The sequence below is a fragment of the Vibrio sp. EJY3 genome (genome assembly GCF_000241385.1).
GTDB classification, from domain to species: Bacteria; Pseudomonadota; Gammaproteobacteria; order Enterobacterales; family Vibrionaceae; genus Vibrio; species Vibrio natriegens.
The window spans coordinates 1,326,444-1,384,114 of the sequence record NC_016613.1 but is presented as its reverse complement, the minus strand read 5'-3'; the positions used below and the strand labels follow the sequence as shown (position 1 = coordinate 1,384,114).

46 protein-coding genes (1 of these 46 only partly in view) are annotated in these 57,671 nt (G+C 44.6%); 26 read left to right on the top strand and 20 right to left on the bottom strand.

Translation table 11 applies throughout. From position 1 onward, the window contains the following. The first annotated feature begins 236 nt into the window (after positions 1–236). The 7 genes from VEJY3_RS06265 to VEJY3_RS06235 all read left to right on the top strand — a co-directional run bounded on the left by VEJY3_RS06265 (position 237) and on the right by VEJY3_RS06235 (position 6,139). Complete coding sequence (locus VEJY3_RS06265) at positions 237–917, top strand: DUF3334 family protein (RefSeq protein WP_014231599.1); 681 nt, start codon at positions 237–239, stop codon at positions 915–917. 188 nt (positions 918–1,105) lie between these two features. Beyond that, entirely contained in the window at positions 1,106–1,801 is a 696-nt protein-coding gene (locus VEJY3_RS06260; protein WP_014231598.1) for a DUF2786 domain-containing protein, read from the top strand. A 194-nt stretch (positions 1,802–1,995) separates the two neighbouring features. Further along, entirely contained in the window at positions 1,996–2,664 is a 669-nt protein-coding gene (locus tag VEJY3_RS06255) for an OmpA family lipoprotein (protein WP_014231597.1), read from the top strand. A gap of 75 nt (positions 2,665–2,739) precedes the next feature. Continuing rightward, positions 2,740–3,696, top strand: a complete 957-nt coding sequence (locus tag VEJY3_RS06250) for a J domain-containing protein (RefSeq protein WP_041170213.1) — start codon at positions 2,740–2,742, stop codon at positions 3,694–3,696. Positions 3,697–3,873: 177 nt separating this feature from the next. Continuing rightward, positions 3,874–4,059 (top strand): hypothetical protein, encoded by a 186-nt coding sequence (locus VEJY3_RS06245; RefSeq protein WP_014231595.1) that lies wholly within the window; start codon positions 3,874–3,876, stop codon positions 4,057–4,059. 366 nt (positions 4,060–4,425) lie between these two features. Beyond that, entirely contained in the window at positions 4,426–4,818 is a 393-nt protein-coding gene (locus VEJY3_RS06240; RefSeq protein ID WP_014231594.1) for a SulA-like leucine-rich domain-containing protein, read from the top strand. A 217-nt stretch (positions 4,819–5,035) separates the two neighbouring features. Further along, complete coding sequence (locus VEJY3_RS06235; protein ID WP_014231593.1) at positions 5,036–6,139, top strand: phosphoribosylaminoimidazolesuccinocarboxamide synthase; 1,104 nt, start codon at positions 5,036–5,038, stop codon at positions 6,137–6,139. Positions 6,140–6,221: 82 nt separating this feature from the next. Here the strand turns inward: VEJY3_RS06235 and VEJY3_RS06230 are convergent, their stop codons facing one another. The 3 genes from VEJY3_RS06230 to VEJY3_RS06220 all read right to left on the bottom strand — a co-directional run bounded on the left by VEJY3_RS06230 (position 6,222) and on the right by VEJY3_RS06220 (position 11,280). After that, the gene (locus tag VEJY3_RS06230) at positions 6,222–7,895 is read right to left on the bottom strand and encodes an alkaline phosphatase (protein WP_014231592.1); all 1,674 of its coding nucleotides are present in this window, start codon (positions 7,893–7,895) and stop codon (positions 6,222–6,224) included. Between the two features lie 366 nt (positions 7,896–8,261). Next, positions 8,262–8,639, bottom strand: coding sequence for a hypothetical protein (locus tag VEJY3_RS06225; RefSeq protein ID WP_014231591.1), 378 nt, complete (start codon positions 8,637–8,639; stop codon positions 8,262–8,264). 286 nt (positions 8,640–8,925) lie between these two features. Continuing rightward, positions 8,926–11,280 (bottom strand): helicase-related protein, encoded by a 2,355-nt coding sequence (locus tag VEJY3_RS06220; protein WP_014231590.1) that lies wholly within the window; start codon positions 11,278–11,280, stop codon positions 8,926–8,928. Between the two features lie 239 nt (positions 11,281–11,519). On the opposite strand from VEJY3_RS06220, the gene VEJY3_RS06215 reads away from it, so the two are divergent. The 4 genes from VEJY3_RS06215 (at position 11,520) to VEJY3_RS06200 (ending at position 16,716) form a co-directional block, all read left to right on the top strand. Further along, positions 11,520–13,208 (top strand): NAD-dependent malic enzyme, encoded by a 1,689-nt coding sequence (locus tag VEJY3_RS06215; RefSeq protein WP_014231589.1) that lies wholly within the window; start codon positions 11,520–11,522, stop codon positions 13,206–13,208. A gap of 204 nt (positions 13,209–13,412) precedes the next feature. After that, entirely contained in the window at positions 13,413–14,105 is a 693-nt protein-coding gene (locus VEJY3_RS06210; RefSeq protein WP_014231588.1) for a vancomycin high temperature exclusion protein, read from the top strand. Between the two features lie 209 nt (positions 14,106–14,314). Then, on the top strand, positions 14,315–15,685 hold the full coding sequence (locus VEJY3_RS06205; protein ID WP_014231587.1) for a DASS family sodium-coupled anion symporter: 1,371 nt from the start codon (positions 14,315–14,317) through the stop codon (positions 15,683–15,685). A gap of 206 nt (positions 15,686–15,891) precedes the next feature. Next, positions 15,892–16,716: a DUF2797 domain-containing protein gene (locus VEJY3_RS06200; protein ID WP_014231586.1), complete on the top strand. Its 825-nt coding sequence runs from the start codon at positions 15,892–15,894 to the stop codon at positions 16,714–16,716. Positions 16,717–16,787: 71 nt separating this feature from the next. On the opposite strand, the gene VEJY3_RS06195 is transcribed toward VEJY3_RS06200, so the two are convergent. Together VEJY3_RS06195 and VEJY3_RS06190 are read right to left on the bottom strand one after the other, a co-directional pair. After that, on the bottom strand, positions 16,788–18,023 hold the full coding sequence (locus VEJY3_RS06195; protein ID WP_014231585.1) for a cysteine desulfurase-like protein: 1,236 nt from the start codon (positions 18,021–18,023) through the stop codon (positions 16,788–16,790). Beyond that, positions 18,007–18,663, bottom strand: coding sequence for a 2OG-Fe dioxygenase family protein (locus tag VEJY3_RS06190; RefSeq protein ID WP_020333016.1), 657 nt, complete (start codon positions 18,661–18,663; stop codon positions 18,007–18,009). The genes VEJY3_RS06195 and VEJY3_RS06190 overlap by 17 nt, the downstream gene beginning before the upstream one ends. A gap of 360 nt (positions 18,664–19,023) precedes the next feature. Between VEJY3_RS06190 and trxB the strand changes: the two genes are divergently transcribed. The 3 genes from trxB to cydC all read left to right on the top strand — a co-directional run bounded on the left by trxB (position 19,024) and on the right by cydC (position 23,588). Continuing rightward, a complete protein-coding gene (gene trxB / locus VEJY3_RS06185; RefSeq protein ID WP_014231583.1) occupies positions 19,024–19,983 on the top strand; it encodes a thioredoxin-disulfide reductase in 960 nt (319 codons plus the stop codon). 103 nt (positions 19,984–20,086) lie between these two features. After that, positions 20,087–21,874, top strand: a complete 1,788-nt coding sequence (gene cydD, locus VEJY3_RS06180; protein WP_014231582.1) for a cysteine/glutathione ABC transporter permease/ATP-binding protein CydD — start codon at positions 20,087–20,089, stop codon at positions 21,872–21,874. Then, the gene (cydC, locus tag VEJY3_RS06175) at positions 21,867–23,588 is read left to right on the top strand and encodes a cysteine/glutathione ABC transporter ATP-binding protein/permease CydC (protein ID WP_014231581.1); all 1,722 of its coding nucleotides are present in this window, start codon (positions 21,867–21,869) and stop codon (positions 23,586–23,588) included. The genes cydD and cydC overlap by 8 nt, the downstream gene beginning before the upstream one ends. A 54-nt stretch (positions 23,589–23,642) precedes the next feature. On the opposite strand, the gene VEJY3_RS06170 is transcribed toward cydC, so the two are convergent. The 3 genes from VEJY3_RS06170 to VEJY3_RS06160 all read right to left on the bottom strand — a co-directional run bounded on the left by VEJY3_RS06170 (position 23,643) and on the right by VEJY3_RS06160 (position 27,748). Then, on the bottom strand, positions 23,643–24,980 hold the full coding sequence (locus VEJY3_RS06170; RefSeq protein WP_014231580.1) for a D-serine ammonia-lyase: 1,338 nt from the start codon (positions 24,978–24,980) through the stop codon (positions 23,643–23,645). A gap of 146 nt (positions 24,981–25,126) precedes the next feature. Then, positions 25,127–26,230, bottom strand: coding sequence for a 3-phosphoserine/phosphohydroxythreonine transaminase (gene serC, locus VEJY3_RS06165; RefSeq protein ID WP_041170212.1), 1,104 nt, complete (start codon positions 26,228–26,230; stop codon positions 25,127–25,129). A gap of 252 nt (positions 26,231–26,482) precedes the next feature. Beyond that, positions 26,483–27,748 carry a DUF945 family protein gene (locus VEJY3_RS06160; RefSeq protein WP_014231578.1) on the bottom strand — a complete coding sequence of 422 codons (1,266 nt, stop codon included), beginning with the start codon at positions 27,746–27,748 and terminating at the stop codon, positions 26,483–26,485. Positions 27,749–27,934: 186 nt separating this feature from the next. Between VEJY3_RS06160 and VEJY3_RS06155 the strand changes: the two genes are divergently transcribed. The 3 genes from VEJY3_RS06155 (at position 27,935) to VEJY3_RS06145 (ending at position 31,113) form a co-directional block, all read left to right on the top strand. Continuing rightward, positions 27,935–29,875: an ATP-binding protein gene (locus VEJY3_RS06155; RefSeq protein WP_014231577.1), complete on the top strand. Its 1,941-nt coding sequence runs from the start codon at positions 27,935–27,937 to the stop codon at positions 29,873–29,875. Beyond that, positions 29,872–30,369 carry a response regulator gene (locus tag VEJY3_RS06150; RefSeq protein WP_014231576.1) on the top strand — a complete coding sequence of 166 codons (498 nt, stop codon included), beginning with the start codon at positions 29,872–29,874 and terminating at the stop codon, positions 30,367–30,369. Before VEJY3_RS06155 ends, VEJY3_RS06150 begins: the two co-directional genes overlap by 4 nt. 198 nt (positions 30,370–30,567) lie before the next feature. Beyond that, complete coding sequence (locus VEJY3_RS06145; RefSeq protein ID WP_014231575.1) at positions 30,568–31,113, top strand: hypothetical protein; 546 nt, start codon at positions 30,568–30,570, stop codon at positions 31,111–31,113. 174 nt (positions 31,114–31,287) lie between these two features. Here the strand turns inward: VEJY3_RS06145 and VEJY3_RS06140 are convergent, their stop codons facing one another. Next, on the bottom strand, positions 31,288–31,875 hold the full coding sequence (locus tag VEJY3_RS06140) for a TfoX/Sxy family DNA transformation protein (protein WP_014231574.1): 588 nt from the start codon (positions 31,873–31,875) through the stop codon (positions 31,288–31,290). Positions 31,876–32,245: 370 nt separating this feature from the next. Here VEJY3_RS06140 and VEJY3_RS06135 point away from each other — a divergent pair, with 370 nt between their 5' ends. From VEJY3_RS06135 to VEJY3_RS06115, 5 genes are all read left to right on the top strand, one after another. Further along, on the top strand, positions 32,246–33,166 hold the full coding sequence (locus tag VEJY3_RS06135) for an HDOD domain-containing protein (RefSeq protein WP_014231573.1): 921 nt from the start codon (positions 32,246–32,248) through the stop codon (positions 33,164–33,166). Positions 33,167–33,276: 110 nt separating this feature from the next. After that, positions 33,277–34,182, top strand: coding sequence for a lysine exporter LysO family protein (locus VEJY3_RS06130; protein ID WP_014231572.1), 906 nt, complete (start codon positions 33,277–33,279; stop codon positions 34,180–34,182). Positions 34,183–34,396: 214 nt separating this feature from the next. Then, positions 34,397–34,909 carry a hypothetical protein gene (locus VEJY3_RS06125; protein WP_014231571.1) on the top strand — a complete coding sequence of 171 codons (513 nt, stop codon included), beginning with the start codon at positions 34,397–34,399 and terminating at the stop codon, positions 34,907–34,909. A gap of 254 nt (positions 34,910–35,163) precedes the next feature. Further along, a complete protein-coding gene (panP, locus tag VEJY3_RS06120) occupies positions 35,164–36,810 on the top strand; it encodes a pyridoxal-dependent aspartate 1-decarboxylase PanP (RefSeq protein ID WP_014231570.1) in 1,647 nt (548 codons plus the stop codon). Between the two features lie 311 nt (positions 36,811–37,121). Further along, on the top strand, positions 37,122–37,976 hold the full coding sequence (locus tag VEJY3_RS06115) for a MurR/RpiR family transcriptional regulator (protein WP_014231569.1): 855 nt from the start codon (positions 37,122–37,124) through the stop codon (positions 37,974–37,976). A 61-nt stretch (positions 37,977–38,037) separates the two neighbouring features. Here the strand turns inward: VEJY3_RS06115 and VEJY3_RS06110 are convergent, their stop codons facing one another. Next, positions 38,038–39,279: an iron-containing alcohol dehydrogenase gene (locus VEJY3_RS06110; protein ID WP_014231568.1), complete on the bottom strand. Its 1,242-nt coding sequence runs from the start codon at positions 39,277–39,279 to the stop codon at positions 38,038–38,040. A gap of 298 nt (positions 39,280–39,577) precedes the next feature. On the opposite strand from VEJY3_RS06110, the gene VEJY3_RS06105 reads away from it, so the two are divergent. Beyond that, entirely contained in the window at positions 39,578–39,847 is a 270-nt protein-coding gene (locus VEJY3_RS06105; protein ID WP_014231567.1) for a GrxA family glutaredoxin, read from the top strand. Between the two features lie 180 nt (positions 39,848–40,027). Then, positions 40,028–41,710, top strand: coding sequence for an aspartate:alanine antiporter (locus VEJY3_RS06100; RefSeq protein ID WP_014231566.1), 1,683 nt, complete (start codon positions 40,028–40,030; stop codon positions 41,708–41,710). 102 nt (positions 41,711–41,812) lie between these two features. Here the strand turns inward: VEJY3_RS06100 and fabV are convergent, their stop codons facing one another. The 8 genes from fabV to VEJY3_RS06060 all read right to left on the bottom strand — a co-directional run bounded on the left by fabV (position 41,813) and on the right by VEJY3_RS06060 (position 54,023). Continuing rightward, complete coding sequence (gene fabV, locus VEJY3_RS06095) at positions 41,813–43,015, bottom strand: enoyl-ACP reductase FabV (protein WP_014231565.1); 1,203 nt, start codon at positions 43,013–43,015, stop codon at positions 41,813–41,815. 178 nt (positions 43,016–43,193) lie between these two features. Further along, complete coding sequence (locus VEJY3_RS06090; protein WP_014231564.1) at positions 43,194–45,476, bottom strand: acyl-CoA dehydrogenase; 2,283 nt, start codon at positions 45,474–45,476, stop codon at positions 43,194–43,196. A gap of 79 nt (positions 45,477–45,555) precedes the next feature. Beyond that, positions 45,556–46,182 carry a TetR/AcrR family transcriptional regulator gene (locus VEJY3_RS06085; RefSeq protein ID WP_014231563.1) on the bottom strand — a complete coding sequence of 209 codons (627 nt, stop codon included), beginning with the start codon at positions 46,180–46,182 and terminating at the stop codon, positions 45,556–45,558. Positions 46,183–46,722: 540 nt separating this feature from the next. Further along, complete coding sequence (gene nhaA, locus VEJY3_RS06080) at positions 46,723–47,874, bottom strand: Na+/H+ antiporter NhaA (RefSeq protein WP_014231562.1); 1,152 nt, start codon at positions 47,872–47,874, stop codon at positions 46,723–46,725. 352 nt (positions 47,875–48,226) lie between these two features. Beyond that, positions 48,227–49,348 carry a lipocalin-like domain-containing protein gene (locus VEJY3_RS06075; RefSeq protein WP_014231561.1) on the bottom strand — a complete coding sequence of 374 codons (1,122 nt, stop codon included), beginning with the start codon at positions 49,346–49,348 and terminating at the stop codon, positions 48,227–48,229. Next, positions 49,348–51,801, bottom strand: a complete 2,454-nt coding sequence (locus tag VEJY3_RS06070; RefSeq protein WP_014231560.1) for an ABC transporter permease — start codon at positions 51,799–51,801, stop codon at positions 49,348–49,350. The genes VEJY3_RS06075 and VEJY3_RS06070 overlap by 1 nt, the downstream gene beginning before the upstream one ends. After that, on the bottom strand, positions 51,782–52,453 hold the full coding sequence (locus VEJY3_RS06065; RefSeq protein ID WP_014231559.1) for an ABC transporter ATP-binding protein: 672 nt from the start codon (positions 52,451–52,453) through the stop codon (positions 51,782–51,784). The genes VEJY3_RS06070 and VEJY3_RS06065 overlap by 20 nt, the downstream gene beginning before the upstream one ends. A gap of 193 nt (positions 52,454–52,646) precedes the next feature. Next, complete coding sequence (locus tag VEJY3_RS06060; protein WP_014231558.1) at positions 52,647–54,023, bottom strand: MATE family efflux transporter; 1,377 nt, start codon at positions 54,021–54,023, stop codon at positions 52,647–52,649. A 94-nt stretch (positions 54,024–54,117) separates the two neighbouring features. On the opposite strand from VEJY3_RS06060, the gene VEJY3_RS06055 reads away from it, so the two are divergent. Next, the gene (locus tag VEJY3_RS06055) at positions 54,118–55,560 is read left to right on the top strand and encodes a DUF2867 domain-containing protein (RefSeq protein WP_014231557.1); all 1,443 of its coding nucleotides are present in this window, start codon (positions 54,118–54,120) and stop codon (positions 55,558–55,560) included. 38 nt (positions 55,561–55,598) lie between these two features. Here the strand turns inward: VEJY3_RS06055 and VEJY3_RS06050 are convergent, their stop codons facing one another. Next, positions 55,599–56,201: a NapC/NirT family cytochrome c gene (locus VEJY3_RS06050; protein ID WP_041170211.1), complete on the bottom strand. Its 603-nt coding sequence runs from the start codon at positions 56,199–56,201 to the stop codon at positions 55,599–55,601. Positions 56,202–56,231: 30 nt separating this feature from the next. Then, positions 56,232–56,843, bottom strand: coding sequence for a c-type cytochrome (locus VEJY3_RS06045; RefSeq protein WP_231119380.1), 612 nt, complete (start codon positions 56,841–56,843; stop codon positions 56,232–56,234). Positions 56,844–57,420: 577 nt separating this feature from the next. Here VEJY3_RS06045 and VEJY3_RS06040 point away from each other — a divergent pair. Further along, on the top strand, positions 57,421–57,671 hold the beginning of the coding sequence (locus VEJY3_RS06040; protein WP_014231554.1) for an OmcA/MtrC family decaheme c-type cytochrome. The gene runs 2,062 nt beyond the window's last position; 251 of the gene's 2,313 nt are visible here — the first part of the coding sequence; its start codon is at positions 57,421–57,423; its stop codon lies beyond the right edge, outside the window.

Below are 57,671 nucleotides of genomic sequence, written 5' to 3'. Positions count from 1 at the left end.
TATCAGCTGCGGGTTATCTAATTATTTTACTCAATCCTCAAGCTGCTTTTCGAAAGAGTCTCGAGACAGGCAGTAGAGTTAGAGTGGAGTGATTTTCTTCGGGTTTGATCACTTTACAACATTTGAAAAAGCGATTAAATCAGAATCTCAATACAATATTGAAACTTATGCTTTATTTCTTGACTATTAATGCCTTACATTGAGAAAAAAATCGCCTTTCTCAATGAGCTTTCAGAATGAAAAAGAATAAAGTAGTAACCACAGAAGATATCCTTCTAAAACTTTGCCAGTCAGTTTCTGGCGTCCTTACCTCTGCCACCTCTTCCCAAGTCAACTATTCCGCCATGGTGCAAAAGATCAACAAAACCAGCCTTAAGCCAGATTTTGGTTGTTTTGTCTTGTTTGATGGTGGATTCACCGGCTTAGTTGTCATTAACTTTACGGCCAAAGCCGCACTTGAGATCTACACCAATTACATGCGCAATATGGGAATGCCCGAAGAAGAACTGGCCATCTCTCATACATCCGATGAAGTGGCCGATGTGCTTGGCGAGCTGATGAATCAATTAGTGGGTGACTTCACGAATAAAATCCGTAAAGAGTTACAAACCATCATCACGCAAAATCAGCCTAAAATGCTGTCACTGAATAAACAGGTTATTTTGCAGGTAGACACCAACCTTGATCGCCCTCAGGCGCGCCGTGTGACTTTCTCTACCGCAAATAACAACATCTTTTACCTTGAACTGGCTATGGATAAAACCGAGTTTATTCAGCTGGAAGAATTTGAAATCGCTGAAGACGAAAACCCGGATGATATTCTGGAAGCCACTCGCAAAAAGATGGCAGAAAAGGAAGTTCAGGAATCACTTGCAACAGATGAAGCCAATGACTTGTTAAACCAACTGGGCTTGTAACCGCGTACAACATCTTTGTCCCTCCATATCAGAGAAATCTGACCTTCTGAATAGAATGCAGGAATACCACGCTCCGGCTCGCAACGGGGCGTTTTCCTTCTTTAGCCGTCGCATTGTATTTCGTTTTTATGTCAAAAAAGGTAATATATCTGACTTCATAAATTTTCTGCTTTAGTAATTGGTTGTCGATGGATAAACAAAAAGCCCTGAAAAAAATCGCCAAGTGTTTAGAACTGGGTAACTCTGCCAACGTCAATGAGGCCGCAAATGCCATCAAGATGGCTCACCGCCTGATGATGAAGTATGGTCTGGACAAAGATGACATTGAGTTCATCAAAATGGGAAAAACACAGTCTTCCCATCTATTACCTGCGAACATAAGTTCTACCATTTTGCGCGTGATTCGTGGCATCAACACCAAATTTGGCGTTGAAGCGGTACTGCTGAATCACAAAGGGCTTAAACGCGTTGAGTTTATTGGTGAAGCGGACCGTGCGATTTTCGCCGCCTTTGCGTTCGATATTATCTATCGTGAAATGAACGAAAGTACTGGCCAATTCCGCAACAGTTTTGCGGGTAGCGGTACTTCTTCAATGGAAGTGACACGCCGCGTGAACTCGTTTGTCTCAGGTTGGGTTGAAGGTGCGATTGAAAAGCTCCCTGTTATCTCTCCAGACGAAGAGTCGGCCAACAAAATCAACGACTATATCGACAAAGAATTCAAAAACATCGATCGCGAAACGTTCAAGAAGCAACTTAAAGAAGCGATGAAAAACCTCACTGCAGACTATGAAGTTGGTCTGAAGAAGGGTCGAAAAGTTTCGGTGAACCGCGGGGTGGGTGGCGAGCAAGCACGTAAAATGCTCAACAATCACTCAGAATAACCTCCTCTATCAGGCCAAATATGTCAATGGTTTAGCAAACCCATTGATCTTATTTGGCCTAAGTAAGACAATTCTTACAATTTTCTGGTTCCATCTTACTTTCACCTAACAAAACTTAAGAACAGCTGATTAATAATTTATATCTCAATTTTATAAAGCAGCGTTTCGCCTCATTTTTATACGGAGATTTTCCCTTGAAAAAGCTGTCTATAGCACTTGCTTTAGTGCTTGCTCTTACAGGCTGTCAAGCCACTCAACGTCAAAATGCCACAACTGGTGAATACGAAACCAACTCCACGACCCTGGGAGCCTTAACTGGTGCCGTTGCTGGTGCAGCTATCGGGTTAGCAACAGGTGACAATGCTAAAGAGCGTCGTCAACGTGCTTTGATCGGCGCAGCTGCTGGTGGTGCAACAGGTGCTGGCGTGGGTTACTACTTTGACAAACAAGAAGCGGCACTACGTCAGGAATTGCTGAATTCTGGTGTACAAGTTCAACGTGTTGGTGAAAACCAGCTTCTGCTTCGTATGGAAAACGGTATTGGCTTTGCGTCAGATTCATACCAATTGGATTACGGCATCCACAACACGCTTCGTGGTGTTGCTCGTATCCTTGTTGAATACCCAGATACCAGCCTTGTGATTGACGGCTACACCGACAGCACTGGCAGTGAGTCACACAACCAGTCACTATCTGAAAACCGCGCAGAATCGGTACGTCAGTTCTTGATACAGCAAAATGTGGCAGCTGGACGTGCAATTGCACGTGGCTATGGTGAACGTAACCCACTTTGTTCAAATCAGACAACTGAAGGCCGCGCTTGTAACCGCCGCGTTGAAATCCAAATCTTGCCTCTGAAGTGATTTGATAGCACCATAAGGTAATTACGGATAATTACCGGAGCAGGCCTAGAAATTGTTTCTAGGCCTGACAAACTAATGGCTTTCAAAACCGTCTTTATATTTATCTTGAGCAGTTGCCTCTCAAGTCTCGTATTTGCCTCCCAGTCCCCTTCTTCAGCGGAAGACCAATTTAAACTGGCTATGAAGTCAGATTCAACGTCTCCAGAAGAGACTCGTTACTGGTTAGAACAATCCGCAAGCCAAGGCTACCTGCCCGCGCAAAAACAGTTAGCGGAAGATTATACTTTGGGATTAACGGGCTCAGTATCCTACCCTCAAGCCGCCTACTGGCTGAGTTCCATCGCTCTGAGTGAACCAGCAGATAGTGGCTACGCCCTTGCCAGTTTCTTGGAAAAGCACCAGCAAAACATCACCACCGATGATTTAATCGAAGCATGGTATCAACTTTCTGCAAAGCAAAACAAAGATGCAGAAATCGCGTACAACCATTTCCTTGAGCAACGTTTTAATCAGTTAAGGGCCAAACAAGTATCGGCAATGACTGAGTTGGACCAAAGCTCCGCTGAAGCGCAACCAATGAAATCCGACGACATAAACCAAGCAAAAGTGTTTAGTGCCGAGCCGTTTCTTGCCATTGGTTTTTGTGGGTTGATGCTGAGCGCTGGTTGGTTTGGGTATAGAAATCAACAGCAGAAGCGCAAACTTCAATTGGTTGATGAAGAAAATCGAACCCGACAACTGGATGTGCAAGTGAAAGAGTTGGAATTCACCAATAAGCAATTAAAACGCCAGTTGGAGCAGGTATTTAGAGAGTTTAAGAAAGTCAAATCTGAATCCGCTCCCCATGATCTGACCATTGCTTGTGCTGTGTTTGGTTACACGCCAAACTCGATTCCACAAGCTCAAGCCGTAAAACTACGTTATCGTCAATTATCCAAGCTTTACCATCCCGATGCTCAAGGAAGCGAAGCAGAGATGAAACGTCTTAATCAAGCTTTTAGAATAATCACACAAAATGTTACAAAAGCGTGAATTTTCAATAATCATTAGAAGCCACAACCTTTCAGCCCTCACAAACAGGGAGCTGCAATCGATTTCCTTCTCAAAACAATTAACAGACATTTAACCTTTCCCACTTACTTGTGTCATAATGTGCTGCGAAAAATAACACCTAAAGACTCTAATTTTTCTAGGTGGGGAGAAAAATCAATGTTCACTGAAGAAGGCACCTGTGATTGGTGTAAGAAACCAGCTCTTATCACGCGACATGACTATGTAGATGGTAAACATCACAATTCATGTCAATCTTGTTACGATATGGCGAAAATCGATGTCCGCCTATTCAACCAAGGTGAATTGCAAATGCGTGAGCGTATGTCTCAACGTGCAAGCTGAAAACTCAAATCAATGGAACTGATTTCTTAAGGCGCCTCATAGGCGCTTTTTTGTTATCTGCTCACCTCCACTGCCATGGAGAACCCGCCAAACACAGTAAAAAGCACTGTATAGACTGATCATAACCACTGTATATACAGTAGTTTTCTTACCTTGACGCCCCACCAATATTGTTAGTTACTTCACATTTCGTAAGCCGTACCAAACATATCATCTAAAATTTAAATATTTATATTTCAATACTTTAAATAAAAATCCCAACAAAACGGCGAAATTGCATTGCTTCAAAAAGCATAAAAACCAGTTGATCGATCCCTTAAAACAAACTACTGTATAGACATACAGCATGTATAAAGGAACAGTAAGATGCAGCTACACAGTCAAACTCAAACATACTCTCGTTACAATGTACTGGCACAAGCTACTCAACCCATGAATGTTTCTAACCAGCTTCTTTCTAAGCTGGCTGTACTGTCTCAGCAGAAACAATGGATTTTGTTTACGTCCGAGTGCCCTCGTCCCAACTTTGACCAGCTCACTGCTTCCAATATTTGTTGTAAAAACGTCATTCAGATGAAGCCATCCCAACAGCTTTCTGAAGTCGAAATTGTAGTTAAAGCGATACGCTCAGGTAACGCCAGTGCGGTTGTCGCATCAAATGACATAGCGCCGATGAATCAGTCTATGCTGCGTGATATTGGCCTACGTTATCAGTGTGAAGTCTTTTTCGTCGAAGGCAGAGTAAACCAGTATCACTAACAAGTTCGACGTTATCCATCCTGCATCTCGCCCCCATTCCATGGGGGCATTTTTTTACCTGCGACTTAGGGAATTAATAAATAAGGCAAACGTTTGCTTTTTCTCTGGCGAGTTAAAATAGTTCTGGTATGATGCCCACATTCGATTTATTCAGCTGCTTACTTTGGCTGAATATCTTCTCTTTATGACGTTTGATTAAGATGATAGGAATGTCGCAATGAGCCTTGCTAATCAAGTACTTGCCGTCAATGACGACCTGCCAATTCGCACTCACAAACCCGTTCACAGCGGTAAAGTTCGTTCAGTTTACTGGTTAACTGAAGAAGACAGCGCCCGCCTGATCAAAGAAAAAGGATACAATGTTGCCCCTGACGCGCCTCTGGCGATCATGGTGATCAGCGACCGTATTTCTGCTTTTGATTGCATTTGGCATGGAGAAGGCGGTCTGAAAGGTGTGCCTGGTAAAGGTGCCGCATTAAACGCGATCTCGAACCACTGGTTCAAACTATTTAAAGACAACGGCCTGGCTGACAGCCACATCTTAGATATTCCTCACCCGTTCGTTTGGATCGTACAGAAAGCAAAACCAGTTAAAATCGAAGCGATTTGCCGTAAGTACATCACAGGTTCTATGTGGCGCGCATACGCAAATGGTGAACGCGAGTTCTGTGGTATCCAGCTTCCTGAAGGTTTGGAAAAAGACAAAGCTCTACCAGAGTTATTGATGACACCTTCAACCAAAGGCATTTTAAAAGGTATCCCTGGTGTACCAGAAGCAGACGACGTAAACATCACTCGTCAGAACATCGTAGATAACTTCGAAGCATTTAACTTCTCTAGTGCAGACGATATTGCACTTTACGAAAAGCTATTGAAAGAAGGCTTTAATGTCATTAGCAATGCGCTAGAAGCGATTGATCAAATCTTTGTCGATACGAAGTTTGAGTTTGGTTACGTTCACGATGCAGCAGGCAACGAAAAACTGATTTACATGGATGAAGTTGGCACGCCAGATTCTTCACGTATTTGGGATGCAAAAGAGTACCAAGCAGGTAATATCGTTGAGAACTCAAAAGAAGGTTTCCGTCAGTTCCTGCTGAACCACTTCCCTGACCCAGATATCTTGCTGAACAAAGAGCGTATGCCTGAGCGTGAAGCACTAGCTCGTGATAACGAACTGCCAGTTGATTCATTGATGGACATTTCCAAGACTTACATTGGTATTGCAGAAAAAATTACTGGTAAGCCAATTACGCTAAGCGAAAATCCAAAAGCCGAGATCATTGACGTTCTTAGCAAAGAATACGGGTTAATCGACTAAAACGTTCGATAGCCAACTGAAGTGTATTGATACAGAAAGTCCGCATTAATGCGGACTTTTTTCTTTGTGTGACTCAACCGGGTTAAACAATATTTAACGTAATACCGTCTGTCGTCGAAGCCGACTTTGTCGTGACCTGATAGTCTTTCGATTTAATGGTCGACACAAAATACCAAGTCGACTGCGCATTATCAGGCGTAAACGTCACTCGCATAAAGCCCCGTTGTTTAATATCCGTCCACTTTAGCTCTGAGACTAAATGCGGCAAAGTGAACTCCATTTGGGCAGTTACTGTTGAGTCCATGGCTAAATACGCTTCCAAACCCGGTGAACTGACTGAGCTGGTTGCAAATTCAACACCGACAGGAGTACCTGAAATGTCATGCAAAGCACTCGCCCATGCATTGTGCGTATCGCCCGCTAAACAGACAAAATTGCCAGCACTAGCATTCGCTAATTGGTAAACTTTCTCTCGCTCTACGTAGTAACCATCCCAAGCATCGAGGTTATAAGGCAAAGAGACGGGATCTGAACTTGGGTCAGACAGATAGTTAGTAATGGCTGTATTCACGGCCAATAAAGCCGCAGCTTGTTGATCTTCGGTCGCGGTAAACAGTTGGAACATAGCAGTCATGACAGAGCTTGGTAACTCCATTTTAGACATCAGAACCTGTTGCCCCAATACATTCCATTTGGCATTACTCGTCGTAAATTCATTCATCAACCAAGCCAGTTGATCAGAGCCAAGTAGCTCTCTGTCGACACTTCGTGACTCAGCGACCAAGCCTGCAATGGCTTCTATGCTTGGTTCACTTAACGAAAAGTAATCCAATGGCTCATCACGACCAACTAATCGAGTATCGAGCATCATCAATTTCACTAAGTTACCAAAGGAGAACTGGCGATAGATCAGCATACTTGAATAGCTATTCTCTCGTACGGGCAACCACTCAGTCCACGCCGCCGCTGCCGCTGCGCGTCTGTCATTAAAACTGCCTTCGTCATCTTGATGGTTTTCGGCGCCTTCTTTCCACGCATCATTCGCGAGTTCGTGGTCATCCCATACCGCGATCATCGGTAATTTCGCATGTAACGCCTGAAGATCAGCATCTTGGCGATATTGGGCGTATCGTTTTCGGTAGTCATCTAACGTTACGCACTCCGTGCCTTTACTTGCCACTCGATCTAATGTCTCAGCGTCTTCACTGGCATACCCACCAGCACCATATTCATAGATGTAGTCCCCTAAATGCAGCACCACATCAAATGAAGCCTCTTTGTGCTGATTTAAAATCTCGCGATAGACATTGAAATATCCAGCCGGATAATTTGCGCAAGACACAACCGCCATTGATGCCTGTTCGACACTTTCATCCGGTAGAGTTTTGGTCTCTCCGACTCCGCTTACCACCTCACCAATCATAAAACGGTAGTAATAGTGAGTATTCGGGTTGAGGTTTTTAACATCGACTTTTACGGTAAAATCACGACTGGTATCCGTAGTGAACACACTACTTTGTACCACATCTGAAAAGCCCTCATCTGAGGCAACTTGCCATGTCACATCAGCATAGTCCCCATCCGTGGTAACACGCGTCCAGATGATGACTTGAGTTTGAGTCGGATCGCCACTGGCGACGCCATGATCAAAGGAACCCACTACTAATTCAGAGCTATCACTACCACAGCCAATGAGCCCGGCTGTAACTGCGGTCGAAGAAACTGCTTTCATGAAATCTCGACGAGAAATAGACATACTCACTTCCTTTCTTATTGTTTGTTTTGTTATTAGTTTTCACCTAACTGTCCGTAGTCGATGAGCATGACTTATCTTATTGATTCACTGAAGATAAGTGACTAACCCATGCCGCTGACAATCTGGTCTAATCAGTTAACCAAGAGCATTAAGTTAGAAGATAGTTGTGACAATTAGATTGCTGCACATAAAGAACATGCTAAATATAGTGCATATAAAGCCGCACCGTGACTTTTGAGGATTTGAGGTGTCAGAGCAAAGGCTGACTGACGGTTGTAGGCAAACGCAAAAAAGTAGTCAGTATTGATGGGGATCTAGAGCGATCCAGAGGGTGATCGCTCTAATCATGGATGGAGAAAGACAGGCTTACAGTTTGATGTTTAGAATCTCTTGCTCTGTTGCATCAACTTTCAAATGGCTTCGCGACTCAATATACTCAATCTGTTTTAAGTCTAACGAATATGGCATGACAACACGCAGTTCTTCTATCCCTTCACCTTTTGCAAGTCGAGTTAACTCGACCAGATTCGACTCGTCACTATGACGTGAAGACATGGACTTTAATGCGGCGTCCCATAGACGGTCTTGTGGCTCACTGAGCTCTGCAAGGTTCTTTTTCCACATCAGACCAAAGATGGGAGCGATGGTGGCAAACGCATCTAGGAAGGTCCACTTCTTACTCGCAGTAGCCCCTAGAAAACTGGTGTAGTCGAATTCAATGCATGTTTTATTTTGTTGATCCATTTTATGCTCCGACACTCAAATTGAGATATACCAACTATCGTTCAACTATTTTGATATAGCAATGGGATATAAGAGAATAGTCTTTTATGCCCTAATTTGCTGTCAAAAAGAAATATTAAAACCAGCCTTGTAACAAGTAATGTACAGCTTTTCTATATACGCAACCAATTGATTAATATTTCAATTTAAAAAAGAAACAACCCCATAAGCATTCAATATATAAATATTTAATCAACAGGCATTCACAAAGAAAATAAACCCGTATAACTAAGATATAAAATCGTTATTACTTCACATCAATGACTCGGCTTGCTTTCTTATATTGCACTTTCCAGCCCGACCAACGTGGCAGTTCCCAGCGCTTTGGATCGCCCTTTCGACTCCCTTCACTATAAACAACATGGACAAGTTTGCGGCTGGCAAAGTACTCCACATCAAGCTTGAGTTCGGCAAGCAATAATTTCAGAGGGAATTTCTGCGCGAAATCCTCGTATTCCCATTCAGGTACTCCGGCAAAAGGCAGATCATCGGCATCGAATAACGCCATATCTTCAACTGATTCGACCCCCAGTGTTTGCAGTTGCTCGGCTAACCAATCGGTAAAAGTCAGAGATTCCAATCCTTCGAGGCCGGTCGTTTGTTGATTTAACCCCAGTGCGTTGTATAACTGCCAATGCAGAATTTGCTGTTTTCTTAATGGTGCGAACCCCGGCATTAAGGTTTCACCTTCGATCATCTCTACGATAGATTGAATGGCAACGTCCCCTTGCAACGCCTGATATTCAGTCACGACAGTCCGACCAGCGTACACCAGGCTCATGGTTGCCCGTGGTGATTCTTCTTCATAATTGGTTTCGCCTTGTTGCCACTCTCCCAAGTTGAGGTCTTTAATGAGCGATAATGGAATTGGCATCATCACCGAAGCAAGATTAAGCGTCTGCTTAACACCTCTGCCCGGCACACTATGGCTATCCAGCACTAACGCGGCTTGTTCTTTTTCGGGGAAACGGCTATTGCGCCCTACTACCATCTCCATAACGCCGTTCCCTAAGGCATCTCGGCGGCGCTCTCTGCGAACAAACACCAGTTCAGGGTGAATTTCCGCTATGGCATAGCAAAGTGATTCGCGCCGATATCTTGATGAGACTTCCAGTTGCGGTAATTCGAATAGCTCCCGCATTTGCTTAGCAAGGCCTTGCGCTTCTTCCAGCACACTTGAATCGACTGTGATGCCTGGTAACTTGTCGCCGCGAACTAAACGAATCATCAGAGAAGCATCACACCCCGTAGGCTCCTCTAGTGCCAAAGCCTCCGCAACGTCGCCACTTTGCAACTGATATAGCTGCGCAGGAACCGACAACGCAGCCGCTAAATCAACCATGGCCTCTTTTTCGGGTCTGGTCTGAATACGGGTAACTAAATCAGCAAATAAGGCATTAATCGGTAATGGATATACTTTTCTTCCGTGCTCGGTAATCTCACCTTGCTCATCAACCGCTTCCATGGCTTTCAGGCTTTCAAATGCCAGATGCAATGATTTATCAGGGACACTATCGAGGAAAGACAATTCTGCCAGACGATATCCGCAGCAAGCGGCGGCCAACATCGGCTCGACTAATTCTTCTCGGTGCAGCTCGGGAGGCGTAATGAGTTCTAAAGGCGCATGTTCTCCATATAGCCTTATGCAAGTGCCTTGTGCAACACGACCTGCTCGTCCCATTCGCTGTTCAGCACTGGCTTTGGAAATGTTGCTTAACGTTAATGCCGTGCGACCATTACGCTGCACAGTTCGTCTTTCGAGCCCGCTATCAATCACGACTCGAATGTTTGGAATGGTCAGTGACGTTTCAGCAACATTAGTAGCAAGCACGACCTTTCGCTGACTTTGAATGGTTAATGCACGATTGCGCTCTTCATCACTCACAGAAGCATGAAGCTTGACCACCAATACACTTTCCAGACTTTGCAGCATCTGGGCACATTGAGTGATCTCTTTACGACCCGGAAGAAATACCAGAATGTCTCCCTCTTCATCCTCCAATGCTTCTTTTACTGTTCGAACAACTTCATTCTCACAACCTTTTTTGTTCGGAAGATAACGGCTATCAGCGCTTCGGTATGTCACCGAAACAGGGAAACAGCGCCCTTCAGAGCGAAGACGTTTAGCCTGTAAATAATCAGCAAGCTTCTCTCCCTCTAAAGTGGCAGAAGTGACAATAAGACGGTGGCGTTTTTCCTGTTTCAAAATCGCGGTAAGGAGATCAATGTCCCAACGGCGTTCATGAAATTCATCGACCATTACGATATCAAAGCTTGCCAGCTTGTCTTCTGCAAACCAACGTAGCGCAACACCTGGCGTAACAAAAACCACTTGCGTATTTTCATCAAAATAAGAATGCAGCTTAATCGCATAGCCAATATTTCCACCGACCGACTCACCTGATTGCTGCGCAAGAAACTCCGCCAATGACGTACAGGCTATTCGGCGCGGTTCAATCACTAAAACACGGCCATGGCCAGCAGCCCAAAGAGGTAAACGAGTGGATTTACCCGAACCAGTTTCGGCTTCCACAACAAGGTGAGCGTGTTTCAGGTTCTGATCAAATTCATCTTTTAGGGTATCGATAGGTAATAAAGACATAGGATACGGGGTTTGTTCTGATAATGAGGGGCATTATACCCAAATAACGTCGAGATACTTGTTTCGGAGAGAATGACGCGACTTTGAAACCTTCTGGATGATTTCTTTTGAGTATAAATTTCCACCAGACGTGAATTTTATTGCAACATTACCTTGATGTGCATCAACGAATGTTTACAACTAAAGTCGGAAACCGTTAAAATTTGGCGCGCATCCTTCAACCCTACATAAGGCTCCAAATGAACAACGATAAACGCCCGCTATATATCTCGTATGCGGGACCCGCTCTTATGGCAACTCCTCTTTTGAATAAAGGCAGTGCTTTTTCTGCAGAAGAACGCAGCTCATTCAACTTAGAGGGCTTGCTGCCTGAAGCCACTGAAACCATACAAGAACAAGTAGAACGTGCTTACCAACAGTACAAAGGTTTCGAAAGTGACATGGATAAACACATTTATCTACGTAACATTCAAGATACCAACGAAACGCTATTCTACCGATTAGTACAAAACCACGTTTCTGAGATGATGCCAATCATCTACACGCCAACCGTTGGCGCAGCTTGTGAGAACTTCTCCAATATTTACCGTCGCGGCCGTGGCCTTTTCATTTCTTATCCTAATCGTGACCGCATTGATGACCTGCTAAATAACGCAGCAAACCACAACGTAAAAGTCATTGTAGTTACCGACGGTGAACGTATTCTAGGTTTGGGCGACCAGGGCATCGGTGGTATGGGTATTCCTATCGGTAAACTTGCTCTTTACACCGCTTGTGGTGGTATTAGTCCAGCTTACACACTACCAATCGTACTGGATGTCGGCACGAACAACCCTCAACGTTTGGCTGATCCAATGTACATGGGTTGGCGCCACCCTCGTATCACAGGTGCAGAATACGACGCGTTTGTTGAAGAGTTCATGCAAGCGGTACAACGCCGCTGGCCTGATGCTTTAATCCAGTTCGAAGATTTCGCACAAAAGAATGCGATGCCTCTTCTTGAACGTTACAAAGACCGTGTTTGCTGCTTCAACGACGATATCCAAGGAACCGCTGCGGTAACAGTTGGCTCACTGCTTGCTGCGTGTAAGGCTGCTGGCACTAAGCTTTCTCAACAGCGTATTACCTTCTTGGGTGCAGGCTCTGCTGGCTGTGGTATTGCAGAAGCGATCATCGCTCAAATGGTTTCAGAAGGCATTTCTGACCAACAGGCTCGCTCTCAGGTTTACATGGTTGACCGTTGGGGCCTACTTCAGGAAGGCATGCCAAACCTTCTTGATTTCCAACAGCGATTGGTACAAAAACATGAAAATACCAAAGAGTGGGAAAATGAAGGCACTGGTTACTCACTACTAGACGTAATGCGTAACGCGAAGCCGACTGTGCTTGTTGGTGTATCTGGTGCACCTGGCCTATTTAGCCAAGAAGTCATCGAAGAGATGCACAAACACTGTAAGCGCCCTATCGTGTTCCCGCTATCAAACCCAACCAGTCGTGTAGAAGCAACACCAAACGACATCATTCGTTGGACCAATGGCGAAGCGTTGGTTGCAACTGGTAGCCCGTTCGCTCCAGTTGTACACGAAGGAAAAACCTACCCGATTGCTCAGTGTAACAACAGCTACATCTTCCCTGGTATCGGCTTAGGTGTTCTTGCTGTTAACGCAAAACGCGTCACTGATGAAATGCTGATGGAATCTAGCCGTGCACTTGCGACATGTTCGCCATTAGCGATTAATGGTCACGGCGCACTTCTTCCACCACTGGAAGAGATTCACCTGGTATCGAAGAAAATCGCTTTTGCTGTCGCTAAAAAAGCCATTGAACAAGGTGTGGCACTAGAAATCACCGACGAAGCGCTTCACGTTGCGATTGAACAGTCGTTCTGGCAACCAGTTTACCGTCGTTACAAGCGAACTGCGTTCTAAATTTAACCGCAAAAGAAAAACTCGCCTAATAATTAGCCCCTAACACATAGGGGCTTTTGTTTTTTAAACGTTTTTTTATCATCCTAACCGTATTTTGGCACAAATGGACTTCTCTCTTTTTGTTTGTATCAGATATGATGAGACATACACTTTCATTTAAGGATAAAAAACGTTTTGTTGTTTTCTCGTATAAGGTCAAAGTGGATGCTTAAATTTACATGGAAGCGACTTGCTTTGATTTTGTCGATCGCTGTACTTGGCCTGCTGATCTCCGTTATAGCCATCGACAGATGGGTAGTATTGCAAGCCAAAGAGAACATTTTTACTGACTACGAACCAATACCTCAGCATGAGGTAGCCGTCGTACTCGGTACGAGCAAATACATCGGAAAGGTCCTCAACACTTACTACACCCATCGCATCAACGCCGCGATTGAGCTTTACGAGCAAGGTAAGGTGAAACAATTTTTGCTCAGTGGTGACAACGCCCACCGCTCTTACAATGAGCCATGGACGATGAAACGCGATCTACTCAAGGCAGGCGTACCAGAAGAAGTCATTCATCTCGACTACGCAGGTTTCCGTACGCTCGATTCGATTGTCCGTGCGAAAAAGATATTTGCTTCCGAGCGCTTTCTGATTGTGACCCAGCGTTTCCACTGCGAACGAGCACTGTTCATTGCCAATGCGTACCACATAGACGCCCAGTGTCTTGCCGTCGCAGGCCCAGTCACAAACAAACAGAAAGCATCGATGCGTATGCGCGAACTGCTTGCCCGCGTGAAGGCGTTTCTCGATCTTTACGTGATTGATACACAGCCGAGATTCCTTGGTCCTCAAGAACCGATTTTTGCTGTGAAAGAGCCTATCGAGCCAAGACAAGTCCCTGTGGAATAGCCACTAACGCTTTTAATAACACTTCTATAAAAAGAATGGGTAGCAATCTACCCATTTCTAATTCCCAACATCACATTTTCATATTTGCTCTACGATTCAAGCAAAACTCAATTGCTCATTCAAAGTAACATTTAATCAATAAATAAATACAAGTCAGTTACTTTGCCATAAAAAACCGACAAAAAGGCAATGAATAAGGAGCATACCCCATGACCGCACTCGCTGTGACATTGAAGAACTGGTTCTTCACTCGCAACAGCATGATATTGAACGCAAATATCCTGCTATTCATTATCTTGTTTAATACCCTACCCTTTGAACCACAAGTCGTAACCGGCATTAGCATCTTAGTTTTTGTTGCGATTTTGTGGCTAACGGAAGCAATTCACGTAAGTATTACAGCATTGTTGATACCGTTACTCGCCGTGTTCTTAGGCGTGTTTAATACACAAGTCGCGCTCAACAACTTTTCTAACTCAATCATCTTCTTGTTCTTAGGTGGTTTTGCTCTGGCGGCGGCGCTGCATAAGCAGAAGTTAGACCAAGCGATTGCCGATAAGGTGTTGATATTAGCCCAAGGAAAAATGTCGGTAGCCGTCTTCATGCTGTTTGGTGTGAGTGCGGGTTTGTCGATGTGGATCTCTAATACTGCGACCACAGCAATGATGCTTCCTCTGGTTCTCGGCGTGATGACCAAACTGGATGGCGATAAAAACCATCGCACATTTCTATTCGTTCTGCTTGGTATTGCATACAGCGCATCCATCGGTGGTATTGCCACTCTCGTTGGTAGCCCACCAAATGCAATTGCAGCAGCTGAAGTTGGTCTTAACTTTACCGAATGGATGAAGCTTGCTCTGCCAATCTCTCTATTGTTGATGCCAGTTGCGGTTTTGGTTCTGTACGTTATGACCAAACCTGATTTGAGCCACAAGTTTGAACTTGACCACAAACCTGTCGAGTGGACAAATGGCAAGAAGGTCACTCTGGCGATTTTCCTTCTGACAGTGACGCTTTGGATCTTTAGCAAACCAATCAATGCGATGCTAGGCGGCTTTGCTAAGTTCGACACACTGGTCGCAATTGGTGCAATCCTTCTACTCGGCGCATCTCGCGCGGTTGAATGGAAAGACATCGAAAAAACAACCGACTGGGGCGTATTGATTCTGTTCGGTGGTGGTATCTGTCTAAGTAACGTTCTTAAAGATACTGGCACCAGCGTTTTCTTAGCACACAGCTTGTCAGGCTTTCTGGAACAGGCAGGCGTTCTGCTGACGATTCTTGCCGTCGTTGCCTTCGTTGTATTCTTAACTGAATTTGCGAGTAACACCGCAAGTGCAGCGTTGCTGGTACCTGTTTTTGCCACCATTGCAGAAGCACTCGGTATGTCGCCTGTCATTCTTTCAGCATTGATTGCGGTCGCAGCTTCGTGTGCGTTTATGTTGCCAGTAGCGACTCCACCAAACGCGATTGTATTTGGTACCGGTCATATCAAGCAAAAAGAGATGATGCGCATCGGCCTTGTTCTGAACATTGCATGTATTGGCGTACTAACACTTTTCGCTTGGCTTTTCTGGTAAGCAAAGACTTTTTACTGCTGTACCTCGTCGTTTCGTTCCCCCTGAATGATGTACAGCAGTTTCCCGACTGGTGGCCAATTGGCCACCTTTTTTTATCTTAGTTCCCCAAATTTAAAGCTCCTATTTCCCGCCAACATTCTATTTCCCCCTGCCCCTGACTTTGCATTCAGTATATACTGTGCAAAAACACAATAATGAGTAATGTTATGTCCTTAATTGCAACTGGTACGCTTAACAAAATGCGAGCTTCTCTGGATGGCGCAGTAAGCTATCGTCTTCCCGTAGGTGATGAAGAGATTGACCTTTCTCCATTCCTTGGGCAAACGCTAACACTGACCCACACTGGCAATATTTTCTGCTGTTCTTGCGGCAAAAAAACCAAAAAGAGCTACTCGCAAGGTCACTGCTTTGTTTGCATGAAGAAGCTAGCAAGCTGCGATATGTGCATCATGAAGCCAGAGACATGTCACTACGACCAAGGGACTTGTCGAGAGCCACAATGGGGCGAAGAAAACTGTATGGTGGATCACTTCGTGTATCTGTCTAATACATCGAGCCTTAAAGTCGGTATCACTCGTCACACTCAAATCCCAACACGCTGGATTGATCAGGGCGCGACTCAAGGTTTGCCGATCTTTAAAGTAAAAACCCGCCACATTTCTGGCTTGATTGAAGTTGAGCTGGCAAAACATATTGCCGATAAAACCAACTGGCGTGCATTGCTTAAAGGTGATGGAGAACCGATTGAACTGCAGGACCGATTTGCAGAACTTCTGCCTTTGGTGGAAGACAAAATCGCCGAAATCAAGCAGCAATTCGGTGAGGATGCAATCGAAGTATTAAGTGAAAACATCACGGATCTTAGCTATCCAGTGCAGCAGCACCCAACTAAGATTACTTCACATAACTTTGATAAAAACCCGGTTGTGACGGGCATTCTGCAAGGTATTAAAGGCCAATACCTGATTTTCGATACTGGCGTCATCAACGTGCGTAAGTTCACGTCTTATGAAGTTGAAGTCAGCGCATAAAAACTGACGACTTTTATATACAAAAAAGCTCGAGTTAAATGCTCGAGCTTTTTGTTTTCTATTTGAATTCACTAAGCATCAAGAATGCTTTCAATCACATCAAACAACATATCCACTTCTTCAAGTGTGTTGTAATGCATGCAACCAATTCGCACAACACCACCGGTCTCTTCCAGCCCAAGCTGACGAACTAAGCCCAGTGCGTAAAAATGCCCGTTCCAGACACAAATATTGTGTTCGCCCAAAGTTTTCGCAATAAATTCTGGCGAATATTTATCGAAGGTCAACGCAAATGTTGGCGTACGAAGCTGCGTATATTCCTTATCGATGCCATACAGTTTAACGCCCTCTAGCGCATCTAATCGCTGTAAGAAACGCTCACTTAATCGTTGTTCATGCTGAGTATAAAGCGCAAAGCTTTGTTCTAGTCTTTGGCGAAGTGGTAACCCTTCTTCACCAAACTGCGCTAGGTATTCAACAGCTGCGGTTACGCCAGCCAAGCCTTCAAAACTTTGTGTCCCTGTTTCAAACCGACCCGGCCCGATATTCGTTGCTGGCTCAACTTTATATGGGCGGATGCTGTGTAACCATTGGTCAGCAACGTATGCTATTCCCACATGAGGACCGAAGAATTTGTAAGCAGAACATGCAAGGAAATCACATCCTAATGCCTGTACATCTACAAGATGGTGCGGCGCATAGTGCACTGCGTCGACGTAAACTTGAGCGCCAACTTGATGTACCATTTCCACAACACTTTGAATATCGACAATTGACCCTGTGGTATTCGAAGCATAAGTGACTGCGACCAAACGCGTTTTGTCAGACAACAAGCTTTGTAGATGTTCAAGATCCAGCGTACAGTCATCCTCATTGATACGAACCTGATGTACGACTGCGCCTTTGTCTTCCGCGGCTTGCTGCCAGCTAGAAACGTTTGAATAGTGATCTAAGGCAGAAACGATAATCTCATCGCCCTCTTGCCACTCTCGGCTGATCGCACGACTTAGTTGGAAAGTCAGCGATGTCATGTTCGCACCAAATACAATGTTGCCAGAAGAAGGCGCATTTAATAGCGCCTGAGCCGATTCGCGCGCATTTTGCATCACATCAACGGTCGTTTGGCTAGAAAAGTAATGCCCACCCAAGTTCGAGTTGTAGTAACCAAGGTAAGCCACCATCGCGTCAAGAACTGACTGTGGTACTTGTGAACCGCCCGGACCGTCAAAAAAAGTAACTGGTCTGTCGTTATGGTACTGCGCTAACGCAGGAAACTGTTGTCTGATTTGATTAAGATTGAAGTTCATTACGCTTGTCCGTTGCCGTAAGTACAAATACATCCATATGGCCAGCTTTATCGTCAATCACAGAGCGGATTGGACAGGCGTTATGCCAGAGTTTACTGTCTGCCAACATTGCGACTTCACCATTCTCCAGAACTTTACGGAAAAATGGCGCTTGGTTGTGGCTGCTGTATAGCATGATATCGCCACCAATGATGTTGTGACGGCCAACCCCTACCATTGCGATGTGATCAAAGCCATCTTGGTGTACACCTTCTGGTGCTACTTGAGTCTCATCTTCAAATGCCGTGATGCGGATTTGGTGAATTTCGATTTCTTGTCCATTCACTAGGTGATTCGCATTAACAAACAGCTCGCACATTTCTCTAAAGCCTTCACTAAGTAGAATATTCTTTTCTATCGGCTCAAATTGGCGAACAACATCACCCTGGAATCGGTTGATATCTGAAGACTGAACAAAGCTGTTTTTGTTCAAATCGATGACTTTGCCATTTTCAAAACTGACAACAGAGTAACGTCTCAATCGGTATTGGCCATCGGCATGATCCGTATGAGGTAGCGTTTCAAAAGATGGTGAAAGTTGCTCAATTGCTGCCATGCTGAGCTGGGTTAAATGTAGAGTATTCTCGCGTGAATGTAACATCATTTGCTCCTTTAATGAGGCACATTTAATTAACATTTAATTTACACGATAGGTTACGCAAATATTCTGCAATTACCAGCTTTTGACGTTGATAACTTCAGCAAATATCAAAAAATACAACAAAAAACCACAAAATTAAGATTAGATAGTTCCATGTTTCAAATTTTAACTTTGGCAACATTTGAAACTAGATATCTCTACTGTCATTAGAATTTTATGCTAGAACAAAAAGTAACCTACTACTTCAGAGTAAGTTCTAACCTATAACCAATTATTAGATCTCTATCCTGCTTTATGCTTTTAAAGCTATAAGAATTTCCATACAATCAAAGGAAATGTTCAGCCCTTTTTGGAGCCATAATGAGCGACGTAAAACATTGTAAACTATTAATTCTCGGTTCTGGCCCTGCGGGTTACACGGCGGCAGTGTACGCTGCACGTGCAAATTTAAACCCAGTGCTGGTAACAGGAATGCAGCAAGGTGGTCAGTTGACCACAACAACAGAAGTTGAAAATTGGCCTGGCGATGCGGAAGGCTTAACAGGTCCCGCGCTAATGGAACGCATGAAAGAACATGCAGAGCGCTTTGAAACCGAAATCGTCTTTGACCACATCAATGAAGTTGAGTTAACTCAGCGTCCTTTCCGTCTGAAAGGCGATTCTGGTGAGTACACCTGTGATGCATTAATCATCTCAACAGGTGCGTCAGCAAAATACTTAGGTCTTGATTCTGAAGAAGCTTTCAAAGGCCGTGGTGTATCAGCTTGTGCTACTTGTGACGGTTTCTTCTACCGTAACCAGAAAGTGGCGGTTGTCGGTGGTGGTAATACAGCGGTTGAAGAAGCGCTTTACCTTTCAAACATCGCATCTGAAGTTCACCTGATTCACCGCCGTGACTCGTTCCGCGCGGAAAAAATCCTAGTGAACCGCCTGATGGATAAAGTGGAAAACGGTAATATCATTCTTCATACCGATCGTACCCTTGATGAAGTTCTTGGCGACGATATGGGTGTAACTGGTGTTCGCATTAAAGATGTAAACACAGGCGCAACTGAAGATGTCGATGTAATGGGTGCCTTTATTGCGATCGGCCACCAGCCAAATACGCAAATTTTTGAAAGCCAACTTGATATGAAAGATGGCTACATCATCGTTAAATCTGGTTTAGAAGGTAACGCTACACAGACCAGTATCGAAGGTGTATTTGCGGCAGGCGACGTGATGGATCATAACTACCGTCAAGCAATCACTTCAGCGGGTACAGGCTGTATGGCAGCATTGGATGCAGAACGCTTCCTTGACGCACTGAATGACAAATAACTTTTCATATTTGTGCCATATCCTTAAAACCCAGCGGTATTCCCGCTGGGTTTTCTTTTGTATACTACCGCCTCATTAAAACAATTATTATTAAGCCTTTACAATGGATAAGAAAAAGCATAGCAGCTTGAACAAGTGGCTTAAGCAACAAAGTAAGTTAGCCAAGCGCTGGCTTATGATTGCGATCGGCCTAGGCGTACTTTCAAGCGTGTTTTTATTGGCTCAAGCAGCCCTGCTCGCCTCTATTCTTCATCAATTGATCATCGAACAAGTCGACAAAAGTGAACTCATTTGGCACTTTGTCGGACTGTGTGGAACCGTTATTGGTCGTGCAGCCTGTACTTGGGGTCGCGAAATCGCCGGTTATCGTTGCGGTGAACAGATCAGAGTTTATATTCGTCAACTTATTTTGGACAAGGTCCATAAGTTGGGGCCGGCTTACATCAAAGGTAAGCCAGCAGGTAGCTGGGCGACGTTGATCTTAGAGCAAGTGGAAGACATGCAAGATTTCTTTTCTCGCTACCTTCCTCAAATGTCGTTATCGGTTTTGATTCCTTTCATCATTCTGATCGTCGTGTTCCCAGTAAACTGGGCGGCTGGTTTGATTTTCCTGGTTACGGCTCCTCTGGTCCCTATCTTTATGGCATTGGTTGGTAAAAAAGCCGCAGAAGCAAACCGCAAAAACTTCAAAGCGATGCAGCGTTTGTCCGGTCACTTCTATGACCGTCTACAAGCCATGACGACCATCCGTCTGTTTGATCGCACCAAGTCTGAAACAGAAACGCTCAAGGGAGCCTCTGAGGTCTTCCGTACCCGAACTATGGATGTATTAAAAATCGCATTCTTATCTTCGGCAGTTTTAGAGTTCTTTACCTCTATTTCCATTGCGATTACCGCCGTTTACTTCGGTTTCAGCTACATCGGTGAGTTAAACTTTGGCTACTATGGCGCGGGAGTAACGCTGTTCGCAGGCCTGTTTATTCTGATCCTAGCCCCTGAGTTTTATCAGCCGCTGCGCGACTTAGGTACTTATTACCACGCGAAGCAACAAGCGGTTGGCGCGGCAGAAAGTATTGTCGAGTTTTTGGAACTAGAGGTCGATCACGTAAAAGATGGTAACCAGATTCTAGACCAAGACGCACCGATCCAGATTGAAGCCAATGATCTCGTCGTCCTTAGTCCGGAAGGTAAACAACTTGCAGGGCCTCTATCTTTCTCACTAGAAGCCAATCAAAGCACAGCACTTGTTGGCCCAAGTGGTGCAGGTAAAACCAGCCTTGTGAATACCATTCTTGGCTTTATGCCTTACCAAGGCAGTCTAAAAATCAATGGTTGTGAGTTATCACAACTCGATCTTGCCACATGGCGTAAAACTATTAGCTGGATTGGTCAAAACCCGATGTTGCTTCATGGTAGCATTCGTGACAACGTCACATTGGGTAAACACAATGTCCAAGACGACGCAGTCAATGTCGTGCTAAAGGACTCACACGCTGCAGAATTTGTTGAAATGCACGGTCTGGATTACCCAATTTCTGATCGTTCTGGTGGTTTGTCCGTTGGTCAGGCACAACGTCTGGCTCTTTCTCGAGCTATGCTGCAAAACGGCCGTTTTTGGTTACTCGATGAGCCAACTGCGAGTTTAGATGCACGTAGCGAAAGACTGGTGATGGAAGGGATCAGTAAATATACCCAATCAACCACGAACCTGATGATCACTCACCAGCTTGCACCATTGAAAAACGTCTCACAGATCTTAGTGATGCAAAACGGTCAGATTGTTCAGCGTGGTGACTACACAACTCTCTCGTCTGAGGACGGTTTATTCAAAGACATGCTAGAAGCTAATTTAGCCCAGCGTGAATCAGACAAGGGGAACTTAGATGCGTGATTTACTCCCTTACTTAAAACTGTATAAAAAGCACTGGTTTGGTTTGTCATTAGGGATGCTATTGGCATTCCTGACTCTTGCAGCTTCAATTGGACTGTTGACCCTTTCTGGTTGGTTTATTTCTGCCGCTTCAGTCGCAGGATTAACCATCGCAAGAGAAACCTTTAACTACATGCTTCCTGGTGCTGGTGTCCGTGGTGCTGCCATGGCACGTACAGCTGGCCGTTGGGGTGAGCGCGTGGTGAGCCACAATGCCACATTTAAGCTGCTTACCGATTTACGTATATTCTTCTTCGAGAAGCTTTCTCCGCTTATTCCGGGTCGAGTTTCAACCATGCGTGATGCGGACGTACTTAACCGTCTGGTTGCTGATGTCGATGCGATGGATCACGTCTATTTGCGCCTTATCAGCCCGGTGATAATAGGTATATTCGGTATCCTGAGTTTAACCGCGGTGCTGGCATTCTTTGACTGGCACTTGGCAATGCTGTTAGGTTCCGTACTCACTGTTATGCTGTTGGTTTGGCCGGTGCTGTTCTACAAACTCGGCAAAAAGAATGGTGCACACCTGACACATCGCAAAGCTGAATTGCGCGTTGCGACTCTTGACTGGCTGCAAGGCTATAGCGAGCTCAGTATTTTTGGTGCAGAAGAACGTTACCGCAACTTGATTTTAGACAAGCAAAAACAGCTGCTTTCCAATCAGTTTGTTAACGCGAATCTCACTGGTATGGCATCAGGTCTACTGATGTTGGCTAACGGTCTGACGCTGGTAATGATGTTATGGTTTGCTGCGGATGGCGTTGGTGGTCGAGCTCCGGATCCATGGATTGCGCTTTTCGCCTTTGCAACCATGGCAAGTTTCGAAATCCTAATGCCTATTGCAGGTGCATTTCAGTATCTGGGTCAAACCTTGACGTCGGCACGCCGTCTGAATGAGGTTATTCTTGCTAAACCAGATGTTGTTTTTCCTCAGCAGTCGAGTCGTGAAGACAAACCGTTGGATATCGAGTTTGATAACATTAGCTTTGCGTATCCGGATGGCCAGCAAAAAGTGCTGAACGATTTATCGCTATCTCTGCCTCTGGGTTCAAAAACCGCAGTGGTTGGTCAAACTGGTTCGGGTAAGTCGACTCTTATACAACTGCTGTGTCGCTACTGGGACGTGAACCAAGGTGAAGTACGTATTGGTGGCGCATCACTAAAATCTTGGGGCGAATCTGATTTGCGTTCAGCCATTACCGTCGTTAGCCAGCGTGTAGACGTACTAAATGGCACACTGCGTGACAACCTCCTGATGGCTGCGCCCGATGCAACTGATGAACAACTGGCTGATATTTTAACTCAGGTTGATCTTGGCGGCCTGCTTGAAGAACCAGGCTTAAGCGCGTGGTTAGGCGATGGCGGTCGTCAGCTCTCTGGTGGCGAAAAACGCCGTATTGGCATTGCTCGAGCGCTGTTACGTGACGCACCAATTCTGCTGTTAGATGAACCGACTGAGGGCCTTGATAAACGCACGGAGCAAAAAGTGATGGCGTTATTCAACCAGCACTTTGCTAATAAGACCGTCGTGTTCATTACGCACCGACTCATCGAGCTGGAGAATATGGATAATATCTGCTTGATGGAGCAAGGGGAAATCATTGAGCAAGGCAACCACAATGCGTTGATAGCGCAACAAGGTCGCTACTTCCAATTGTTGCAGTCTTTATAGAGATAAAAACGCAAAGGGCTCATCACAAGATGAGCCCTTTTTTATTGGCAAGCATCAATCACAGCGTTCTGACTGAGCCAAATATGCCGCCATTTCTGCTTCAGGAACCATGCCGCCGCCCGTCGCCCAAACGAGATGCGTCGCTCCATTCAGCTTCTCGTTGCTAATGTTCATACGAGCCAGGTATTCATTGTTATTCGACACATGAACCGCACCGACCATTCCAGCAAGCGCTGACGGCTCGAGACGAATATTTTCAAGATCACTCAACTCACCTAAATGATGGTACATACGCTCATCGGAGATGGTGTAATACCCATCTAACAACCTTTCCATTGCCCGCCCGACAAAGCCAGAAGCCCGCCCCACTGCGAGACCATCAGCGGCGGTCACATTATCAATGCCTAAATCCTGAACTGAAATTTGGTCATGCAAACCGGTATGCACACCTAATAACATGCAGGGAGAGTGAGTTGGCTCAGCAAAGATACAATGGACGTGGTCACCAAAAGCCATTTTGAGACCAAATGCGACGCCACCCGGACCACCACCCACTCCACATGGCAGGTAGACAAACAGTGGATGGTGTTCATCGACAGCAATACCTAACTCTTCAAACTGTTGCTTCAGTCGCTCCCCTGCAACTGAGTATCCCAAAAATAGAGTTTGTGAGTTTTCGTCATCAATAAAGAAACAGTTAGGGTCTTGCTCTGCCTCTTTACGGCCCTGTTCCACCGCGACACCGTAATCTTGTTCGTATTCAACAACATTAACACCATGAGAACGGAGTTTGTCTTTTTTCCATTGGCGAGCATCGGCAGACATATGGACTGACACAGAGAACCCAAGTTTTGCGCTCATTATGCCAATCGACATACCTAAGTTGCCTGTCGAACCTACTGCGATAGAGTATTGTTGAAAAAACTGGCAAAACTCCTCGCTGAAGAGTTTGCTGTAATCATCCCCTTCACTCAGTAATCCCGCTTCCATCGCGAGCTTTTCTGCATGCGTCAATACTTCGTAAATACCGCCACGAGCTTTTATTGAACCTGAGATGGGTAGATGACTGTCCTTCTTCAACATTAAGCGACCCGAAATCGGGGTTTTATACTGAGTTTCCAGACATGCTTTCATCTTGGGAATGTCAACAACAGGCGATTCAATAATGCCGTTATTGCCAGAGGTTTCAGGAAAGGCTTGCATGATGTAAGGCGCAAATCGCTTCAAGCGTTGGCTCGCAGCATGAATATCTTTAGCGTCTAAACCAACGTAAGGTAATCCCTCTTCTAAAGAAGTCACATTTGGGTTAAACCAGCAGACTTCTTTCAAATCGATTAGCTGCGTCAGGAGGGGAAATTGTTTTTGTAGTTCTTCGGTTTTGTGCAAAGCCATATTAATCCCATCTTATTCAACCTTTGCAGAGGTAAAGTGCGCAACATGAAAAGTGGTGTGATGTTTGGCTCATCTACCCATGCGTTGGTTAGTTAAACAAAAGCGCCGCAAGTGCGACGCTTTGAGTAGTTCAGTGTTGGTTCAAACTACGCGTACTGTTCTTCGAACTCTTTCATAAAGTCTACAAGCGCCTGAACACCCTCAAGTGTCATTGCGTTGTAGATTGACGCACGCATACCACCTACGGCACGGTGACCTTTCAGAGATTTCAAGCCTTTCGCATCGGCTAGCTCTAAGAAAGTGCTATCAAGCTCTGGCTTCGCTAACTGGAACGGTACGTTCATCAGTGAGCGGTTAGCAGAATGAATGCCGTTACGGTAGAAATCTGACTGATCAATGAAATCGTAAAGCAATTTCGCTTTTGCACGATTCACTTTCTCAATACTCTTAACACCACCTTCCGCTTTTAGCCATTTGAATACAAGGCCAGATAGGTACCAAGCAAATGTTGGAGGCGTGTTGAACATAGACTCTTTTTCTGCAAGTACAGTGAAATCTAGAATGCTCGGCAGTTCTTGTTTTGCCATACCCAATAAATCATCACGTACGATAACGATAGAAATACCAGATGGGCCGATGTTTTTCTGAGCACCCGCATAGATAACGCCGTATTTAGAAACGTCGATCTCGCGCGAAAGAATCGTAGAAGACATGTCTGCAACAATTGGCTTGTCGGTAACAGGCAAATCGTTGATTTCAATACCGTCGATGGTTTCGTTAGGACAGAAATGAACGTAAGCCGCGTCTGGTGCAATTTCCCACTCACTTGCAGGTTTTACTGCCAGTTTGCCGTCAATTTCTGTTTTTGCGTCAAAAACGTCTGGTTCACAGTATTTCTTCGCTTCTGCGACTGCGCTTTCTGCCCAGTAACCGCCATCAATGTAAGTAGCAGTTTTGGCTTCACCCAAAAGGTTTAGCGGAACAGCAGCAAACTGAGCGCGAGCGCCACCTTGGCAAAATAGGACTTTGTAGTTCTCTGGAATGTTTAAAAGGTCACGCAGGTCTTGTTCAGCTTCTTCAGCAACTTTAATGAACTCTTTGCTTCGGTGGCTAATTTCCATCACGGAAGTGCCCAGACCTTGCCAGTTTAATAGTTCATTTTGTGCTTGTTGCATAACTGCTTTTGGCAGACCTGCTGGTCCTGCGCTGAAGTTAAATACGATGTCCGTATTTTGTTCCATGATGCTCATTGCTCCTGCTCAATATATGTCGAAATTAATGTACTAAAATAATCTCGAGATGCGGGCCTGGGAAGGCTTTTAGGGTCATCAGCGCAGACACTGTTTATCGCGCGAAAACTCTCTAACAAAGTTCCGATGCCTTCATCTTGATATATGTTGGGTATATCACGTTTTTGCGGCGATAAAAACAAGAAAAGAGGTCCTACGACCTCTTTTTAAACTGAAAATGCCATATGAGCGTAATTAACTAACGATGACTGTCTATTTTTGCATCAGCGCTGGCATCAATAACGCGATCAATGGGAACTCATGTCCGTTCTCGAATTTTAACTTACCATCACCGATTTGAGCCTTAAGTTGGTAACCACCCTCAACTTTGTCTATTAACTCCATGATTAACAACTCATCTATTCCTTCTTGAATAAACGGGTAGTGATCAACTAACTCATCGGAGAAATACGTACTCAAAGCGCCGTTAGTTACATTGACTATCTTCATCGGATTCTGGGTGATTTGCTCGGTACCTTGCGGTATAGACAATTCCCATTCGTTATGGAATTTACCTTCACCAAACGCGAGTGACAGTTCGTTCACTGAAAGGTTAAAGCCTTTACTAAACAGCGTATCAATGTGAGGCAATAGGCTGGCCACTTCTTGCTCACTCAGCACTGCAGAGCTCTGATAGATAGACATAATCTCATCGAACGATTGGCTATCGACATCGGCGATGGAAAAATCGAGCTTAAAGTCGTCAACATCAGTGCCATCCGTAAGGCGCAGGTTTTTCGCCGCCAGATTAAACTGACTGTTCAGCTTTGCACCCGTCTCATCCGTCGCTGTATTACCGCTGTAGTTCGCATTTTCAATTAAGAACACCGGGGTCATAGTAGAATTCACCACATCCAGTTTCTCTAGCGAAAATACCTGCTCACCTAGCCAGTAACCTTTAACTTGTTTTCCTTTACCCTGCCCTGTCAAACCGTTCAAATGCAGTTCGTCACCGTTGACAAAATCAACCTGAACATAGGGAACCGAAACCTGATAATTAAGATCGCCTAAAACCGTCACGTTACCCGATACTTTCGCAGGGCTTGTCGACACTGAGATATCTTCAGCTTCATTGCGGTAATGCCAGCTGTCTAAGTCCAATGTAAATGCAGTATTACCATTGAGTTGAGTCTGACTTTGCAACGTAAGCGGCAAAAAGTCGTTTTCTACTAATTTTGAATCCGCTGTGAGGCTGGTTAGCCCATGGCTAACATCACTTGTGACATCAAAAGTTGTAGGTATGCTGTCACGCAACAATTGCGTCTTTAACTCCGGGTCAACTACCGTATATCGGGTTAGCACAACCGAAGACAGGTAACCACGCTGATACTCAATCACTTCTCCTTTGATCATTTCATCGTTCATATTCGCGATTCCATCTTCAATGATGGACTGACCAATTTGACCAACGGCGAGTGGCCAACAGAGCGCGAGTGAAATTGCACCGCCAATGGCGCCAAGTTTTTTAAGATTTTGCATAACGTCACTTTTCAGGTATTTGTGTTCAGTCTAACCCAAACCCTCGGCGGATAAAACATTGAGATAAATCAGACTATTGTTGCTTATTCTAGACCATTAATCAGGAATCATACTTAGCTCGCACTCATTCCGTCGTTTTATTGATAGGGTTTGGCTGGAGAAGTTTTAACCGGAGCTCAACTACCTGTGAATCGCTACGCTGTATTGTGTCTCGACAACAATCCAATCAGTGCCGAACAGTTTCGATTGGAGCTGTCTGCTTTCTCTAGCAAATTTGATATTTTTTCTGTTGAATCCATTGAAGAAGCGCAAAGTGCGCTTGAGTATCTCGAACAACAGAAGCAGACTGTCGCACTCGTCATCGCCAGCCACCATGCTCATTTTAACGGCGTGGAATTTCTTATTGGTCTCGACCGGGCACCACATACAGAAAGCGCACGAAAAATCCTCATTAGTTGCTCTTCGGATATCCAAGCGATACTCACTGCCGTTAACGAAGGTCGATTAGACCACTGCCTGACAAAGCCGCTCCCGGATAAGGTGCTGTTTAATACGGTTCAAAAAGAGTTAACACAGTTTATTTTACGCAACTGCCATGAGGACTTGCTCGGCTACAGCCAAGTACTGGACCAACATAAATTGCTGCGAGCGCACATTGAGAATCAGATGCAGAAATACCAAGCTGGCTTCCTGCATGACTATCACTCAATGTCCGATGCAGAGCTCGCAGAGCAAGTAATCACCGCCTTGCAACTGTTTTTCAAAGACAGCGATGATACCCATGCCTGCCGTACCTACTCACCTGAACATTTATTGACGGTTGAAGGTGAACCCAACAACTTTCTCTGGTTTATCACCAACGGAGACGTAGCTCTGTACAAAAGAGATGAGCAAGGCGTTCAAAGAGAAGTCGTTCGCTACACGAAAGGTAATATTGTCGGCAGCATGTCATTTGTAACGGGTGAAAACTCTTTCTCTACCGCACTGACATTATCGAAGACGGAAGTGATCAAACTCGATCGCCAAGTGTTCCACAACGTCATGCAGAGTGACTCTAATCTGCTGCCACTATTCACCAACTTACTGCTTCGACACTTTAATCGACGTTTGCAACGCAGCATTAATACCAAGTTACAGCTGCAAAAAACACTTGAATCGTTAGAGTCGGCTCATCAGCAACTGATAGAGCGAGAAAAAATGGCCATGCTTGGTCAGCTCGTTGCCGGTGTCGCCCATGAACTCAACAATCCAATCGCAGCTATTTTGCGTGGGGTAGAAAATCTCACGCATACCCTTGAAAGCCTACTGACCGAGCATCCTAGCTCGGATATCCAGAGCAAGGGCGTGCAACTGCTGTCCCAAGCGCAAAATTCTAAACCAGCCTCAACCTCTGAGCTGAGAGCACGAGTAAAACAACTTAGCCCTATCCTGCCGGATCGCACGTTAGCCAAAAAAATCGTCAATCTCGGCTTAGAGTCAGATGATGCGTTGTTGTCGCAGCTCGCGAAAAAACAGGATAGTGCAGCTCAGACACTTGGAACACTAGAGCAATATCATAAAGCGGGGGCTTCTCTGCGTTCAATTAACGTATGTGCAGCGCGTATCGCTGACATGGTAAAGAGTTTGAAAGGCTATGCACGTGCTGATGATGAAAGCATGCATTACGCTGATATCCATGAAGGCATCGAAGATACCTTGGTTATCTTTGAAAACAAGTTGAAAATGCACCAGGTTTCAACAGACTACGATAACTTACCGCGAATTCTTTGCCAGCCTATCGCTTTACAGCAGGTTTGGACTAATCTAGTTTCAAACGCCATTGACGCTTTTCCGGATAAAGGTGTGTTAAAAATCCAGACTAGGCTGGTCGAAAAAGATCAAAAACGATATGCCGTGATTTCATTCGAAGATAATGGTTGTGGTATTCCGGAATCACAGAAGGCATCAATTTTTGAACTCAACTTTACGACCAAAAAAGTGGGCAACTTTGGCTTAGGAATCGGGCTTTCTATCTGCCAGCAAATCGTTTCTGCTCACCACGGATGGATTGAAGTGGAATCAGAACTCAACAAATACACTCGTATGACAGTCTGGTTACCGGTCATCGAAGAAGGAGATGAAATATGACAAAGTATCTGATTTTATGCGTCGATGACGAAAGAGAAGTCTTGGATAGCGTGTTGCAAGATTTAGCTCCCTTCGAAGAACATTTTATTTTAGAAGGCGCAGAGTCCGTGACAGAGGCAAGACAAGTAATCGAGGACATGGCGGACGAAGAAGTAAAACTTGCGCTCATTTTGTGTGATCACATTATGCCGGAGCAAACTGGAATTAGCTTCTTGATTGAACTAAGCCAAAGTGCTGACACAAGAAATGCCCGCAAAGTGCTACTGACCGGTCAGGCAGGATTAGAAGACACCGTAGAGGCAATTAACCACGACAGTTTAGACTATTACATTGCCAAGCCATGGAGAGGAGATGAACTAAGACAGGCGATCCTCTCCCAGCTTACTTCGTTCGTTATCGAACAGGATGATGACTTGTTATCCTGGACAACCGTCCTAGATTCAGAAGCCATTTTAAACGCGATGGCAGAGCGTAGAGCAAGCTTCGGTGAATAAGCCAAACCATACAAAGTGCGCCATCATACATGGCACACTTTTTGCTTAAATTGGATAACAATTAAGTTAATTGACAAAACATCGACACATTTATGTTGGTCGAAGACCTCTCTTTTGATTATGATGTCGGACAAATCAGATTACAGTTCAAGTGCTTGCTTGGACTCATGGAAAAATAAACAAGGTTTATCGTTAGTTATGCGTAAGACACTATTAGCCACAGCCCTATTGTTAGCATCAAGCCACGCCCTAGCTGCGAACGGCAATACGCCTGCAACTATGAGCAACTTTAGTTACGACTACGTCGAAGCTCGCATTGGCGCAAGCCCGATGACATTTGGTGCTGGAGTCAGCAAATCAATTCACCCAAATGCACACGTCATAGCTCGTATCGATTCTGAGTTTGAAAGCGACTTTGATTCAGCAGCTGGTTTTGGTTTTCACTCACCACTTAATAACTGGGCAGACCTGACAGGCGAAATGCTGATGCGCGTTGTTCAACCATCTCACTCAAGCAGCACTGATGTAGGTATGGAACTAAACCTGGGCGTTCGTCAGTGGTTAGGTCCTCAATTAGAAGTAGGTGGTAAAGTTGGCTATGTTTCTATTGATGACAACGACGACTGGATGGGCTCTGCCTATGCACGTTTCCACTCAACTGAGTTGTTCTCTCTAGGTGCAGAAGCTCGCATTAACGACTTTTACGGTGATCAAGTTATGTTCACTACGCGCTTCAAGTTCTAATAATCACAAGCGAAAAACAAAAACCGAGGCATTAGCCTCGGTTTTTTATTTGGTAGAAATAACTCACTCTAATAAAGTGCTCAAAAGTATCAACATCCCTTTTCTACTTTTGATGCTTAGTTTTACGAATCGCTAACGCCAGAGTAAAGTCATTCATTAAATAAGCCCATTACGTTAATTACACAGCTCTAAAAGCTGTTTTTTACGTGGCTCTTGAATGAGTTTCCAGTGCACTCCATCAATCGCACCAGCAAACTTCCAAAGCAGTTTGACATCTACATCGTTACCGTAAGCCTGTCTTACTTTATTGAAAACTTCCACAGGCCCAAGCTCCAAAAATGCTTCAACATCATCAACGCCGGCTTTTTTCACCATACGCTCAAGTGTAAGTTGCATGTTCGGCAGATCCCTTAGCCGTCTACTCGCAGATGATTTTTGGTATTTGCGTTCCTTTACTGAGTACTCTATTGATTTTTTTAACAGTTCATCTAAACCGGAAAAGCCGGATTCAAACAGCTCTGTCACATCATAATAATTAACGGTTGCCGTCGTTTGTCTCTTGACGTGCTTATATTTTTCACAATTTAGTTGCATCAGCTCTTCGTCTAGCTCATTACCGCCACGTAGGTAACAGCAGTCATTACTGACAAGAGCGAACATGGCATCATCGCAAAATAAACCGATGCCGCCAAACATGGAACGTTTCTGATATTGACTAAAATTGCGTACGTATTTAAAAAAAGCTTGGTCTGTCATGTCCATTGACCTCTTTAATCTGAATAAATTACCCCGATTAGCGATGTCACCAGATAAACAGCAGCTTGTAGCGAATTATAAAATGTCGATTTGTTGGCGATATATTTGTGAATTGTGCTTACCAACTTGCTTAATCATACTTAACGACGAAAAATAAGTTAGGACATAAGTCACATATAAAAAAGTATAAATTCCCCATACGTGATTGATTTCACAGTTATCCTTCTTTGTAGCGGTATTTTTTTGACACCTTGTAGACTGAATCAACAATTCATCATGATATGTTAGGTAATTGAGTATACAGAGAACGCATTTCATTGATAATGCGCGTGTTGAAAGGGTACACTGTACCAAAGATTATAAGTACAACGTCATAATGGAACACCTATCATTTTTTTGGCTACCAAATAACAAAGATAAGCTTTTAAAAGCGCTAGAATCCGAATTCGCACAACTGGTAGAGCAATCTATTACTATCGGTAAGATTTCTTTACCTCCGATACCTGATGCCGTGCTTAAAATTCAGCAATTGTGTCAGGAAGAAAACACAACGATCGCCGATATTGCGAACTGTTTGTTAGAAGATCCTGGATTAGCAGCCGTTGTGGTGCGGGTCGCGAACTCGGTAATTTTTAACCGTAGAAACATCACCTGCAATGATTTAATAACCGCTGTCTCACGTTTAGGCATTCTGCGCGTGCGTGACATTGTTACCGCTCAAGCAATTGAACAATTGAAACACTCACTAAATCTAACCAGCGAATGTAACGCGATCATGGTGAAAAGTGCTGCGGTTTCCCGTGAGCTTGGTGCTGTGATGGTGTTAATTGTGCAAGAGTTCCGCAAGCACGATCCTGTGACGTATGGCCACCTTGAACAAGAAAAAGCATTGTTAGTCGGCTTGTTAGCAGATATAGGCCTATTTTGTCTTATTAATGAGTACAATATGTACCTCGAAAGAGGCAACTATCTGGATCAAGATATCGCGTTACAAATCTTCCAAACACGTTGCGCTACCACCAGTAATCTGGTGCTAGAACGCTGGGGATTTGATAACGATTACAGAGAAGTGTCATCGAACGAAAAGTACGTCACTTCTCGCCCAGATGTCAGTTACTTAGACATAGCCAGAATTGCACACCATCTGTTAATGTTCCGCAATCAAGATGAGCGCATTAACGAACACGAAGTGGAATTCAACCTAACGGGCGCTGAGATACTTTATGAACTCAGCAATATGAGTGATGAGGACTTCCGTCAGGAAATGAACACGGTTTTAACCACCAGTGGCTTGTAGACCTTATTTTTAATCAAAACGTCATCCACAGTAATGGCTCCACTCAAGGTTGAGTGAATGTTGATCTGTGACCAATTTAGGCTTATCTCACAAAGGAATAATTGAGTTTTATGTTCTCAGGGATGCTCTTCATTTTTGCCCCACTCGTTGTCGGGTATTTAATTCCTATTTCTCGCGCCGCTTTACTCGAGAAAATTAATCAATCCACCTCTTACCTTATCTACGTTATTCTATCGTTGATGGGGCTGAGCCTTGCTGCACTTGATAATCTGGGTAGCAATTTACAAAGCATTCTGCTTTATGCGAGTACTTTCTTTATTTGCTTAAGTGTCTGTAACCTTCTTGCATTGCCTCTTGTCGACAAGATAATTCCTCTAAAGACCGATCAAAGCCACAGCAAGTTACCTCTTTCTTCAATGGCTCTGGAGTCTGCCAAACTGATCCTCGTCGTTGGTGGTGGTTTAGTGGCAGGTTTGATCCTTCCCATTGACTTATCTTGGGTAGACACCGCAAGCGAGTGGATACTGTTCCTCTTGCTGTTCTTTATTGGTATTCAACTGCGCAATAGCGGCCTTACCCTCAGACAGATTTTGTTAAACAAGCAAGGCATGGCCATTGCAGCCGTTATCATCGTTACTTGTATGCTTGGTGGCGTAATCGCTTCATTGGTCTTGGATCTTCCCTTATATAAAGCATTGGCAATGGCGTCTGGATTTGGCTGGTACTCATTGGCAGGTATTTTGATGGGCGATGCGTTTGGTCCGGTATTTGGCGGCGCCTCTTTCCTAATTGAGCTGATGCGTGAATTAGTGGCATTAGTTGCCATTCCACTATTTATCCGCCGTTACCCATGTACCGCGATTGGTTATGCTGGCGCAACAGCAATGGACTTTACTTTGCCAGTCATCCAAACAACGGGAGGCGTACGTTGCGTACCTGTTGCCATTGTTAGTGGCTTTATTTTGAGCTTGCTCGTGCCTGTGATGATGCTTTTCTTTGTATCACTTGCTAGCTAGATCTCAGGTTTTGCCTTTAACATCCATTACAATACGGCAAAAATTTAAAAACCTAATTAACGTTGAAGTCGTCAATTAAGTAACGACACCTTACTTCGCTATTTGAATCAACAGCCCAAGACTCTCTTAGCTCCAACATGAATTAAGGGTCATTCGTCATAGAATGAGATTTAACGTTAATTAAGGAATAACTATTAGAATAGAAGGAAGAAGAATGAAACGCTTTGTCGTTGCAGCGCTCCTCGCTACAAGCTCAACTTTTACATTTGCCGCAGATCAACAATGTCTGTCTAATAAATACGATGGCTATGTCGATGCTTCACTGCAATGGTATCAAGACCTTGTTGACTTGACCGTCGCTCAATACCCTGATCTCGATGAAGTAAGCCAATGGTTCTTAGATGGCCGTAAGCATCACTTCGAACTCAACCGAGAAGCTGTCCATTATTTTCTTAAAAATGATCCTAGCCGTGTAGCAACTGAGCAGCCAATCGAGGCATGGCTCAAGCTTGAGCAACACGATGTCAAACAGCTGGCAAGTCGCAGTGACAAACTGGGTGAGGCTGCACAAAAAACATTTAGTGATCGCCAATCTACCAATCACGAGAAAAACTACGATCTTCGCTCTGCTTTTGCGGATCTACTAAGCCACCCTCAGAAAATTGACTCGGCTCTTAATAGATATAATCAGTCAATCGAGAAGCTAGAAAAACAACAATGTGAATAGCGCCGATAACCAAATAACCTGAGGTTTCGGTTTACATGCTTTGAGATAGCCTTCGTGACTCGTTTCTATATTGCTTACGAAGGCCCTCTTCTCACATACAAGTGCGCAGAAACCGCCTACTCTACGTTGTTGGCATATGACTTGGTTTTCATTCCGTCAACATGGCCTTACAGAATTAAAACGGGACTTTGAAACCGTTTTGGTTTAGATTGTGCCGCTCGCATCACCCAAATTACTACAAATGATTCTTTGCTATGGTTAAGGAACAAAAAACCGCTGACGTTAGCTTTGAGAGCTTATTAAAGATCTTCACTGTCCCTGAAGGTCCGGACTCGACGTTAACAAAAATTGAAGAAGGTCTCTCTCGAAACTTGAATCAATTTCTTCGTGAACACATCGTGGCAGAAGAAAAGCCTTTACGTGAAATAGAGAAAGACTTTTCTTCTGCTCAGATTCCTGAGCAACCTGAGTTTGTGTCAGACCATACCGAGCACTTGTTAGATACCTTGGTGTCACACTCGGTTCATACGTCAGCTCCAAGCTTTATCGGCCATATGACATCGGCATTGCCTTACTTTTTAATGCCACTGTCTAAAATTATGATTGCCTTAAACCAAAACTTGGTGAAGATAGAAACGTCGAAAGCGTTTACGCCATTAGAGCGCCAAGTATTGGGCATGCTGCACCGATTAATCTACGCTCAGCCGAATACCTTTTACGACCAATGGATGCATAGTGCCAACCATTCTCTCGGTGCGTTCTGCTCTGGCGGCACGATTGCGAATATTACTGCCCTTTGGGTTGCCCGCAATAAAGCATTGAAAGCAGACGGCGAATTTAAAGGTGTAGAGAAAGAAGGCCTATTCAAAGCCATGAAACATTACGGCTATGAAGGCTTAGCTATTATGGTTTCTGAGCGTGGTCACTACTCACTAAAAAAAGCGGCCGATGTACTGGGTTTGGGGCAGGAAGGCCTAGTCGCAGTAAAGACGGATGCAAATAACCGCATTATTGTCGATGACCTCAAAGCGAAAATCAGCGAACTCAAGAAGCAAAATATCAAGCCGATTGCGGTGATTGGTGTGGCGGGTACGACTGAAACTGGTAATGTTGATCCACTCGCTTCGATTGCTGAAGTTTGTCAAGAACACGATTGTCATTTTCATGTGGATGCCGCATGGGGTGGCGCGACATTAATGTCTAATCATCACCGACACCTGCTGAATGGCATTGAGCTTGCAGACTCAGTGACGATTGACGCGCATAAGCAGCTTTATATCCCTATGGGTGCGGGCATGGTTCTGTTTAAAGATCCAGATGCGATGAAATCTATTGAGCACCACGCTCAGTACATCTTGCGTAAAGGTTCTAAAGATTTAGGTAGTCATACCCTGGAGGGCTCTCGTTCTGGTATGGCGATGTTGGTGTATGCAGCAATGCATATTATTAGCCGACCTGGCTATGAACTGTTGATCGATCAAAGTATCGAGAAAGCACGCTACTTCGCGGATTTGATTAAGAAACAGGACGACTTTGAACTGGTTTCTGAGCCAGAGCTATGTTTGCTCACCTACCGTTATCTACCGCCTAACATCCGTGAAGCTCTAGAAAAAGCAGACGGTACACAGAAAGAAGAATTAAATGAGTTAATCAACGAGTTAACTCAGTTTATTCAAAAGCGTCAACGTGAAACTGGTAAGTCATTTGTTTCTCGTACCACGCTTAATCCTGAGCATTGGGAGCGCATGAGCACTATCGTCTTCCGGGTAGTCTTGGCAAACCCTCTGACCTCTACAGACATCTTTGATGCTGTTTTGGACGAGCAAAGGCTTATTGCTCAGCAAGCACCAAACTTAAACGCCAAAATCCAAGAACTGGCTTCTAAGATTTTGGCATCTTGACGATAAGAACGGGTTACATCAGCTTGAAAATTTCTTTCTTTTTGATGTAACTCACTAATCATTATTGGCTAACCTGAGTAACAAACCTGCATTTTCACATTCATTTCTGTAGTTTTCAGAAATTTTTGTTTGAGGTTTGTCAAATTCTCACTAAATAGTAACCGTATTTGGTTTAGCCGAATTAAAGATCAGGTTTATACTGAATCTATGGCGCTGGTAGCTTTCGTTAACGCTCTTCACTGCCGGGAAACTTTTGGGTTTCTATTCGTTAACAGAGCCAGCGAGTTGTTCTCTATACCCTCGTGAACACTATGAATACATTAGAAAAAATTCAAAAAAATCTGGAGAATTTCAGTAAATCTGAGCGCAAAGTTGCAGAAGTAATTATGGCGTCTCCACAAACTGCTATTCACTCGAGCATTGCCACGTTAGCTAAAATGGCCGACGTAAGTGAACCCACTGTAAACCGCTTCTGTCGTCGCCTGGATACAAAAGGCTTTCCAGATTTTAAACTTCACCTGGCACAGAGCTTGGCTAACGGTACTCCTTACGTAAACCGAAACGTAGAAGAAGATGACGGTCCTGATGCGTATACGCACAAGATCTTCGAATCTACGATGGCGTGCTTAGACGTAGCGAAAAACAGCCTAGACGCAATGCAAATTAATCGTGCTGTCGATTTGCTGACTCAGGCGAAGCGTATTTCTTTCTTTGGCTTAGGCGCATCATCTGCCGTTGCCCGAGACGCGCAAAACAAGTTTATTCGCTTCAATATTCCTATCACTTGCTTTGAAGACATCGTCATGCAGCGCATGAGCTGTATCAATTGCAGTGATAACGACGTGATTGTGCTGATTTCTCATACTGGTCGTACGAAAAGCCAGGTAGAAATTGCCAACCTTGCTCGTGAAAATGGCGCGACAGTTATTGCGATTACAGCAAAAGACTCTCCGTTAGAAAAAGCAAGCTCTTTGGCGATCACACTCGATATCCCTGAAGATACAGACGTATACATGCCAATGGCAAGCCGCGTTGTACAGATGACAGTGATCGATGTGTTGGCAACTGGCTTTACTCTTCGCCGAGGTACGGGGTTCCGTGAAAACCTCAAACGAGTGAAAGACGCACTGAAAGACAGTCGCTACGATAAATTAACCCAATACTAATTGTCGTGATAAAGGGAGCTAGTGAGCTCCCTTTTTTATTTCATACATCCAGATAAGCGCTCTACTCGTCCACGCTTGTGAGATCTGTTCTCGATGTTTCCAATACTTCGACTGAGCCAACTCTTGGCACGCTTTCAACGTCGATATTACCCCGACAATCACAGACTTGTTTAAGAATGTAGGTAAGACGTTCGTGATTCAACGGTAACGGGTTACCCTTTATCGCCACAGACTTAAGCGCATCACTCGCGACCTGCTCAAATGAAGTCTGACACACGCCAAACTGTCCAAGTGAAGGTAACTCTAACTTATCCAGCACCATTTTCACCCAAAGCACGCCATCATGTTCATTCGCATTAGTACGACCTGTAACAAGCTGAGCCAGCTTTCTATAGCGATTAATCACATCTGTCCTACCCGCTTTTTTCGCAGCGTCGATGTTCTCCTGCATAACATGAGGCGCTAAACGCGCGGTTATCACACTATGAGGAACATCAAGCTTGCCCCCCAGAGCGGCAGCCAGACCATGTGCCGCACCAAGTTTTGCATTCGTGATAGCCATTCCGCCTAGCAAAGCTGCAAATGATAAATCTGATCGCGCTTTGTGGTCGTTGTGCTTGCACCCAGCAATGACTGAGCGACTTAACCGACGTAAGCCTTCTTCGCATACCATATCTGTTAAAGGATTGGGTTCTCCACACACATAGGCTTCCATCAAATGGGTAAACGCATCCATTGCACCACGCCCTGATGTATAGGGATCGGTATCGTAAGTTAAGGTTGGATCGACAATCGCAACGTCTGCGAGCATATCCGGACTTCTCAGGCTGACTTTGACTTTATCCTGTCCAGATTTTAATACTGCATTTCGGGTCACTTCAGACCCCGTACTTGCGGTAGTTGGAATGGCGATAAAATGGAGAGGCTTTGCTTTTAACGGTACATTTCTTCCCACAACTTCAACATAGTCATAAACATCACCATGATTTGGAATAATAGCGGCTAACGCTTTCCCCATATCTAGGACGCTGCCACCGCCAATCGCGATAACCATATCCGGCTTAAATTTTCGGCCCAGAATCGCGGTCTCTTCCACCATGGTGATATTTGGCTCACCAGTAATCGCAACGTGCTGATAACGCATACCCTGCGCTTTAAGATAATTGAGAATTGGTATTGCTCTTTGCGTGTCCCGACCTGTGACTAACAATACGCTGTAGCCGAATTGGTTGATGATGGATAACGAAGACTGCAGTGCGCCTTCACCAAAAATAATCCTTGTTGCAGTCATGAACTGAAACATACATTTCCTCCCACAAACAATCACTCCCAATAGATTGCTACGATTTGCAGTAAAAAAAGTTGACCAATTCCACCTTGCCATCAATAACCTTATAAAACATATGCTTTTACGCGTTGGTTCACATAGTCATTATGAGAGGATTTTTTGTTCGATAGGTTTCACCTATAAAACCAACAGGCAATTGCTACTTTATTTCCGTAATTGGATCGGGCATAGTTAGCCAAGTGAAAGAGAGCCACTTAACCAACGCGTTTTTGTCTGCTTTCAAAAAAGAATAGATTTAGGAGAAATTAAAATTATGTTCGTTGTTATCTTCGGTCGCCCAGCATGTCCTTACTGTGTTCGTGCAAAAGAGCATGCAGAAACGCTAAAAGCAAAACGTGATGACTTTAACTACCGTTACGTTGACATTCATGCTGAAGGCATCTCTAAAGCAGACCTTGAGAAAACAGTAGGCAAACCAGTTGCAACTGTTCCTCAAATTTTCATCGACCAAGAGCACATTGGTGGTTGTGATGAGTTTGAAGCTTACGCGAAAGAGCACCTAGGTCTATTCGACGTAGCGTAATAAAAAAGTACAATTTTTTAAAAGCCGCATCTCAGTGCGGCTTTTTTATTATTTTTCATATAGTTATTCCCCTAAGTCAACTAATGGAAAAACATAAAAAAATTCACTTATCTTTTTGCTATATTTAGTTACAATTCGCCACTCTAATCTTTCTTGGCACACACTTTACCGAGCCACACAGTGAACATAGACGTCGTATATCTTCTCGAACAAAACCCAATCCTCCTAATCTTCGTCGTATTAGCCATCGGCCTTGCCTTCGGAAAAATCCGATTTGGTAACTTACAACTAGGTAACTCCATCGGGGTTCTCATAACTTCGCTTATCATGGGCCACTTAGGCTTCTCTTTTAATGCAGAAGCGTTAACTATTGGCTTTATGCTATTTATCTACTGCGTAGGTATTGAAGCAGGCCCTAACTTCTTTGGTATCTTTTTTAGAGACGGGAAGCACTACTTCATTCTGAGTATGACCGTACTGGTTTCAGCGGTATGTTTAACTTATGGATTAAGCCATTATTTTGGACTCGATTTTGGCCTTTCAGCAGGTATGATGGCGGGGGCATTAACGGCAACCCCTGTACTTGTGGGTGCACAAGACGCGCTTAACTCAGGATTGGCGACAATACCACGCAATATGGACTTTGCTCTGGTCTTAGAAAACTTATCTGTCGGCTACGCAATGGCTTATCTGATCGGCTTAATAAGCATGATCATGTTCGCAAAATTGCTACCAAGACTCCAGAAACAAAACCTGTCTGATTCAGCGCAACAAATTGCTCAAGAGCGTGGGCTTGGTAACTCAGGGCAGAGAAAAGTCTATCTTCCGATCATTCGGGCGTATCGAGTTGGACCAGAATTGATCGACTGGACAGATGGTAAAAACCTGCGTGAACTGGGTATTTACCGACAAACAGGTTGTTACATTGAGCGAATTCGCCGCAATGGCATTCTCGCCCACCCTGATGGTGACGCTATCCTCCAAGAAGGCGATGAGATTGCACTTGTTGGCTTCCCGGATAGCCACGCTAGATTGGATTCAAGTTTCCGTAACGGCAAAGAGGTTTTTGACCGTAACTTGCTCGATTTGCGCATTGTGGAAGAAGAAATCGTCGTAAAAAGTGACGCGATTGCCGGTAAGCGCTTGTCTGATCTTAACTTGTCAGAGTTTGGTTGTTTCTTAAACCGAGTAGTACGCGCACAAATTGAAATGCCAATGGATTTAGACATCGTGCTTGCCAAAGGTGACGTGCTTCAGGTCAGTGGCGAAAAGAGCCGAGTACACGGTCTTGCAGAAAAAATCGGTTTCATCTCAATCCACAGCCAAATGGCAGACTTATTGGCATTTTGCAGCTTCTTCATCTTAGGCATTATGTTTGGTCTGATCACGATGACATTTGGCCAAGTGTCGTTCAGTTTAGGTAACGCGGTAGGCTTATTACTTTCCGGTATTACCTTGGGCTTCTTACGTGCCAACCACCCTACTTTTGGCTACGTACCACAAGGGGCACTTAACATGGTTAAGGACCTTGGTTTGATGTTCTTTATGGTCGGCATTGGACTCAGCGCTGGTGGGAAAATGTTTGAGCACCTGACACAAGTCGGCCCGAAAGTCATTGGCATCGCCTTTATTGTCAGCGTGGTTCCTGTGGCACTCGCTTATCTCGTCGGGGCTTATGTGCTTAAAATGAACCGAGCATTGCTTTTTGGTGCCATTATTGGTGCCCGTACGTGTGCGCCAGCCATGGACGTGGTAAATGACTACGCGAAGTCGACTATTCCTGCATTGGGCTACGCTGGTACTTACGCAATAGCGAACATTTTAATGACGCTCGCGGGTACAATCCTCATCATATTGAGTTGATTTATCAACGTTCAAACATAAAAAAGGCGCTCAATGAGCGCCTTTTTACTATATCAAAACCATTTGCTATATCAGGAATAGGTTCGACCTAAACAATAGCCTTTAGATTTGAATGAAATCTGCTTCTACTGCTGGGTTCACGTCTGCTTCGTAATCCACACCGTCAACACCAAAACCGAATAGCTTCAAGAACTCTTCTTTGTACTCAACGTAGTCAGTCAGCTCTTTTAGGTTCTCAGTCGTAATTTGTGGCCATAGGTCACGACAGTGTTGCTGGATGTCTTCACGAAGTTCCCAGTCGTCCAGACGAAGACGGTTCATGTCGTCCACTTCTGCCGCAGAGCCATCTTCTTTGTATAGACGCTGGCTGAACATACGGTAGATTTGTTCCATACAGCCTTCGTGTACGCCTTCTTCACGCATCTTCTTGAACACCATTGCAATGTACAACGGCATTACAGGAATTGCAGAACTTGCCTGAGTTACAACAGATTTAAGAACCGCAACGTTCGCGCTGCCACCAGTTTGTGCTAGCTTCTCGTTAAGTGCTGTTGCTGCGCGATCTAGGTCCATTTTCGCTTTACCTAGTGCGCCATCCCAGTAGATTGGCCAAGTTAGCTCAGTACCGATGTAGCTGTATGCGACTGTCTTACAACCTTCTGCAAGTACACCAGCTTCAGAAAGTGCGTTGATCCAAAGTTCCCAGTCTTCACCGCCCATTACGGTTACTGTGTCTTTGATCTCTTCTTCTGTTGCAGGCTCAACGCTCGCTTCGATGATAACGTCTTTGTTGGTATCAACCGCTGTCGAAGTGTAAGTTTCACCGATAGGCTTTAGAGATGAACGAATCAGTTCACCTGTTTCTGGCAATTTACGTACTGGAGACGCCAGTGAGTAAACCACCATATCAATCTGACCAAGGTCTTGCTTGATCAGCTCGATTGTTTTCTCTTTTGCTTCGTTTGAGAAAGCATCGCCGTTCAGGCTTTTCGCGTATAGGCCTTCTTCACGCGCTAATTTTTCGAAAGCGGCAGCGTTGTAGAAACCTGCAGTGCCTGGCTTCTTCTCTGTGCCTTCTTTTTCAAAGAACACACCGATAGTTGATGCACCGCCACCAAATGCCGCAGCGATACGAGAAGATAGACCGTAGCCACTTGATGCACCCACAACAAGAACGCGTTTTGGAGCGTTTTTAATTGGGCCTTGCGCTTTAGTGTAAGCAATTTGTTCTTTTACATTAGCTTCACAACCAACAGGGTGCGTAGTAGTACAGATAAATCCACGAATTCTAGGTTTGATGATCATATTCAACTTCCTTTAAAAAACCTTGTAAGGATAAAAGTTTCGCTTCGAGTTCGCATCTAATTTCTGTAAAAATGCTTCGAAAATGCAAGTGGTTGGAGCACTAGACTGCTAATTTTTAAACGAGCGAAACAAAAAAGCACCTCCGAGAGGTGCTTTTATCGATATCTTTATTCGCTTGTTAAGCGGCTGAGTTCAGATGTGACTTTTTTGGCGCATCGGTACGAAGTTCCGAAAAGTCATGGCTGAAATGGTCTACTTGAATCGCCTTGTAGCGTAATTTGTCTGCCGCTTTAATCTTATCAACTTCTTCCTGAGTTAAAACGTCAGCGTCGAGAGCTTGCTGTAAACGATCATTCAGCAGACCTTTACGAGCAACCTTACCATCTTTAACGCCCTTGATAAGCTTACGCTCTAAAGGTTTGATATCGTACATCGCAAGGAAAGCTTTCTCCATCAAACCGATATTGTCATCTTCTGCTTTACCTACATAGCATAGATGCGTCAAGCGATCGCGCTGTGCACCAGGCGTCATCATCGCCTCTGCAATACGCATGCTCAGCTCATCGCTAGGCTTGTTGAAGTGGTTGCCCAGTGGGAATAGCAGCCCCTTAAGTACACCACCAACATATTTCACTGGGAAGTTAGTATAAGCTTCGTTTAGTGACTTAGCCGCATTGTACAAACAGTGCTGAACTGCGTAGTGAACGAAGTCTAGATCGCCTTGCTGACGTCCTTCATCTTCGTATTTCTTAAGTGCTGCTGATGCCATGTACAAGAAGCTTAAGCCATCACCTAAACGTGCAGAGATCATCTCTTTACGCTTCAGATCGCCACCTAGTGTCAACATAGCGAAGTCTGCACTTACAGCAAGATCTCGGCTTAGACGCGTGATGTCTTTGTAGTACTTCTTAGTTGGACCGCTCATTTCCGCTTTGATAAAGCGAGAACCTGTTAGTGCTGCACCCAATGCGCCAAATGTGTTGCCTGTCGCGTGCTTAATGTGTTTGAACAGCAGATCATCAAACTCTTTCGCACCTTGCTCTGCATCTGGGTTTGCTGCTGCTTCCATCTCTTTTAGTACGTATGGATGACAACGAGTCGCACCTTGGCCAAAGATCATCAGGTTACGTGTCAGAATGTTTGCACCTTCTACGGTAATCGCAACTGGAATACCCACGTAATGCTTCGCCAGGTAGTTCATCGGGCCATCTTGGATTGCGCGACCAGCGTGAATATCGAACGAGTCATTAAGAAGCGTACGTGCTATCTCGGTCATATGATATTTAGCAATAGCAGTGACGATACCCGGCTTTTCTTTCATGTCTAGCGAAGTAGTTGTCAGTGTGCGCGTCGCTTCTAGAAGGTAAGTTAAACCACCAATGCGACCCATTGCTTCTGCCACACCCTCAAATTTACCGATAGACATACCGAACTGCTTACGAACGTATGCATAAGCACCCGTTGTTCTGGTAGTTAGGTGTCCGATAGCGGCACCAAGCGCTGGCAGTGAAATACCGCGACCAGCCGACAAACATTCAACCAGCATACGCCAGCCTTTACCTGCGTAATCCGCACCACCAATTAACCAATCCATTGGAATAAAGACATCTTCACCACGGGTTGGACCATTCATGAATGCAGAACCAAGTGGGTCGTGACGCTCACCGATTTCAACACCTTCGTGGTCGGCAGGAATCAGTGCACATGTGATACCCACATCTTTCTTGTCACCAAGCAGGCCGTCAGGATCCTGAAGTTTAAATGCGAGACCTAAAACCGTCGCTACAGGCGCTAGTGTAATGTAGCGCTTGTTCCAGCTCAGGCGAATACCCAGCACCTCTTCACCGTTATGCTTACCGTAACAAACAACGCCTTGATCTGGGATACCGCCCGCATCAGAACCGGCTTCCGGGCCTGTTAGCGCGAAACATGGAATATCAGTACCGTCAGCAAGACGAGGCAACCAGTAATCTTTTTGCTCTTGTGTACCATAGTGAGAAAGAAGCTCACCTGGACCCAATGAGTTTGGAACCATTACCGATACAGCCGCACTGATGCTTCGAGTCGCAATGCTCGAAACAATCGTAGAGTTAGCATGTGAAGAAAACTCGCGACCGCCATATTCTTTAGAGATAATCAGAGAGAAGAAACGCTCTTTACGTAAGAATTCCCACACTTCTGGAGATAAGTCTCGGTCTTCTTTTACGATCTTTTGATCATCAAGCATATCGAGTAGCGTTACGAGCTCATTGTCCATAAAGGACTGCTCTTCTGCTGTTAACTTCGGAGTTGGGTATTGGTGCAGCGTTTTAAAGTTTGGTTTGCCGGAAAATAGCTCTGCATCCCACCAAACACTACCTGCTTCCATTGCTTCTTTTTCAGTGCTGGACAACGGAGGTAGTACTTTTTTAAACATTTTAAATGCTGGGTCACTAATCCATTTTCTTCGTAGAGAGCTCATTGTTCAGATCCTTTTGTTCACGTCACCTTACGGCATAATTTATTATTGGTTTAACTAACAGCTTACTTGTTCGAGTCATTTACTTCGCTGACATTCCTGCTGACAAGTAAGGAATTAACAAATCGACTACAGACTTAATATCGACTTCTTGATCGAATTTACTTTCTGAAAGCTCTAGTAGCGCTTGACTAGATGCCATCGTGAAAACGCACGTTCCGAGCGTGAAATGTAATCGCCAGAATAGTAGCTCTTCCGTTAGCTCTGGGTTCGCTTTCATGATAGAGGTAGTAAATAACTTCAATACTTCGTCGTAACGAGTGGTGATGAACCAACGTAAATGTCCCTGCACATCCGTATAACCGCGGCCCAGCAATAGCATAAACAACGCTGTACCATTTGGTCTTACTTCATTAAGTGTAGCTAGAGGCAATCTCAGCGATTCAAACACTTCTTCCATCGTGTAATTATCGCGCGTGTTCAGTTCGACTAGAGAGGTCTTGATACTCGGCATCAGTGCTTCTAGGTATCGGTCTAAAACCGCCCTAACCAGCGTCTTTTTATCACCAAAATGGTAATTGACTGATGCAAGGTTTACATTCGCTCTGCCAGTAATGGTTCTCAGTGATGTATCATTGAACCCATACTCTGCAAACAACCCTTCTGCGACATTGAGTATTTTTTCTTTTGTTGAAGTTCTTGGGGCCATTTTAATCACTCGTATTAAACAACTGTTTAAAATATACCGCGAACAGAGAGATTAACAAACGATTAACATCACATTTTCAAAACTTATTCTTTCAATAAAAATGTTCAACGTTTAACCAAGATAAATTTTAAACATAGTAATTTTAGTGCGGTTAAAATCCGCATGGTGAACTCAAGCAGCTCCTTGGATTACTGGCGATAAACTTATGGTGGTATTACCCGCAGATACAATGACTTAAATTGACACATCAAAAAACGGCATGTTTTAGGAAAATATTTTCCAAAAAAATGGAACTGTTTGGGGAAAGCTCGGTCTGAATATATGTAACAACTAGGGCATTTTAAGTTTCACTGGCCGTCAAACTTTTCCATCTGATTGTTACGTTGCTGCTTTTTTCTTATTAACTCCTATGTTTGTATCCGCCCAGTCAAATTTTCGACTGGGCTTTTTTTCGTCTGGAACATTTCTCTTAGCTCTACCTACAAGATGACAGGCATAAAAAAGCCTCCCTTTTGGGAGGCTTTTCATTGGTTTAAGTTTTTACGCTTGTGCCTTTTTTGGTAAAGACAGGTGAAGTAACACGTAACCGATTATCGCAGCAGTTGTTGACCCCATCAAAATACCTAGTCGTGCGTAAGTATCGAACTCGGGACTCACATTGCCGAATGCAAGTGACGAGATAAAGATAGACATCGTAAAACCAATACCACAAAGCACAGACACCGCGAAAATATGTTTGAAGCCAATACCTTCTGGCAGCTTCGCCACACCTAGCTTCACTGCCGCCCAGCTGAAGGTGAAAATACCCAGAGGCTTACCAACCAACAAACCAAGCGCGATACCTAATGGCAACATTGAAGTTAAGCCAGATAAAGATACGCCTTCTAACGAAATACCAGCGTTTGCAAACGCAAACAGCGGAAGAATACCAAACGCCACGTAAGGGTGAAGAGCATGCTCCATGTGTTTCAGCGGTGAATGCTCGCCCGGCTTACCTTGAAGCGGGATAGCAAAACCGATTACCACACCAGCAAGCGTCGCGTGAACACCCGATTTAAGAACAGCAAACCAAAGGATGGCACCCACAATCATATATGGTGTTAGTTTGGTCACCTTCTTAGCGTTCAACAAGAACAGTAAACCAGTCATGGCAAAACCAACTAGCAAAGCCATTGTCGATAAATCGCCCGTGTAGAACAGCGCGATGATAACCACAACACCTAAGTCATCGATGATAGCCAGAGCCAGCAGGAATACTTTTAGGCTTACCGGGACACGTTTACCCAGAAGCGCCATGATACCCAATGCAAATGCGATATCTGTTGCCGCTGGGATTGCCCAGCCAGAAACCGCTTCAGCGTCACTCGCATTAAATGCGACATAAATAAGAGCGGGTGCCAACATACCACCTACCGCTGCAATCGCAGGGAAGATCGCTGTTTCTTTTGATTTCAGTGCACCTTCAAGTAACTCTCGTTTAACCTCAAGACCAATTAATAGGAAAAACACCGCCATTAGGCCGTCATTGATCCAGTGAGATACGGACATACCTAAAACATAAGTATGCAGAAAAGATTGATAAGTTTCGCCCAGAGGTGTGTTTGCAATGGTCATCGCGATCGCCGCTGCAATCACGAGAAGAATGCCTCCTGCGGATTCCATTTTGAAAAAGTCACGAATAGCATCGTTCATACATTAACCCTTATATTTATTATCTTCATAAACGATCGACAAAGAATGATCTGAGTTTATAGCTGTAAGAAACTTTAGAATAATCGCTTGTTCAGAGTATAAACTTCGTTATTTCCGATGTTTGATTTGCAACATATCGTATTTTCCAACAATAACTTTGTAGTCGTTACGACCAATTGCATATCGCTTCTTTGCTATTTATTAATCAGTATTACTCATAATTCAGCATAACATGATTAAAATACTTATGATAAACACTGAGAATTATCCTATCTCTATCAAGCTACAGGAACAAAAAAGCCACCTCAAGGGTGGCTATATAAATAAAAACCGAATGGTAGTTAGCAAACAACTAGTAGCCAGTTAATTGCATAAATCCCCAAGCCTCGTTAGAGCCCGATGCTAACGTAGGACCTTCCCAATATGGGATAACAAAAGGGAGCCACATATTGGTGTTAACGACACGTGTCGTCAGGTCAATGTCGTATTCTGGCACATTGATAACCCATTGTAATGGCAGCCGTTTTCCGTTAGACAAGCTAGTTACTTGTATCGGTTGAATCGTGATATCTTTCTCTGACAGATTGATCACTTTACCTGAACGTGTTGATAAGGTGCCGAATATATGAGGCATTTGACCGTGATGACGATACCTGCTGACCGTCAGCGCTCTGCCATCATCTAAGTTGAATGTGAACCAGTCCCAACCTTGTTGCCCTTCTCCGATCAGACCACTGCCCCACTCTTTTTGAGTCCAGGCCGTGCCAGATACTGGGATCCGTTGACCATCAATATTCAAACTGCCTTTCACATTAAGAAAAGGGGCACTAAAGCTAAACGAGGCAACCGACTGCAAAGCATGCTTGACCTGAAAGCCTCTGTCGCCATTGACGACAAATGGGCCGTTCGTCTGTGTGTTAAGGTCAACGCTGAATTCATCCGTCGCAACAATAAGTTTGCCAGGGAAAGGCGTTGTACCAAGAGAGCGCCAGTTCCAATTGTCAATCCATAAGCTAAATGGATGATTCTGCATCCCAGCCTGGCCTATGCCACCTCGCGCAACACGTTGCTCTTTCCACACCTGAGAACCATGGCTAATGACGATGTGTGAGATATATAGCTGAGGATTTTGCCAGCCTCTGGTTTCACGTTCATCTGTCGCTACTCTAAAGTAACTCCACTGAACGTTATAAACCCCGCCGTTCTTATCTTGCAACTTAGCGAAGTAATTCCACCATTCGTGCTGGTATTTGGGATGAAACTTAAAATCGGCTGGCAGCGAAACATGTTCATCAGGCAAAACTGGCTCAAAGATAGTGTTATTCTCTCTGGTCAGTATCGAGTTAATATCACTCTCCTGAGTAACCGTGTCTTCCGACCAAAACGGCAAGTATAGAGAGCCTAGCAGTACAACCACTGCCACAATAGACAATACTGCTGCTAAGAAGCGCTTTTTGGAGTTCTTTTTTACCACTACAACGCATCCCTCAATGACTTCATTGGTGTACTTTTGATCATTCTAATAACAGGCAAGGCACCTGCCGCCATGATAGCCAGCATTGCCCAAGCGATCGTCTTGGCATATTCCCAAGGGATCGTCTGTAACTCCAGTGACCAGCCAAAAGATTGTCTGATAATAATGTCCACAATCACATGAGCCAGTGCTAGGCCAAGAGGCACGGCGATCAGCGCCGATATCGCCCCAAACGCGAACAGCTGTAAGCCACCGAGTAAAACAAGCTCTTTACCGGACACGCCCATACACCTGAGGAGTGAGAAGTGACGCTGCCGAGAGAGTTCACCTGCCAGGGTTGCAAAGAACAAACCGAAAACAGCGATGATAAGTGTGATGTTGCCCAGCGTACCCGCGATAGCAAACGTATGATCAAAAACACGCATTGCTTGGTTATAAATATTACTATCATCAAAAATGCGATCCTGAGATAAGCGGAACACATTTTCTAATCGGTTTTTCAGTCCTTCACCATTGACGTTGTCTTCAAGAACGACGCCAAGCCCCACGTTCCCCGTACCTGCAAAAGCATACAGCCAACTTCGGTGAGACATCATTACTTGGTTATAGGGGTTACCATAGTCATAATAAACACCCGCAACTTGCCACCCGTCACCAAGCGGAGCATGTAGATCAATCACATCACCAGGTCGAATGTCGAGCTTTAACGCCATCGACTCACTAACCATGATACTTTTGCCATGGTGTAACTGATACCAGTAGCTAGGCACACCCAGCTTAACCGTTAGAGAATCGAGTTCCCCTTCAGAAGCACCTGTGCTCACAACCTGCAGAACGCCCTTATCCGTAGGTAGATCTTTTTCCCAACGCCACCACACAGACTTCACTTCAGGTTGCTGCTGTAACCAACCACTCATGCGTGCCGCATTATTGTTATTCGGGTAAATATAAATGTCCGCAGCCAAACGTTGGTTAAGCCATTTGTCGGTGGTATCTCTAAAACTACCAACCATGGTTTCAACGCCAATGTTTGCAGCAAGTGCAAGCATGAATGCCATGCTCGCGACTCCGCGGTAACTCATACTAGCCGCAGCATCTGCGAAGAACCACCGGACTCGCACCCAACGCAGTGAGTACGAAAAACTCTGAAATAGATGCCACATGATAAATGGCATAACGAGGGCAACACTTAACATCATCAGCGCGACAATAGTGAAGCCAATCTCCTGTGTTTTTGGTGCTTGATACACGGCGACCGCAGCAACGCAAAAAGCACATGCAGCCAACGCTTGCCAAGAGAACTCTCGACCAGCAAAACGCATCAAAGAAAGACGAGACGATAAGCGAATAGGTTGTGATTTAAGTAGACGTATTAACGGCCATAAACACGAAATTAGCGCCCCCATCGCTGACATGATTAAGCTGTATATGCTTGACTTCCATGACCAACCGATAGACAAACCGACGTTAGCGTCATACAAATCACTTAAACTTGTCGACACCGTTGGGATAAGCTCATTTGCGAGTATTACCCCCAAAAAGTTGCCACATGCCCAAGCGACCGTCACAAGAATAGACAGTTCAAGTAATAAAGCATGCGCAAGTTGAGTTCCGCTTACACCCGCTTGGCGTAATATCCCTACTAAGCGTTGTCGCTGAATCAGAGACAAAGACATGGCTTGATAAAAGATAAACAGTCCGACTAAAAACGACAGCATTCCCATTGCCGTTAAGTTCATATGAAACGCTTTAGTCAAAGACTCTAATTCGTTGCGCGTGTTATGAGTCAGCGTCATGCCATTGGGTAGCATTTTTTTCAGTGCCGACAGCTTTTCTTCTGACATTTCACCACACAAAATCGAAGACAAGCCCGAGCTGCGTTTCAACATGCGTAGTAAAGAAATATCAGTAATCAGCCTAGTACCGGAAAGCAGGCTATTCTGGTCGACTTGAAGCGGGCCCAGACGGCTGCCATCGTTCATCTCAATAAAGTCACCATCTTGCCATTCCATGTAAGAAGCCAAGTCTTGACTGATCAGAATTGGATAAGGAGGCTTCATTATGGACAGAATCGGCATTTCCCCTAATGATTTTCCTTGCTGAAGAGGAATCATCGCGACAGGATCAATACCGACCAACATCAGATTCATGTCTGACTTAGCGTCTAAATGGATCACATCAAACGGGGCACATTGATTGAAGCCTGCGCGACGCAGCTGGATATAAAAACCCTGAGGAACTTTATTAGCAGAGTGCTTGGTACTAATTCGGTAAGGCAACGGATTAGAGAAAAGTCTCTCTCCCGTTGTATAGCTCTGTTTTGCATGCTGGTTAATCGAGGTAACGCCAACCAGAAGAGATACGCCTAAAGTTAAACCTAACCAGACGAGAATAATTTGCAGTGGGTAACGACGGTAATGACCGAGTAGTGCCTTAACTACGGGCCATAACATGCAGTTGTCCCCCTTGCAGTCGGATTTTACCTTCCATATGGTCAGCGACCTTCTCACTATGAGTCACCAACAACAATGTACAATTCAGTTGGCGCGCAAGCGTGGTTAATAAACGCATCACCGCTTCGGCATTTCGTTCATCCAAACTTCCGGTTGGCTCATCGGCCAAGAGAATTTGCGGTTCCATGTAAAGAGCTCGTGCAATCGCAGCGCGTTGTTGCTGGCCACCAGAGACTTCTTCAGGATAACGGCCAAGAAGCGGCATCAAATCAAGAGCGGAGAGAATCTGACGCCACAAACCTTGATCTTCCGGCAAGCCTTTTAACTGGCGGCAAAAACGAATGTTATCCGCAATATTTAGCGTCGGAAGAAGGTTAAATTGCTGGAAAATATTGCCGATGTTATTTCTGCGATAGAGTGTTCTCAAATGCTCCGGAGCATCATGCATCGAAAAACCGACAAACTGAATTTCTCCGGAATCCACCGTATCCAAACCAGCAATCAAATTAAGTAAGGTACTTTTGCCTGAACCACTCTCACCCATCAGAGCGACTTGCTCACCGCGTTGTAATGTTAATTCTGCCCCTTGTAAAACTGGGTGAAACTCTCCCCCATCTACATAGCCTTTACATAGGTCTGACAGTCTTAACATTAATATAGCCGCTCAACAGGTATTTAAAATTGGGATAAGAATCTACACTAAAATCGGACCAGTAGGAAGTATTTTGAATACTAGATCACATTATCAAACCGCAAATGCAACTCGATTCACCTTCTCAAACTATTTTTGTTGAAATTAAAAGCAAATTCCTATCAGTAATAATCGATTTTCTCCATTTGTATAATTAGCTACCGATTAGGTTTTTCATCCACTTTTTACTTCTCACACGAGGTAAGGAAATCGCCCACTTAACCACTTCCTCGGTCAAAAAGAGTAAGTACACCCATTGCGGTTCCCAACCAAGGTAAATAGCAGCAAAGGCAGCAAGAGGGATACCAATAACCCACTGTGCTACTAAGTCCTGATACAGGCAGAATTTAACATCACCGCCCGCGCGAAGAACACCGACAATGACCATCATAGGAATGGAACGCAGTATCACACCAATCGCCAGAATCAGCATAAATTGCTCTGATAACTGACGCGTTTCTGGCGTCAAAGCGCTGAACGCATTCAGTATCCACTGGTTTGAAACCAACAGTAATAAGGCAACCACCACGGCAATGATCAGATTCAAAATAAGTGTTGCCCAAGCTTGGTAGTAAACAGGTTCAAAATTCTTTGCGCCTAACTGATTGCCCACCAAAACGGCAGCAGCATTCGACAAACCGATCATCATTGCCAACGCTATGGATTCAACGGGGGTCATGACTGAGAGAGCCGCCAAGCCCTGGACGCCCGCTTGTCCCATAATCGCATGATAAACAAATAGTCCACCAGCCCATGCCAGAAAGTTAAATGTCGTAGGTAATGACAAACTAAGAAAGCGCGTAATTTTTTCAAATACTAATCCCGCTCGGATGTCATTCCATCCAAACGCAAGAATATGTTTCTTCGCCCATAAATACCCGAATAGACAGCCCACTTCGATGGCACCGCTGATAACAGTCGCGATTGCAGCCCCGGTAATACCAAGTGCAGGAAAACCCAAGTGACCGAAAATCAACACCCAGTTCAGGAACACGTTCGAGACGATTCCAATACCACTAAAGAATGTGCTTAAGCCCGGTTGATGCATCGCTCGCAAACCAACGGCCATACTTGCAACACAGGCAACAGCAAACATACTGGCTGAAGACGCCACCAAATAGTTTGCCCCCAGATCAATAACCTGCTGTGAGTCAGTGGTTAAACTCATGATTGGATCAGGAAAGACCACAAACAGGAAAACAGCCATCGCAGCAAACACCATTGATATCACCCAGGTAAGAGATGTACTCTCCCTTACGCCCGCTTTGTCCCCGGCCCCCCAATATTGAGCGGTTAACAAAGCTCCACCAGTCGTGACACCCACCAACATAATTGTCGTGACAAACGTAGCTCGAGCGGCCACCCCAACGGCGGCAATTTCAGCCTCACCAAGCTGGCCGAGCATTAATACATCGACCAGGCTGCGGCTGGAAAACATAATGCTTTGAAGAGTGATTGGAAGCGCTATCGCGAACAAACGACGTAAAAATGCCTTATCGGCGTGAATTAAAAGCTGAGAAAAAAAAGACACGAGCACTCCAACGACAACTTGTTGAAAGAAATGGAAAAGTGTCTCATGATTATACCTAGCGGTGATAATTCCACCAACAAAAAAAGGACAAAGAATGAAAAAGGTGTTGGTACTTGGCGCGTCTGGATACATAGGTTCTCAACTTCTCCCTCTTTTACTAGATAAAGGTTACAGCGTCACAGCAGCGGCGCGACATATCGATTATTTAGAATCAAGATCGCGCCCTCATCCAAACCTGACGCTGAAATACCTGGATTTAGCCGACGCTGAGGCAACATTATCTATTGTGAATGACTTTGATTTGGTCTTTTTTTTGGTGCACGGAATGGCTCAAGGAGATGACTTTGTCGAATACGAGCTCAACCTTGCACTGAATTTTAAGTTCGCCTTAGAAAAAAGTCGCGTTAAACACGTTATTTATCTCAGTGCAATTCAGCCCCAAACGGGAAATTCGCGCCATTTAGCCGCACGAAAAGCAACCGGAAAAATCATTCGCCAGTCCGGAGTTCCGGTCACAGAATTGCGCGCTGGTGTGATTATCGGCCCGGGTTCTGCGGCTTTTGAAATAATGCGTGACTTCGTTTACAACCTGCCTGTTTTAGTCACGCCAAAATGGGTGGACTCTAAAGCCAACCCGATAGCTCTGCCTAATCTTAATCATTACTTACTCTCCCTTGCAGCAGAACCACCACCGGTGGAAAGTAAGATCTACGAAGTGGGAGGGCCAGATACATTAAGTTACAGAGAACAATTTCGCGTTATATGCCAAGTGACGAATAAGCCATACCGGTTGTGGTCTACCCCACTGCTTACCCCTAAAATGGCGTCGCACTGGCTCGGGCTCACCACTTCCGTTCCATCAAGTATTGGCAAGGCACTACTCGCCGGATTAGAACACGATTACATCGCTGATTCGGTCGCGATTGAGACTCGGTTTCCACAAGAAATGATCAGTTATGAACAATCGGTAACAGAGGCAATTGCACACGAGGCAACGTTTGTACGTAGCAATGTTTGGGGATTTGAGCCAGCGGCACTAAAACGCTGGCAACCAGGATATGGCTACTTTCCTAAGCAAGCAGGAGCCAGCATAAAAACCAAAGCATCTGCTGAGGCGTTGTGGAAAGTTGCGCAGAAAATTGGTAGCCGAGAGAAAGGATACTACTTTGCAAATATTCTTTGGCGAACCCGTGAATGGCTGGATATCTTTTTTGGTGGCGGGAAACCCGTTCGAGTCTCCCCTCCCGGCCCCGAACTCAAAGTGGGCGACTTCATTGACTCTTGGAAAGTCATCCGGTGTGAAGAAAACCAATTCTTATCTCTGTTTTTTGGCATGAAAGGTCCCGGGCTTGGGCGCTTGGAAATCAGTATAAAAGATGAAGGAGATGTGCGAGAGCTGGACATAACGGCATGGTGGCATCCGCAAGGTTTTCTGGGGCTGCTTTACTGGTTTGCCATGATGCCAGCCCACCTGTTCATATTTAATGGCATGGTGAAAGCGATGGCTAACCAAGCGGAAGAAAACTCAGACCACTAGGCAGCCATACTTCATACTTATCAGAACTTTAAGAAGAATCAATTAACCATAGCGGTGGTTTCAACCATTTCTTCTTCGACTTCTTCTGGCTCATCCTCTGGTAACTTGTGCGCTATACCAGCATGACAATCGATACACGATTGATCTCGTGATTCCATCATTTGGTGTCGACGAGCCGTCGTACGACCTTGCGCTTCGAAGTCCATGCGATCAACCTGGTGGCAATATTTACATTGCTTGGACTTATTGGCGACAAACTCCTCCGTTACGATTGCCGCAAGCCTTGGCCGGTGTTCTGACTCAAAGTTTTCCAGCGTAATATCGCCTTTCAATTTATGGAAGATATCCGCTGTCGCGGTGATTTTAACGATCATTTTGGGAATAAACTCTCTCGGAACATGACAGTCACTGCATGTCGCGGCAATCACACCTTTTGAGTTGTTGTAATGTATTGACGCTTGATATTCCTCCACGATCGTATCCATCCCAATGTGGCATCCGAAACAGAAGTCGTTGGTGTTGGAATAATTCATAACGCCATGGTAAGCGCCTAGTGCGCCCACGCCTAAGATAAACGCGACTACACCACCAAGCGGGATGCCGAGCATCCATTTTTTATTAGGTCGACTCCACCATCCCATATAGTTTGCTCCACCTTGCCAGTGATTGATTTATTGGAAACTCGCGTAATATTCAGACAGTGCAACCAAATCGTCTTCACTTAACCCTTTAACAGCGCTATCCATTTTCTTATCTACAGAACGTGCACCGCTATGAAACTGCTTGAGCGTGGTTAGCAAGTAGCCTTTTTGCTGGCCTGCCAGAATCGAGGTTTCATCCATCGGATCGCTGCCTCCATCCACATGACAGCTGTCGCAATTTTTCTCGTGAATCATTTTCCCTTTATCAGCCAGTGACTGATCGAAGTCCTGTTTCGCACGAACAAACGCAAGCTGTGAATAGTGTGCAGCTAACTCTTCCACTTCTTCTTCGGAAAGCGATTTCACAATAGTCGCCATGTCACCACTTTTGCTCGTATCACCATAAACATGCTTAACGGTATCAGCAGGTCGCCCTTCGCCATACTGCAGCATTTGATCAATAAAATTAAATTCCGGTAAGCCCGCAATAGAAGGAATATTGGTATTTGTCGATACCCCACCCGGTCCATGGCATGCCTCACATTCCAAACGCTCGATTAATTCTGGAGCGGATGCTTGCACTGACGAAACCAGAAGAAAGTTGGCTGTAATCAACGTCAACGCTTGAGTTATTTTTGTCAAAGAAGAACACATAGGCTGCGATTCCTAAACTTAAATATTATTGAAAGACAGTGAGAACTAGGCGGCTGTATCTAAAATTTACTAGAAAGAAAATGGAATAAACATGACGACTCTCAAGTCAGATCACTGCTAAACCAACGCTTTCTTATAAGCAATTCCAATATCAACCTGTCCAAAACAACATCTCATTTACATACACAATACATATTAGACCACGCTCTTATAATTTGCTGACATTAGAAAGGCAAATTATAACCTTATTTTTTATAAGTCATTGTAATGCATAATAAAACAACAAAACCCATAACATTCAACACTTTGAGCAACATCACAACACTCAAAAAATATCTTTAGCGAGCTATGAAGCACGGTTTTATGTCTATACTCAAAACAGTCGGTGGTAGAGTGGAATGTAAATTTTGACCCGTCGTTGTTCACTCTCTCCAAAAGATAACTAACAAGAATAAAGCAAACTACTTTATATGGGCTATTTATACTCAGAGCCCAAAATTCAATAAGTTGTATCTAAATTAGTCCCACTTTTATTTAAATCTATTAGGTGAAAGCGAGAGGGAAAATGAACAATATAAAACTACTTTTCATCACAACCCTTGCCATGTTAATGGCCGCATGTGGTCCAGGCGGTAAAAATGATCAAAATACCCCTCCGCCAGATGTCAGTTCATTCAGCGTCGAAATCGAAACGCCGATGCTTATGCCCTCCGACAGTGGTACTGAAACAAAGTTGGTGGTTGACTTTAACGTTCTGGACGGCGCGGGGCGTGACTACACGTTCGACACCGATAAAGACTTTAGAATCGCGGTGTT

Coding starts and splice junctions, on each gene's coding strand:
- serC (WP_041170212.1), bottom strand. CDS start 26,230: ATGAGCATCATGGAACAAAATACGGACATCGTATTTAACTTCAGCGCA.
- VEJY3_RS06115 (WP_014231569.1), top strand. CDS start 37,122: ATGAATACATTAGAAAAAATTCAAAAAAATCTGGAGAATTTCAGTAAA.
- VEJY3_RS06140 (WP_014231574.1), bottom strand. CDS start 31,875: ATGGACATGACAGACCAAGCTTTTTTTAAATACGTACGCAATTTTAGT.
- VEJY3_RS06205 (WP_014231587.1), top strand. CDS start 14,315: ATGACCGCACTCGCTGTGACATTGAAGAACTGGTTCTTCACTCGCAAC.
- VEJY3_RS06070 (WP_014231560.1), bottom strand. CDS start 51,801: ATGTTATGGCCCGTAGTTAAGGCACTACTCGGTCATTACCGTCGTTAC.
- VEJY3_RS06090 (WP_014231564.1), bottom strand. CDS start 45,476: ATGAGCTCTCTACGAAGAAAATGGATTAGTGACCCAGCATTTAAAATG.
- VEJY3_RS06110 (WP_014231568.1), bottom strand. CDS start 39,279: ATGTTTCAGTTCATGACTGCAACAAGGATTATTTTTGGTGAAGGCGCA.
- VEJY3_RS06150 (WP_014231576.1), top strand. CDS start 29,872: ATGACAAAGTATCTGATTTTATGCGTCGATGACGAAAGAGAAGTCTTG.
- nhaA (WP_014231562.1), bottom strand. CDS start 47,874: ATGAACGATGCTATTCGTGACTTTTTCAAAATGGAATCCGCAGGAGGC.
- VEJY3_RS06230 (WP_014231592.1), bottom strand. CDS start 7,895: ATGTCTATTTCTCGTCGAGATTTCATGAAAGCAGTTTCTTCGACCGCA.
- VEJY3_RS06055 (WP_014231557.1), top strand. CDS start 54,118: ATGAAAAAGGTGTTGGTACTTGGCGCGTCTGGATACATAGGTTCTCAA.
- VEJY3_RS06260 (WP_014231598.1), top strand. CDS start 1,106: ATGGATAAACAAAAAGCCCTGAAAAAAATCGCCAAGTGTTTAGAACTG.
- VEJY3_RS06190 (WP_020333016.1), bottom strand. CDS start 18,663: ATGTTACATTCACGCGAGAATACTCTACATTTAACCCAGCTCAGCATG.
- cydC (WP_014231581.1), top strand. CDS start 21,867: ATGCGTGATTTACTCCCTTACTTAAAACTGTATAAAAAGCACTGGTTT.
- VEJY3_RS06245 (WP_014231595.1), top strand. CDS start 3,874: ATGTTCACTGAAGAAGGCACCTGTGATTGGTGTAAGAAACCAGCTCTT.
- VEJY3_RS06130 (WP_014231572.1), top strand. CDS start 33,277: ATGTTCTCAGGGATGCTCTTCATTTTTGCCCCACTCGTTGTCGGGTAT.
- VEJY3_RS06135 (WP_014231573.1), top strand. CDS start 32,246: ATGGAACACCTATCATTTTTTTGGCTACCAAATAACAAAGATAAGCTT.
- VEJY3_RS06145 (WP_014231575.1), top strand. CDS start 30,568: ATGCGTAAGACACTATTAGCCACAGCCCTATTGTTAGCATCAAGCCAC.
- VEJY3_RS06210 (WP_014231588.1), top strand. CDS start 13,413: ATGCTTAAATTTACATGGAAGCGACTTGCTTTGATTTTGTCGATCGCT.
- VEJY3_RS06170 (WP_014231580.1), bottom strand. CDS start 24,980: ATGGCTTTGCACAAAACCGAAGAACTACAAAAACAATTTCCCCTCCTG.
- VEJY3_RS06215 (WP_014231589.1), top strand. CDS start 11,520: ATGAACAACGATAAACGCCCGCTATATATCTCGTATGCGGGACCCGCT.
- VEJY3_RS06225 (WP_014231591.1), bottom strand. CDS start 8,639: ATGGATCAACAAAATAAAACATGCATTGAATTCGACTACACCAGTTTT.
- VEJY3_RS06085 (WP_014231563.1), bottom strand. CDS start 46,182: ATGGCCCCAAGAACTTCAACAAAAGAAAAAATACTCAATGTCGCAGAA.
- panP (WP_014231570.1), top strand. CDS start 35,164: ATGGTTAAGGAACAAAAAACCGCTGACGTTAGCTTTGAGAGCTTATTA.
- VEJY3_RS06105 (WP_014231567.1), top strand. CDS start 39,578: ATGTTCGTTGTTATCTTCGGTCGCCCAGCATGTCCTTACTGTGTTCGT.
- VEJY3_RS06250 (WP_041170213.1), top strand. CDS start 2,740: ATGGCTTTCAAAACCGTCTTTATATTTATCTTGAGCAGTTGCCTCTCA.
- VEJY3_RS06125 (WP_014231571.1), top strand. CDS start 34,397: ATGAAACGCTTTGTCGTTGCAGCGCTCCTCGCTACAAGCTCAACTTTT.
- trxB (WP_014231583.1), top strand. CDS start 19,024: ATGAGCGACGTAAAACATTGTAAACTATTAATTCTCGGTTCTGGCCCT.
- fabV (WP_014231565.1), bottom strand. CDS start 43,015: ATGATCATCAAACCTAGAATTCGTGGATTTATCTGTACTACTACGCAC.
- VEJY3_RS06050 (WP_041170211.1), bottom strand. CDS start 56,201: ATGGGATGGTGGAGTCGACCTAATAAAAAATGGATGCTCGGCATCCCG.
- cydD (WP_014231582.1), top strand. CDS start 20,087: ATGGATAAGAAAAAGCATAGCAGCTTGAACAAGTGGCTTAAGCAACAA.
- VEJY3_RS06220 (WP_014231590.1), bottom strand. CDS start 11,280: ATGTCTTTATTACCTATCGATACCCTAAAAGATGAATTTGATCAGAAC.
- VEJY3_RS06200 (WP_014231586.1), top strand. CDS start 15,892: ATGTCCTTAATTGCAACTGGTACGCTTAACAAAATGCGAGCTTCTCTG.
- VEJY3_RS06195 (WP_014231585.1), bottom strand. CDS start 18,023: ATGAACTTCAATCTTAATCAAATCAGACAACAGTTTCCTGCGTTAGCG.
- VEJY3_RS06240 (WP_014231594.1), top strand. CDS start 4,426: ATGCAGCTACACAGTCAAACTCAAACATACTCTCGTTACAATGTACTG.
- VEJY3_RS06265 (WP_014231599.1), top strand. CDS start 237: ATGAAAAAGAATAAAGTAGTAACCACAGAAGATATCCTTCTAAAACTT.
- VEJY3_RS06065 (WP_014231559.1), bottom strand. CDS start 52,453: ATGTTAAGACTGTCAGACCTATGTAAAGGCTATGTAGATGGGGGAGAG.
- VEJY3_RS06160 (WP_014231578.1), bottom strand. CDS start 27,748: ATGCAAAATCTTAAAAAACTTGGCGCCATTGGCGGTGCAATTTCACTC.
- VEJY3_RS06235 (WP_014231593.1), top strand. CDS start 5,036: ATGAGCCTTGCTAATCAAGTACTTGCCGTCAATGACGACCTGCCAATT.